The sequence below is a fragment of the Okeania sp. SIO2C9 genome, assembly GCF_010672455.1.
In the GTDB taxonomy this organism is placed as follows: Bacteria; Cyanobacteriota; Cyanobacteriia; order Cyanobacteriales; family Microcoleaceae; genus Okeania.
Genome location: NZ_JAAHGO010000007.1, coordinates 1 through 57,671, shown reverse-complemented (window position 1 = coordinate 57,671; position 57,671 = coordinate 1). Strand labels below are relative to the sequence as shown.

The window sequence follows — 57,671 nt, the reverse complement described above, 5'->3', positions numbered from 1 at the left end:
AGGTGGCGCTCAAGGTCAAGCGGTAGATATTGAGATACAGGCTAAAGAAATCTTATATCATAAGCGTAAGCTGAATGAACTTTTATCAGCTCATACAGGTCAACCTCTAGAAAAAATAGAAGTTGATACAGACCGCGACTTCTTTATGTCCGCAGAAGAAGCCAAAAATTATGGCTTGGTCGATCAAGTCATTACTAAACAGAATCTTCCTGTACCAGGAGAGTCTGTCCCTGCAATATAGTAAGAGGAAGTTATGTCTAAATACGACTCCCATCTAAAATGTTCATTTTGTGGCAAGTCTCAGGAACAGGTCCGTAAGTTAATAGCAGGTCCTGGAGTTTATATTTGTGATGAATGTGTAGAGTTGTGCAATGAGATTTTAGATGAGGAGCTTTTTGACTCTAACACAACAGGGCCACAACCTCCAACGCCAAGACCAGCAACCCCTGCTCAAAAGCGAAGTAGTACTGCCAAAAGAGTTTCAGTTGCCCAACTTCCTAAACCTAGAGAAATTAAGAATTATCTGGATACTCATGTTATTGGTCAGGAGGAAGGTAAGAAGGTTTTGTCAGTGGCAGTTTATAACCACTATAAACGTCTGACCTTTGTAGAAGCCAAAAAAAGTGGCAAGTCTTCTCCAGATGAGGTGGAATTACAAAAATCTAATATTTTATTGATTGGGCCAACTGGTTGTGGTAAGACATTGTTGGCTCAAACTTTGGCAGAATTATTGGATGTACCATTTGCTGTGGCAGATGCGACAACATTAACAGAAGCTGGATATGTTGGGGAAGATGTAGAGAATATTTTGTTGCGACTTCTGCAAGTAGCAGATTTAGAGGTAGAGGAAGCACAACGGGGTATCATATATATAGATGAGATAGATAAGATAGCTCGCAAGAGTGAGAACCCTTCCATAACAAGAGATGTGTCTGGAGAGGGGGTACAGCAGGCTTTATTAAAAATGTTAGAGGGAACTGTGGCTAATGTCCCGCCTCAAGGTGGTCGGAAACATCCCTATCAAGATTGTATTCAGATCGACACGAGTAATATTCTATTTATATGTGGTGGGGCTTTTGTTGGTTTAGATAAAATAGTAGAGCAGAGAAACGGCAAAAAGTCAATGGGCTTTGTTCAGCAATCAGGAGAAAATCAGTCCAAGGATAAAAAAGTAATAGATTTAATGAAGCAAATGGAACCGAATGACTTGGTGAAGTTTGGCTTAATTCCAGAATTAATTGGGCGAATACCAATGGTAGCGGTAGTTGAACCTTTGGATGAGGAGACTCTGATGGAAATTTTGACAAAACCTCAGAATGCTTTGGTGAAGCAATATCAAAAGTTGTTGCGGATGGATAATGTACAGTTGGAGTTTGAGGAAGAGGCAATTCGGGCGATCGCGAAGGAAGCGTTTAGGAGAAAAACGGGGGCACGAGCGTTGCGGGGTATTGTGGAGGAGTTGATGTTAGATGTGATGTATGAATTACCTTCGCGGAAGGATGTCACTCGGTGTACTATTACTAAGGAAATGGTAGAGAAGCGATCGACTGCCGAGTTATTAATGCATCCATCATCGTTACCAAAACCTGAGTCTGCTTAACTAGCGATCATTATTTCAGCTTCTAAAGTAAGGGAGGAGTTTACTGGTTCAGATGGGGAATTTCTGTCAGGGACTAACGAATAACTCAGACCTTGTACCTTCAAGGGTTTGTAACTGTTGCCCATAATACTGACTACTTATTTGGCTAAAAACCACAACCTACCCCCATCCCCTCCCGGGAGGGGAGCAAGAGGGGTGGGTGCTGATATGGGTTTTTATGAATTCAGAAGACAGCTAGAATACAAGTGTGAGTTATATGGTTGCTGAGTTAATCATCGTTGATAGATGGTTTCCCAGTTCTCAGACCTGCTCTAACTGTGGAAGTGTTAAAGAGTCTCTGTCTTTGTCAGAGAGAGTTATAGAGTGCGAACACTGCAATTTTAGCTGTGATTGCTCCGCAACGCTAGCGCGAACGAGATTTGTTTGCGGAGCATGACAAACGGAAATGCTAGTTTAAAGCACTTTTTAGGAAGCGTGAGGTACAGTTCATTAATTCTCTGTTGCCTGTTGCCTTCCGGAGCTGTTGCCTGTTGCTTAAAGTCCTAAAATTTTGTACCTCACTAACTCCGAAACTGCTGTAAATCTAGCTATGGCGGTCAGTGAGAGCTATGCTCCGCGTTCCGCGTTTCGCGTTAGCGTTGCGTAGCAAACGACCGTGACATCTTGTGGACTGGATAACGCAGACGTTGCCGAGTGGGAAGCAGGAATGGAACAGATAATCATAGATTTCTATAGAACCCCTAAGCGGATCTTTTTTTTCGACAATCAGGCGATCGCCAATCTCTTAAGCAGCAGTCGAACAAAACAAAGATTGACCTTGAGTATGGCATTTTCTAAGGTTCTTTTCCTACGGAATGCTCCGCAAACAAAATTTTTGGCCAAGCTTTTGCATCTTTCCATCCAGGAGTTGGTTCTTTCTATCACCCACCTTGCTTTAACTGGGATAAATCCTGTTTTTCCAAGATTCTCTTTCTGTGCCTTCGATGGTTTAGGCCAGAGTTTAAATCGAATCTTGGTCATAATAGCTGGATAAATTTTTTTCAACTCAATCGTTAATTTTTCCGGGTGATATCCATTATCAAGAAGGATGGTGATTTTAGGAATATTGACCGGTTTAGACTTAAAATAATCAATTGTTTACAGCGGTTTTCATTTGGGTAGACCACAGTAGGGACGTTCCATGGAACGTCCCTACAAAGTTTGATGTGTGAAGATGTGGTTCATCAATTTGAAAAGCGCTGTAAGACAACATTTCAATTAATCCCACATCATCAGACACTGATGCCTTGGTACAATGGGCAAAAAAGGGAAAGCCTAGACTATCTACTGCGTTCCGGTCTGTTAATTCCGTTAGTAGCCTTGTAAAAACTTCCATCATGCATGACTCTACACCAGCATTACAAGTATTTTTCACCTATGAGTGAATCAATAATGATGAGAGTCGTCCCGGAGCGCTTTTTTTTACTTGTTGGCGTACTTTGGCGTGCAATACATCTCTAATTTTCAAGGGTTACTCCTTCCAATACGCCACTGTTTGTAATGCCAGAATACTGTAGAATAAGGAGGTAACTCCAGGGGTAAATCACACCAATTGCAACCATTCTTGAGCTGGTAGAGAACACCATCCAATATTTCTCTTTTGCTCCATTTAGGGGGTTTAGTTCTTTTCTTTTTGGGCAGCAGTGGTTCAATTAAAGCCCACTCGCTGTCTGTCAAGCTACTTGAGTATGGCATTTTCTATCCATTATACTCTCTCACAAAGATCCGCTTAGGGGTTCTATAGATGATCGTAGGTTTCTAATAACGGCGAAGACCTGTTAACACACTTCTGGTTGAATACCCTTGAAGAAGGCATTTATGCTGTTGGCGTTAGCATTCTGTTTGCGTTTCATGTACGCAGCAAGATTTTTCCTTCTTCCTTCTTCCTTCTTTCTTCTTTCTTCTTCCTTCTGCTATATACAGTTATCAGTAGTTCCGGTTCTGATCTCAAATCCGTTTAATTCGGTATACAAAAATGTTCCATCTTCAACCATTACCAAATATTTCTCTCACTCCCCATCTCCCCATCTCCCTATCTCCCCATCTCCCTATCTCCCCATCTAATTACACCGATGCTACCGGATTTGATATGACTTACAGTTTGTGTGTGCAGCTTGCCTGAAAACAAATAATGGTAGTCCTGCATGGTAATGGTGAAGATATATCTTTTTTAATTTCTCCCGCACTCCCCATCCCCCCATCTCCCCATCTCCCCATCTCCCCATCTCCCCATCTCCCCATCTCCCCACACACTCTCTACCATTACTATGCACCACCACCCAAATAATTTTCCCGGCGTTGCTGAATAAATGTATGATTTCACAGGAGTCAGGAGTCAGTAGATGGAAAAGAGTTTTGCGGTGACTAAATAGAAAGAAATAGGTATAATTTGCACTACTGTTTTGGCTGAAAATTTACCCAAAGTGGAATTTCATACCTCAAATCAGCAACGCCAATTTTCCCTAACATTGACTGATGACTGTTAACTATTTTAATTTTTATCCCTATCGATACTTAATAATATTTAATCTTAATAAGTGGATAGTGTCTGCATAGAGTATTGAGCTATACAGAATTATAGCAATGTGCGCTGGCTTATGTACAAATTACAGTAACTTTCCAATAGCTAAAAGCCTGATATTATCGGTTTTTTATTCCCCCTGTTGCCTGTTGCCTGTTGCCTGCGCACAGCGCTATATCAAAAATTTGTTTCTAGACTGATTAAGTTTTATTCAGCTTGCCAAGGGCTAACTTGAGTTAAGACTTTGCGGTAGTCCTGCATGGTAATGGTGAAGATATATCTTTTTTAATTTCTCCCGCACTCCCCATCCCCCCATCTCCCCATCTCCCCATCTCCCCATCTCCCCATCTCCCCATCTCCCCATCTCCCGCACTCCCCACACACTCTCTACCATTACTATGCACCACCACCGACTTTGCCTTGATTCAGGTTGGTCGGTTACCAAGTAATATCAAATCCGTTGGCTTCGGAGTAATACCATTTATCAAAAACTTTTCTACATTTGGCATTGCATAATTGCGGGATGATTTTGTCACAGAGCACAAACCATAATCCCCCTGTCTCCCTGTCTCCCTGTCTCCGTGGAGCGCCAAAATCATCCCAGTATTTAGTAACGCCCTACATTTTATTGAGTAGGGGACCCACCCATAGCTCCCAGGAGGGGGAGTAGGGGAGTGAGAGAGAAGTAAAGATCAGAATAATCAACATTAATTTAGCTAATTTTAGCTAAAAAGTTATTCGACTTGTGTTAGTTACTTAATAACTGAAGTGTTACTCAAGTATAGCATTAATGCCTGGGAATTGGTATAATATAATTCCGTCGATCGTCATACAACCCATAAAAACATTAGCGGAAGCTCTACGTCAGCAAATGCCCAGAAAGCCCCTACAATATAGGGCGAATTGCCATTCGCTCTTACTTTAATACTGAATAACACCGATGCTACCGGATTTGATATAAAACCCCTCCTGATAGTTTGATTTGCGATCGCAGACTACTCTTAATAAACCCAAAACTTATCAATGTTATTGAGAATTTAAAAAAAATATTGAGAATATATCTCAATTAATGATTAGGCTATAAACTAAGTTGTAAGTAGAAAATTGCAACAAAATAATGATTTATTTAAGTCCAAATAGGTTTGGGAAACCTACCATGAGCAAATCCGACTGAATAACTTTCTTTATTAATAATTTATCTTTATTAAACATCTCCAAAAATCAAAAATCAAATCAATTCTTATTGAGAAATTATTAATTATTTCTCCCTGTTTCCGGTTCCCGGTGCCCTCTTTTCTGGAGAGCTCTATTAATAATTGATTTCTAAGTTTGAGAAAGCTAACGTTGTAGCGCTCACCGTTAAGGGTGGGAAAAAGTCATTTGAGTTGATTCACCAATGTTGCGAACAAAAGGAAATTAAAACAATGCCTAAAACAATATTCAATTTAGCAAGAATACAAGTATCTGATTATCATCCAGTGCAACTACTCTTTGAACTACAGCAGAAGCTAGAAGGCTTTAACAGAGATGATTTTGCCGACTTGATGGGAGTGCAACCCCAAACTGTTCGCCAATGGTGTAGCAAACATGGTAATCCTAATCCTCAAGCTAGACAATTAGCTGGTGAAATTAAGGCCAGACTACAACGCGATCGCGTATTGTAGGAATAGGAAATTGTAGATTGAATCTACTGACATTTTATATTAATTAGTTCACTATAGAAATCAAGGTAATTAATACTCGATTGAGAAAGGAGAACTAATGATTGACTATAACATTACACAAGAATGGACTGCAGGAAAAATGGTTGAACTCAGCACCGAGCTGGAAAAACCCAGTCCATTTTATTTCGGATACGATATTCAGCAACATCTTCTCAACGAATTGTCAAAACATGAATTCGACAAAATCTTCTTCTTCACAGAGCAAAATATGTTTGAACTTTACGGAGAGGAACTGTTCCACGAACTGAATGCGAAATATCATTGTCTTCTGGAGATAGTACCTCCTGGTGAGAAATGTAAATACTTCCCAGTCTTAGAAGAAGTATGTGAAACATTAATTGCTGAAGGAGTATCTAAAAAATCTCTATTAATTGCTTTTGGTGGAGGAACAGTAGGAAATATTGTTGGTTTGGTTGCTGGATTAATTTACCGTGGAATTCGGTTTATCGAAATATCCACAACCATGACTGGAATTACTGACAGTACTCTCAGTAATAAACAAGCTGTTAATGGTTCAACTGGTAAAAATCACTTTGGTCTTTATCATAGTCCTCTGTTTATTTGGGGAGATACAAAATACTTAAAAACAGAGCCTCCTTTTTCTAAGCGATGTGGAATTATTGAAGGGATTAAAAATGGTTTTATTGCTGAACCTACCTTTTTGGATTATTTGGAAAAAACTCTTAATCCTGAGCTAAATTTTTCCCAGCAGGACTTGACAGACCTAGCTTATAAAATTATTCTCTCCAAACTAGAAATACTCAAACAAGACCCCAGTGAAAAACATTTGGGAATTATTCTAGAGTATGGGCATACCTTTGGTCATGGTCTAGAATGGTTGCTAAAAGGAAAACTTTCTCATGGAGAAGCAGTTTCTTATGGTATGAAAATAGCAGCGGAACTAGGGAAAGAACTGGGCTTTATGTCACAAAAAGATGTAGATTTACACTACTACTTTATTGAAGAAAAACTCGGATTTAATAATCCTTGGCCTGAGAATGTCACCACTAATTTATTAATGGAGGCGATGATTGCAGATAATAAGAAAACTGGGGAAGAGCTTCGGTTTGTTATGTTAGAAAAAATCGGTCAATGTTATAATCCAGAAGGAGATTATTTGATGACAGTTGACACTAAATTGGTAGAAAAAGTTCTGGATAATTATATTCAAAAAGCAACTGGAAAAGTTGCGGTTACTACTGCATAATTGCAGCAATTTAACTCTATTTCTCCTCCGTTAAAATAGCTCTCAGCTCTCAGCACTCAGAAAAGCTGAAAGGGAGTAAAAAATAGGATTATTTATTAAGTGTAATGATGGGAAACAAGAAAATTTTAGGTAAAGGAAAGGGAAAGGAAGAAAAATCACGATTTTATGGGCATTTAATCGTCGAAATACTCCCTTTTCCCCTGTTTCCCTACAACCTCTTCCCTATCTGACAAAGGTTTCCAGTGGGATCGGGAATCAATCCCGGAAGGAGGAGTAGAGTTAATTGGTAGTCTAGCATAAAACTTTATTAGTCTGCCAACAATTTCACGGAATTCAAAAGTCAAAGAACTACAGGAGAAGTTAGAAGGTTTTAACAGAGATGATTTTGCCGAGTTGATGGGAGTGCAACCCCAAACTATTCGCCAATGGTGCAGCAAAGGTGGTAATCCCAATCCTCAAGCTAGACAATTAGCTGGTGAAATTAAGGCCAGACCACAACGGGATTTGATATTGTAGAAAATTGTAGATTCAATCTACTGACATTTTATATTAATTACTTCACTATATAAATTAAAGCAATTAACACTCTATCCACAAAGGAAAAATAATGGTTGACTATAACATTACACAAGAATGGACTCCAGGAAAAATGGTTGAACTCAGCACCGAGCTGGAAAAACCCAGTCCATTTTATTTCGGATATGATATTAAAGAACATTTTCTCAAAGAATTGTCAAAACACGAGATAGACAAAATCTTTTTCTTTTGTGAGCAAAATATGTTTGGACTTTACGGAGAGGAACTGTTCCACGAACTGAATTCGGAATACAAATGTCTTCTAGAAATGGTTCCCCCTGGTGAGAAATCTAAATATTTCTCAGTTTTAGAACAAGTATGTGAAACATTAGTCACTGAAGGTGTATCTAAAAAATCTCTATTAATTGCCTTTGGTGGAGGAACAGTAGGAAATATTGTCGGTTTGGTTGCTGGATTAATTTATCGTGGAATTCACTTTGTCGAAGTATCTACAACCATGACTGGAATTACTGATAGTACCCTCAGTAACAAACAAGCGGTTAATGGTTTAAGTGGTAAAAATCACTTTGGTCTTTATCATAGTCCTCTGTTTATTTGGGCAGATACAAAGTACCTCAAAACAGAGCCTCCTTTCTCCAAGCGATGTGGCATTATTGAAGGGATTAAAAATGGTTTTATTGCTGAACCTACCTTTTTGGATTATTTAGAAAGAACTCTTAATCCTGAGCTTAATTTTTCTCAGCAGGAGTTAACTGACCTAGCTTATAAAATTATTCTTTCCAAACTAGAAATACTTAAAAAAGACCCCACGGAAAAACATTATGGAATTATTCTAGAGTATGGTCATACCTTTGGTCATGGTTTGGAATGGCTGCTAAAAGGAAAACTTTCTCATGGAGAAGCAGTTTCTTATGGTATGAAAATAGTAGCGGAACTAGGGCAAGAACTGGGCTTTATGTCACAAGAAGATGTAGATTTGCACCACCACTTTATTGATGAAAAACTCGGATTTAATAATCCTTGGCCTGAGCATGTAACTACTGATTTATTAATGAAGGCGATGATTGCAGATAATAAGAAAACAGGGGACGAGCTTCGGTTTGTTATGTTAGAAAAAATTGGTAAATGTTATAATCCAGAAGGAGATTATTTGATGACGGTTGACAATAAAACGGTAGAAAAAGTTCTGGATAATTATATTAAAAAAGCAACTGGAAAAGTTGCACTTGCTACTGCATAATTATGGAATTAAAAATTAAAAAGTCAAAAGTCAAAAGTAAGATTTTACGGAATTCAAAACTTTGACACTACTAGACATCTCCGATAATTAATCTCAAGCGCTTTAAATACTTCAGCAAAAATTTAGTTTTCGGAGATGTCTACTGGATTGACACATCTAAAATGGTGTGTTACGACTGCCAAGATTCAATTCTAAAATGGTGCGTTACGACAGACTGTTAAATCTCTGTCAAACCTTAGATGTTAGCAGTAAATACGCACCCTACTAGACCGACACAGCTAAAATGGTGCATTAGGGTAAGGACGTTGCATGCAACGTCCCTACGGGAGATGGAGAGATGGGGAGAAAGATTGTTGTTGGGTTACCCTGACGGGAAGCAAGCTACGTTATACCTCTTATCCGTATATCCATGGCATAATCCGTGTGAGCAACTCAATCCAACCTACACTTATTGCACCATTTTAGATGTGTCAGTCTACTACATTAATGCACTGATCGCTGTAAAAAAGGTCGAGCAATGGAAAACACTAAATTTCTCAGTCATAGTACAAAAATTTACTTAGACAGAAACCTGCAAATCATCATTGGTATAACATTGATGGCAGTTTTGGGTTCAAGTAGTATCGGACCTGTATTGCCAACAATGGCATCAGAATTGCAAATTCCTGCGGAAAAAGTGGGATTGGTAATTACAGCATTTGTTGTACCCATTGCGATCGGAACTCCTATATCTGGAGTTTTAGCAGATCGCTTCGGAAGAAAACAAATTTTGATTCCCTCTTTATTACTCTTTGCTATTGCTGGTGTTGCTTGTAGTTTTGCTCCAAATTTTCGGACATTACTAGAATTGCGATTTCTGCAAGGTGTGGGAGCAGCTAGTTTAGAAGCTTTAGCACTAACACTAATCAGCGATTTGTATACAGGCAAGAGTCTGACATCTGCAATGGCATTCAACGCTAGTATGATTGGCATGAGTTTGGCCGTGTATCCTTTAATTAGTGGGGGTTTAGCGACATGGGGATGGCGCTATCCTTTTTTATTGCCATTGCTAGCAGTTCCCATTGTACTTGCTGTGATTTTTTTCCTAGAATTACCCTCGTTTCAAAAGCCACCAAAATTCCGTTTGAAAGTATATTTGAGAAATATTTTGCATAGTGTTAATAATAGTCAGGTATTAGGATTGTTATTTGCAGTAGTTGCTTTATTTATATTGCTGTTTGGTCCTTATTTTACCTATATTCCGATGTTAGCTGGAGATGTTTTTGAAGCCTCTCATGTAGCAATTGGAATTATTTTAGCAACTATGGCTTTATCTTTAGCATTTGTTTCTTCTCAGGTGGCATTATTTCCCCAATCTCTATCAGAATTTACCCTAATTAAAGTTTCATTTGTACTTTATACTTTGGCAGTAATAGTTACTCCATTCCTACAAAATATGTGGTTATTAATAATTCCTAGTATTTTGTTTGGAGCTGCTCATGGAATGTGTTTTCCTGCTACTCAGGCATTATTAGGAAAATTCGCTCCTCAAGATTATCGGGCTGGTTTTATGGCTGTTAATGCTACGGTTTTATCTATCGGACAAGCATTAGGTCCGCTGTTAGCTGGAATTGCTTTTGGAGTTTGGGGAATGGCTGGAGTTTTTTACGCTGCTGCTGGTTTTTCTGTTTTGAGTTTGGGGTTAATTAGTAGACTTTTTGTAACTGTTGATTAGCCTAATATTTAAGAAGGAAGAAGGAAGAAGGAAAAGGGAAGAAGGAAGAGGGAAGAAGGAAGAGGGAAGAAGGAAGGCTTTAATTATCGCCGAAAAAAGTAAAAATTGAATGGGGATACTTTATATATAAAATCCGGTTATATAATATATGTTGATAATTCTATAATTACTTCAATCTCCCCTACTCCCCTACTCCCCACCCCCAAATATATGATAAATATTCAACCGGACATGATATTCTAAGCTGCTCCGCGCATAAACTTAAACCAATTGTAGACATCGTATATACGGTGGAATTTTAAACCCTTTATGGAGTAATAATTCAGCCATCAGTTATTAATTTTGGGGAAGTTAATTAATTGATAATGGATAATAAATAATGGATAATTACCTATGGTTAAAACCGTTACCGAATTGAATATAAGGAAATCTGATTTATTTTTTATCCTTAAAAGGGTAGGCTTTAAACCGAATGGATTAATTATCAATTATCAATTATTCATTGGTAAAAATAATTGATAAATTGAGAAAGAATAAAAGTTACTGTCAAAGTCCCCTTCCTAAATTTTAGAAGTAATTATTCATTACTAATTGCTGTTTGCGTAGCATTCCAAAGGAATAGCTGACTGCTAATAGCTGTTTACGCAGAATTCCGCAGAAAATACTTACTTTATGGGAAAAGATAAATTGAGTTTTTTGTAATATATTTACCAAGAAAATGAATCTAACTATACAGAGAAAAATCGGTGTTACTACCTGGATATTTGGTCAGAATAAATTAGAAAAAACTGCCAAAATTATTTCAGAGATGGGTTTCGATGGAGTTGAATTATATGTAGATATTAATCAAACTCTACCTCAAAATGTGAAAAATATTTTGGCAGATAATGGGTTAGAAATCTTCTCCATGACTCCTAGTAACGTAGATTTGGGAAGTAGCGATCGCCAAACAAGAATAGCAGCTCTAGATTACTATAAAAAGTTAATTGATTATGGAGCAGAATTAGGTAATCCTATAATTACTTGCCATGAATATATTCAGAGTCAGATGGGAACTACTTATGCAGGTTCGAGAGATAATTTAATTGCATCTTGCCAAGAATTAGCAGTTTATGCAGAAAAAGCCAAAATAAAATTAGGCTTTGAACCTCTGAATCGTTATTTATGTCGTTTTATTATGAATAGCAATGATGTTTTATCTTTACTGGCAGAAATTAACTCGCCAAATATGACTGTTATTCTAGATACTTATCATGGCAATTTAGAAGAAGCAAATTTAGTTGAAGCTATTCAAAGATGTGGGGATAAACTGAGCGTATATCAAATCGCTGATTCTAACAGAAAAGGCATTGGTTTTGGCCATACTAATTTTGCCGAACATTTCGAGGCACTTGATGAGATAAAATTCTCCGGTCCGATAATTATTGAATGTGCTCAACCTCGACAAACACCAGGTTCAAAAGAAGAGATAGATTTGGATGAACTTAAATTGCATTTATCAGTAAGTAAAAAATGGATTGTGAATCAAACAAAAGTATTAGTTACTAATAGTTGATTTATAGTTTTAGAAAAACAATTATCTAGGTTAGGTTGAGATGTTCACACGGATTATGCCACGGATATACGGATTAAGAGGTGTAACGTAAATTGATAATCGATAATTGATAATTACCTCTGGTTAAAACCGTTACGGAATTGAATATAAGGAAATATTATTTCTTCTCTTGGTCGATTGGATATGGCGAGGAGACCTCGCCATCCCATCCTAGGTCATGCTGCGCAAACGACCGCTTTTTTCCCTTTAAAAGGGTCGGCTTTAAACCTGAATTATTTAATTATTAATTATTCGGTAACGCACCATTTTTACTTAGGGCTTGCTGATTAAATATCAAAGCATTGACTGATATTGGTTTTAGCATTTTTTGGTCTAAAAAAGTGCCAGCTTTTCGGCGAAAAGAGCTGCACAAAGCTAGTATTTTGGGATGATTATGGCAGAAAAATCACTCTTACAATTTTTCCGACTACCTCCTCTATAATTCCCCGTTCCTCCTGTCTCCTACTAAAAGACTAGTGAAGCGCAAACCCTACTTCTTTTTTTTGGGTTTCCTATGTCAAACCCACCTACGCTTATACCATTTCTCAAAAACTTTTCTACATTTTGTTGAGCAGGGGAGTGAGGGAGTGGGTAGGGACGTTGCATGCAACGTCCCTACAGGGAGAAGCAAACACAAGAATAATTAACATGAACTTAGCTAAAATTAGTAAAAAAGTGATTTTACTTATGCTAATTAGTTAAGAACTGAAGTACTGTCCAAGTATAGTAATAATGCATGGGAATTGGTATTATTGCTTCCTTTAAACACTACGAATTAAAATTAGGAGAAAACAAAATGAATCCCATCTATCAAGACTTAAAAGAAAAACATATTTTAATTACTGGTGGCAGTAATGGAATTGGCGAAGCTTTAACTAAAACATTTGCCGAACAAGCAGCAGAAGTTACCATTTTAGATAAAGATTATGAAAGAGGTTTAAAAGTAGCTGAAGAATGCCAACAATATCATTGTAAAGTCAACGTCTATGAAATAGATTTAACTGATAGTGAAGCTTTAACAGAAACTTTAGCTAAAGTTAAAAAAGACAAACCAGTAGTAAATGTTTTAATTAACAATGCAGGTTATGACCCCAGATATAACTTGCTAGAAATGTCAGCACAACAATGGAACGATTTATTTCAATTAAATGTTGTACATTATTTCATCACCTGTCGGGAATTATTACCAGAAATGATTAATGCTGGTGGCGGTAGTATTATTATGACAAGTTCTCACCTAGTTTGGATTGCTAAACCAGATATGGTTGCTTACAATGCCACAAAAGGAGCAATAGTAGGTATGGTTAGGACCTTAGCAGAAGCAGTAGGCAAACACCATATTCGGGTAAATTCCGTAGCACCAGGTTGGATAATGACAGAAAGGCAATTGCGACAGTGGGTGACACCAGAAGCAAAACATAAGACTTTATATGAATTACAATCAATTCCTATAGAATTAACACCCCAAGAATTAGTCGGAACATATTTATTTCTCGCTTCCGATACATCCAGAGCAATAACTCGTCAGACCATAGTTGTAGATGCGGGATATGCACAGACTTAATACCCAAGTTATAAAGTTAAAAGTCAAAAGCGAGTGCGTAATTCTGAGGTTTCCTCAGAATGTAAGACGCACTCAAGACAGTTAAAAGTAAGAATCTGACCAGGTTCAGTTATTCTTCTGTTTTAGCTTTGTTGCATGAAAGTAGCGTTATTACAGCGGTTTTCCTACACGGTAGACCACAGTAGAGACGTTCCATGGAACGTCCCTACAAACTTTTGCTTGTGAAGATGTGGTTCATCAATGAGCAAAAGCGCTGTAACATCCATTCCGCAGCTATATCGCTATCTTTGGCAATTATTGATGTTGTATTTATCTATTGTCCAATAGTTATTTCTGTGCACAGAAAGCGATCGCTATCTTTGGCGATTATTGATGCTGTATTTATCTATTGTCCAATAGTTATTTCTGTGCACAGAAAGCGATCGCTATCTTTGGCGATTATTGATGTTGTATTTATCTATTGTCCAATAGTTATTTCTCTACCTATTAAACCTCAAATTATTTACAAATAAAGGTTTCATCCTTTTTCTGTCAAACATTGATGTTCTATTGATCTATTGTCCAATAGTTACAGCAGTTTCCGCTTTCTCCTGTCTCCTGTCTCCTACTCCTACTAAAAGACTAGTGAAGCGCAAACCCTAATTATTAATTATTCGGTAAATATATCTATAGCGCTACCCATTAAGGTTAGGACATGAATAGAAGCTGTTTGCGCAGCATTCCGTAGGAAAACCCTTTTTGATTCCCCTGCTGACTGTTGCCTTGCGCGTAGCGCTTTAGCGCAACTACAAACAAAGACTATCTCTCAAAAATTAACTATGGGTATTAACAAAACTTTATTAATTATGGCAGTTGTCGGTGGAGCTGCAGTTGCCAACTTATATTACAATCAACCCCTACTAGCAGTAATTGCCGAAAGCTTCCATGCTCCTACTCAGCAAGTTGGGTTAATTCCCATGATGACACAAATTGGTTATGCTTTGGGGTTGCTGCTATTTGTGCCCTTGGGCGATATTATAGAACGACGACGCTTAATTGTGACAATGCTGATAGCAACCGCTATAGCTTTACTAACAGCAGCTATGTCTCCTAATATTACTTGGTTAATTGTTGCGAGTTTACTTATTGGTATGACGGCAATCGTTCCCCAACTTGTTGTACCTTTTGCTGCTTTTTTAGTAGAACCTGGAAAACGTGGAAAAGCTGTGGGAACTGTGATGAGTGGTTTATTCATTGGGATTGTTTTAGCTAGAATAACTAGCGGATTCGTCGGAGCAAATTTCGGTTGGCGAGCAATATATTTCTTTGCTAGTGGGTTCATGCTATTAATAGCAGTAGTATCAAAATTTGTACTGCCAACAGCAAAACCTTCTGTGACTCTCTCATACCCCAAATTGATTCTCTCTTTGGGACAAGTAATTCGAGAACAGTTATTATTGCGACAAGTAGCTTTAATTGGAGCAATGTCTTTTGCTGCTTATAGTATTTTCTGGAGTACAATGGCTTTTTTCCTGAAAGCGCCACCCCTAAACTATAGTAGTCAAGTAGCAGGAATGTTTGGTTTGGTTGGTATTGTTGGAGCTATAACAGCGATAATTGCTGGTCGAATGGCAGATCGAAAAAATCCTAGATTGATTTCTATGTTAGGTGTCGTGATTTCTAGTTCATCATTTTTAGTATTTTCTTTAGCAAGATATGAATTATGGGGTCTAATTTTGGGAGTGATGCTGTTAGATTTGGGAGTGCAGACAACTCACATCTCTAACCAAGCACAAATTTATAGTTTGCCTGCCAAAATACATAGTCGTCTGAATACGGTTTATATGGTTTCCTATTTTGTGGGAGGAGCTATGGGGTCTTACTGTGGTAACTATGCTTGGAGTAATTGGCAGTGGAACGGAGTTTGTAGCGTTGCTTTATTTGTTCTAGTTTCAGCTTTGAGTATTTTATGCTTCACAATTTTCTGGAAAAAACCAAAGCAACAACTTTTGAGTGCTAGATAATTTTGTGTAACCCCTATAGTTTCAGTAGGGTGCGTTAGACGACTACAATTATTCGTTGTCATAGTGATTTAAAAATCCGTCGTAACGCACCATCAGGACTTAAGCACAGACACTAAATAGAGTGAGAGCGTTAGCGGAGCTTTGTATTAGCAAATGCCATTCGCCCCTACATACGGCGTTTTTAAGGTTAATTTGCGTAGTTGTGCTAAAGCGCTCCAAATATCTCTAGCAGTGTTAAAGCGCAACTACAAACTCAGACTTTTTTATAATTATTGCAACCAACCCTACCGAATAATTAAGGTAAAAATCCTCTCACTCGCCGTGGAGAAACAATGAATTAATATTCCTTTTATTCAATCCTCATCCTTTTAGGGAGAGGTAATTATCAATTATCCATTATCCATTATTGAAACCTACACTTTTATACAACAAAATAAATAGGAATTTTAATTATGCGTGCTATACGTGCCATTCGCTTTGATAATTTCGGTTCTCCGACGACTCAACTCAAACTTGAAGAACTTCCCACTCCTGTTTTGCAACCAGGTGAAGTGCTGGTTGAAGTTCATGCAGCATCTATTAATCCCAGTGACGTGAAAAATATTTTGGGAGTTATGGAAAACACAACTCTCCCGCGCACACCCGGTCGAGATTTTGCTGGAGTTGTCGTCGCAGGTGAACCAAATCTAATTGGTACTGAAGTTTGGGGAACAGGAGGCGATATTGGATTTATCCGCGATGGTTCCCACGCTTCTCATTTGGTATTACCTGTCGGAGCAATACAACCCAAACCGAAAAATATATCCATGATACAAGCAGCAACTATCGGAGTCAGATACATTACCGCTTGGTTATCTTTGGTTGAAGCCGCAAATTTACAACCAGGAGAAACTATTTTGGTAGTGGGAGCAACAGGTGGGGTTGGTAAAGCTGCAATTCAAATAGCAAAATGGAAGGGAGCTAAAGTTTTAGGTACAGTGCGACGAGAATCAGATTATTCAATAGTTGCAACATCTGGTGTTGATATCGTTATTAATTTGGCAACAGAAAATCTTAATTCTGCTGTTTTAGCTGCTACTGGAGGTAAAGGTGTGGATGTGGTATTGGACACAGTGGGGGGTTCTATGTTGGAAAATAGTATGTGGGCCCTCGGTCATAGAGGTCGTTTGGTTGCTATTAGTGCCCCACCAAAAGAAGCAAAAGTTTGTTTTGACCTCCGGGATTTTTATCACCGGGAGTTGCGCTTATTTGGGGTAGATAGTCGAGCTTTTGACGTAACTCAATGTGGGGAAATTTTGGCAACACTCACTCCCTTATTTGAAACAAATGCTATTTTACCACCAGAAGCGATCGCTACTTACCCACTTAGGGGAGGAATAATTGCCTACGAACAAGTACAGAATAGAACTAATGTTTCTCAGCTAGTTTTAACTACTAATATTTAACCAGACATGGTATAAGTTGCTAAGTTCACTTATCCCGATATACTATGTCTGTAAATTTATCTCAAACTTCTGAACCACAGATTTCGGCAAATTTATCCCAAACTTCTGACCCAAAAATATCTCAAACTTCTGAACCACAGATTTCGGCAAATTTATCCCAAACTTCTGACCCAAAAATGAACTGTATACCCCGTTCATTTGATGTAGGTGCAACGGAAGATTTTTGCATCTCCACTACTATTACAAAGAATGGAATGGAAAATGTATTTAATCATTTTGTACCTAGAGATAGTGATATTTATGTAGCAACTTATCCAAAGTCTGGTACAACTTGGACCATATCAATAATGGCACATTTAGTAAAAAAAGTTCCTGAAAAAGGTATTTCATTTGGCCTTAGTACTGAAGAATTTTCTCCTTGGTTAGATTTGGCTGCAAGTCAAGAAAACTGGCATTCAATATTTTCAAAGTTTGAAAAGGGTACATCCCCACGATTTTTTAAATCCCATGCTAGTGTAGGTTTAATCAAACAACCAGCAAGAATAATTCAATCTTTAAGACATCCTCTAGATACATTTGTTTCTGCATGGCATCATGTTAGAGGAAAAGAAGTTTTTGAATATAACGGATCTTGGCATCATTTCTTTGCCAAAGTAGCGCTAGAAGGAAAATTTGAGAGCGGTGATTGGTTTGACTATCACGAAGAATTTCTGAGAGCTTCTAAAGAAGGAAAAATTGAGGCATTATTTTTAAGGTATGAAGACATGAAAAAAGATAATGCTATTTCCGCTATACATGAACTTGCTAATTTTATTGGAGTTGAATCCTATGATGCTGAAGAAATATCTAGAGCTACTAATTTTAAAAAGATGAAAGAAAAATCCAATCAGGGACACATTGATAAAGATGGAAATTTATCTGATGTTTTGGTTTCTCAAGAAGTTGGTGATAGAAATCATCCATCTAAGGCACATATACGCAAAGGAATTGTAGGAGATTGGAAAAATTATTTGAGTGATAGTGAGCTGAATTTGTGGCGGAATTATGTACAGATCAAAAAAGAAACCTGTCCCCATGTGATAGATTTCTTTTCTTTAGAGGATTTACTTTCTTAACTAGCTATCAGCTATCAGCTATAGCAATATGATTTGAGTTGTGAGATCTTGGAGACTTTTGTTTTAGGTATGGAGGGAATAGGGAATAGGTATGGAGGGAAACAACGAATATAGTAAGAATAAGAAAACTGCTATATTCTATACTTTAAAGGAAAACCTCAATTCTCACATCTGATTCCTGATTGCTATATCAGCCTAAAAATTTATCAAAATAACATGGGTCTAAAACCCCGCCTTTTAAGGCGCAATATTTTTGGAGAGTTGCTCAAATCCCCTACTTCCCCTCCTGGGAGGGGTTAGGGGTGGGTTAACTTCTGACTTCTGAATTCTGACTTCGTTAATAGGTGTCTGTTTGCGGAGCATTCCGGACCGAAAAGCTTGGGTAAAACATTTGCGACTTCTAGCTTGTCGCTTAATTTTAGGAGGGGTTTAATATAGAATCCGGTTGAATAGTTATTGTATAGTTGGGAGTAGGGGAGTAGGGGAGTGGGGGAGATTAAAGGCTTAAAGTAATTATTGCTCTGCTGATTAAATATCAAAGCATTGACTGATATTGGTAAGTGCGTTTTTTGGTTAAAAAAGTGCGCCTGTTTTCAGCTCAAAAAGCTCAAAAAGCTAGTATTTTGGGATGATTATGGCAGAAAAATCACGATCGACAATTTTTCCGACTACCTCCTCTATAATTCCCATTTCTCCTGTCTCCTGTCTCCTGTCTCCTGTCTCCTGTCTCCTGTCTCCTGTCTCCTACCCTCACCCATAAGACTAGTGAAGCGCAAACCCTAATTATAGAATTATCAACATATACTATATAACCGGATTCTATATAAATCCCCTTTCCACCAGGAAACGCTTTTTAATTTTCTGGAATTTTTGCTCCTAGCAACTAGGTGGGGAGATGGGGAAATGAATCCAAGTGCGGGCATCTTGCCCGCGATGGGTATACCTCAGACTTATATAAACAAATGTACTGCTATATTAAATATTTGATGGGCTAAAGCTCAAGTAAAAAAAAATGTATTGCTGTAGTAGACAAAAACAATGAATTTACAAACGACTGATTTAATGTTAATTGCTGATGGAGAAACAGCAGCTGTGGAGGCCAAAACTCCACCAGGAAAACCAAAATTTTATGACACATTTAATTATATAGCTAACCCCGATCGCTTCTGTCGTGAAAACTTTGAAAAATATGGTCCTATATTTAAAACAAGTGTTTTTGGTGGAACGACTGTATTTGTAGGAAGTGCCTCAGCAATTAAAATGGCCTTCAACGGAGACCAGAAATATACAGAAATTGCACTACCAGCAACTACAATGGAGATGTTTGGCGAGTATAGTCTATTTCAACGTCCTGACTTACATCGTCAACGAAAAACAGCACTAGCTCCTGGTCTGACTGGTGCAACATTGGAAGGATATGCAACTCACATTAATAATATTATTGCTCGAGGTATCAAAACATGGGCGAATAGAAAAATTCAGCTATATCCAGAAGTGGAGAAAATTAGTTTTGATATACTCACACCCCTATTGTTAGGAATTAGCTTAAATGATTCCGATCCAAAAACTTTTGAGGGGTTGCCAATTTCCTCTAAAGCAGAATTGAAAGCTTTATACAAAACGTACTTTGATGGTTTTTATGGACTGCTCAAATGGAAATCTCCTCTCACAACATTCGGTCGTGGAATTAAAGCACGGGTAAAATTGATTGAGTTTATGGATGCTGTCATTAAACGGCGACTAGCGGAAGATGAAAATATTAACCCGACTCAAGATTTTCTATCAATGATGTTAGCTAGTCAGCAGGAAGAACCAGATGGAGTATTTAGCGATACTTTGATTAAAAATCAATGTCTTTTGCAACTTTGGGCATCTCATTATGAAATTTCAGGGTTTATCTGTTCCTTAATATATCAACTTGGCAAGCATCCACAGATATTACAACGGTTACGACAGGAGCAGGTGCAAATATTAGGAGAAAATAACAACTTTAGTCAGTTTTCACCAGCAGATTTGAAACAGATGATTTTTCTGGAAGCTACAATTAAAGAAACTCTCCGCACTTTACCGCCAAGTCCTACTGCTAGTCGTCGGTTAACTCAATCTGTTGTAGTGGATGATATTCTCTACCGGAAAGGTTGGACTTTGGTTGCAGAACCTAGAATTGCTCATATTATGCCAGAATATTTTCAGCAACCAGAGAAATTTGAACCAGAGCGTTTCTTGCCAGAACGTGGTGAGGGTAAGATGTATGAATTTATTCCTTTTGGCGGTGGTGTTCACGCTTGTTTGGGAGCGCAGATGGCAATGTTAGTTAGCAAAGTGTTTGCGTCTCATTTACTACAAATATTTGATTGGCAACTGATGGGAGAACCAAAGTTTGTTCAGTTTCCCATTAAGAGAATTAAAGATGATTATCAAATAGACATCTCCAGAAAAGAGGCAACAGGCAACAGGCAACAGGCAACAGGGGGAAAGAATTGATAATTTCTGTGTGATAATTGATTCTATTTTTGATTTTTGGAGATGTCTAGTAGGCAGTAGGGGGAAAGAATTGATAATTTCTGTGTGATAATTGATTTGATTTTTTATGCTCGCGCCTATGTCTAATAGAGATTAAATCTATAGCAGGGAATAGGGAACAGTATTTATCTGTCTTACGGTTCATCATCAATCTATGTCTTAACCAACTCGTTCCTTGCTATAGAAATCAAAATTAAATACACTGTATTTCATATTAGTAACGTACACCAGTCGCGGGCAAGATGTCCGCACTACAAACATTTTACCGAAAAATTATGGATGGGTTTCCTAACCATATCCAATCGACCAAGAGGAGAAAAAAATTCCTTTTAATCTAATCCTCTCCTTGAAAAGAAGAGTTCATTAATGGATAATGGATAATTACTTTTGGTTAAAACCTTTCTTGATTGAATATAAGGAATATTTTCTTTTTTTTCCCTTAAAAGAGGAGCCTTCAAGGCGCAAATTATTTAATTATTAATTATTAATTATCCGGTAATTATAAATTATTAATTATATCATGTCCGTTGGTATCGTTTGTGTAAAAGTCAGCGTGGATATCTACAGGAAATTTAAGTTTTTTTCTTGCCTGTTGCTTTCCGTAGCTGTTGCCTGTTGCCTATTTACTATACAAGACTGATGCTACCGGACATGATATTATTCGGTAATTCTAAATTCTAAATTCTAAATTCTAAATTCTAAATTCTTGAACTCATTTACCTGCAATTTTCTGTATGTACATATTAATCTTCGTATTGTTTCTAGCTATCTGCTTTTGTCTCGGCGCTCTCCCACTCACTGGTTTAATAGTTAAAACTCTGGCAAATATCGACCTCAAAAAAGTCGGTACGGGTAATGTTAGTGTGGCAGCAGCGTTTACTCACGCGCCGAAACCAGCGGCAATAACAGCAGTATTAGCAGAAATAGTTAGAGGTATTACGCCTGTTTTAGTAGCAAAAGTTTTATTTCCAGAGATTTTTGCCTTGCAGTTAGCGGGGTTAATTTTTTTAGTTTTAGGTAGATATTTTATTGCTAAAGGTGGGGGTGTGACTAATGCTAGTTGGGGAGTTTTGGTTTATTCTCCTGTGGTGGCATTGGGTTCGGGAATTACAGGATTATTAATATTAGTAATAGGCAAAAAAATATTTCCCAAAAAAAATAAAAATCTCCGACAATGGGCAGCTCGTCTGGGATGTCTCAGTAGTTTTTTATGGGTTTTATTATTTCGCCAGGACGCATCTTTTTTTGAACTTTTAGTTGCTGCCGGATTAGCAATTATATTAGTAGTAATAAATATGAGGCAAAGTGATGATATGGCTTTAAATAAACAAATTATATTTTCTCTTGATAATCAACTAGATGCCAAAATATGTGGGGAGAAAGCAGCTAGATTAGCTCAATTGAAAAAAGCTGGTTTTAATGTTGTTAAAGGTTTTGTTTTACCTGCAACTGAAGCAGGTACTCGAGGCAATTGGAATAGGAAAGTTGATTCTTCATTACCTACTATCAACTCTCCTTTACCAGAGCTGGATAAAATGTCTATTAATTTTCCCCTAATTGTTCGTTCTTCTGCTGTGGGGGAAGATAGCGATAATAGTTCGGCTGCCGGACAATATCAAACTATTTATCCGGTGAAAAATCAAACGGAATTATTAGAGGCAATTAATATTTGTCGTCAATCTTATTGGTTGCCAGAAGCTGTTGCTTATCGTCGGCAAAGAGAAATTCCTGATGCGGAAATGGCGGTGTTAATTCAGCCTTATATTATTAGTCAAGTTGCTGGAGTAATGTTTACTCGTAATCCTTTAGATGGTGGTGCAAAAATAATTATTGAAGCTCTGCCAGGAGGTGCAGAAAAAGTTGTGGGTGGGCAGTTTAGTCCGGTACATTTAGAAATTGTTGAAGAAGGAAGAGGGAAGAAGGAAGAGGGAAGAAGGAAGGAGGAAGAGGGAATAGATAAAAAGTTGATTGTTACTCAAACTTCAACCAATTTTAAACTTGTAGACGACGGGGTATTAAATCTAAAAGAAAAAGATAATAATCAATCTTTAGAAGAAGGAAGAGGCAAGAAGCAAGAGGGAAGAAAGAAGGAGGAAGAAGCAAGAGGAAAAAACTCGATTGTGACTCAAAATTCAACCAATTTTAAACAGCCTGTAGACGACAGACTATTAAACCCAAAAGAAAAAGATAATAATCAATCTTTAGAACAAGGAAGAGGCAAGAAGGAAGAGGGAAGAAGGAAGGAGGAAGAGGCAACAGAGAAAAAGTTGATTGTTACTCAAACTTCAACCAATTTTAAACAGCCTGTAGACGACGAGGTATTAAATCAAAAAGAAAAAGATAATAATCAATCTTTAGAACAAGGAAGAGGCAAGAAGGAAGAGGGAAGAAGGAAGGAGGAAGAGGCAACAGAGAAAAAGTTGATTGTTACTCAAACTTCAACCAATTTTAAACAGCCTGTAGACGACGAGGTATTAAATCAAAAAGAAAAAGATAATAATCAATCTTTAGAACAAGGAAGAGGCAAGAAGGAAGAGGGAAGAAGGAAGGAGGAAGAGGGAATAGATAAAAAGTTGATTGTTACTCAAACTTCAACCAATTTTAAAAGGAAGGAGGAAGAAGCAAGAGGAAAAAACTGGATTGTGACTCAAACTTCAACCAATTTTAAACACCCTGTAGACGACAGACTGTTAAACCCAAAAGAACAAGATAAAAATCAATCTTTAGAAGAAGGAAGAGGCAAGAAGGAAGAGGCAAGAAGGAAGGAGGAAGAAGGAAGAGGAAAAAAGTGGATTGTGACTCAAACTTCAACCAACTTTAAACACCCTGTAGACGACAGACTATTACACCCAAAAGAACAAGATAAAAATCAATCTTTAGAAGAAGGAAGAGGCAAGAAGGAAGAGGCAAGAAGGAAGGAGGAAGAAGGAAGAGGAAAAAACTGGATTGTGACTCAAACTTCAACCAACTTTAAACACCCTGTAGACGACAGACTATTACACCCAAAAGAACAAGATAAAAATCAATCTTTAGAAGAAGGAAGAGGCAAGAAGGAAGAGGCAAGAAGGAAGGAGGAAGAAGGAAGAGGAAAAAACTGGATTGTGACTCAAACTTCAACCAACTTTAAACACCCTGTAGACGACAGACTATTACACCCAAAAGAACAAGATAAAAATCAATCTTTAGAGCAAGTAAAATATCCTGATTTTTTACCAGAAGAAGTTATTGAAGAATTGGTAAATCAAGCAGAGGCTATTGAAGCATTTTTTCATGGCTTACCCCAGGATATTGAATGGTGTTGGGATGGTGAAAAAATCTGGATTTTACAAAGTCGCCCCATTACTAATCTGAGACCAATCTGGACGCGAACTATTGCAGCAGAGGTAATTCCTGGGGCTATTCATCCTTTAACTTGGTCGATAAATCGTCCTTTGACTTGTGGAGTTTGGGGAGAAATTTTTACTATTGTTTTAGGGGAAAAGGTAGCAAAATTAGATTTTACTGAAACGGCAACTTTGCTCGGTTCTCATGCTTATTTTAATGCTACTTTGTTAGGGGAAATTTTTAGAATGATGGGATTGCCTGAGCAGGGTTTGGAGTTTTTATTACGAGGGCAAAAAATGGGAAAACCGCCTTTAGGAAAAGTGTTGTCTTCTTTGCCTGGTTTATGGCGGTTGATTCAAAAAGAAATGGCAGTTGACCGTGAGTTTGAACGCGACTATTATCAAATTTTTGTTCCTGCTCTACAAATTTTAGAAAATAATTTCAAACAAAGTTATTCTCAGTCTTTATCAGAATTATTGGCACAAGTGGAAAGAATTCAGGAATGGTTAAAACCAATTACTTTTTATAATATTTTGGGTCCCATAGGTTTGGCAATTAGGCGATCGCTCTTCCGAGTTTCTGAGGAATGGCTCCCTACTGATACTGCTCCAGAAATTGTTTCGATTCGAGAATTACAAAGGTTGGCAGTTAAGTTAAAAATGGCAACTAATTATGATGGGGAAATAGAGGCAGAGTTTGAGAAAAATCAGGAATTACAAATGGAGTTTCAGCAATGGTTGGAAAGTTATAGTTATTTGAGTGAAGTTGGTACGGATATTGCTGTGGCAACTTGGGGAGAAAACCCTGATAATTTCCGTGAATTATTATTTGCAATGACTCGGAAAAGTGAGGGGGAAAAAGATAATTTTAAAGATAATTTTTCGGTAAAGTATTTAAATTTGTGGCAGCGTTGGCGACTGGCGCAATGTGCAAAACGTGCGAGAACTAAGGGGAAAATTGCTGAGGTTTATGGGAAGCTTTTGGCTTATTTACGACTGACGTTTTTGGCAATAGAAATAAAAGTCAAAAGTCAAAAGTCAAAAGTTAAAAGTGATAATTTAGAAGTTAAAAGTCAAAAGTCAAAAGTCAAAAATGATGACTTACAAGAAAATCTAGAGGTTTTTGAAGAAAAGGGTGATATTTTTTATTTGGAATTTGAGGAAATTCGGCAATGGATTTTATCTACAGCGGGTTTGGTATCGGAAGGAAACTCAACAGAAAAATACCCCCTAACCCCCCTTCGGAAGGGGGGGACAAGAGAATCTTTCCTTGGGAAGGAGGGGATGTTGAGCGATCGCTTGCTTGGACAACTTATCCGTGAAAGAAAGGAACAGTTGGAAAAAGACCGCGATCGCCTAGTTCCCCAGGTTGTTTATGGGAATGTATTACCCCAAGAAAGTCGGGAAACTTTCTCTACTGAGGAAAATGTTTCTATTTTACAAGGGATACCAGGGAGTGTTGGTTGTGTGGAAGGTTATGTCAAGGTTTGTCGGAGTTTAGAAGTAAATCTTGCTGAGTCGGAAAATCTAATTATTGTTGTGCCTTATACCGATGCTGGTTGGGCACCTTTGTTGTTGAGGGCAAAGGGTATTATTGCTGAAGTGGGGGGACAATTATCCCACGGAGCTATTATTGCGCGGGAGTATGGCATTCCGGCAGTAATGAATGTTTCTGGAGCGATGACTCGTTTACAGGATGGGCAAAAAGTTAGGGTAGATGGGTATCGGGGGACGGTGGAATTGTTGTAGAGTGTGGGGGGTGTGGGAAGTGTGGGAGGTGTGGGGAGAGAGGGAAGAGTTGGAAAGGGAGAGCGATCGCTTATTTTCCTCAGATACAGCCATCCCTGTTGTTATGAGGTACACCCATCGCGGGCAAGATGCCCGCACTACGATATTTTCAACATTTACCCCATACATCATTTGCTCGAAATCTGCTGTAATATTACTTCATTACTTCTTCCTTCTTACTTCTTACTTCTTCCTTTTATCCCAGGAACTTTTCGATAGATTAATTCAATCTGACAATTAAAATCTACACTAGCAAAATTAACTTTTTCTCCCCCGCTATAAGTTTGAGAAATCCAAATTCCTTGTTCATTTTTCCGAAAACATTCTATGCTCATCTCAGACTGACTAACTAATACATATTCTTGTAAACTTGTAGCTGTTTGATAATCAGCAAATTTATCTCCTCTATCAAAATTAGCTGTGCTTGGAGACAAAATTTCTATGATTAAAGAAGGATAAAGAATAAAGTCTTCATTTGAACTTAAATCCCGTTCATCATAAGTTACTACCAGATCGGGATAATAATAACAATTAGCTTCTTCTAGTCGAATTTTAATATCCGAATTAAGTACAAGACAGTCATTATCCAGAAGATAATTCCCTAATAATGCGCCTAAATTACTAGCAATAATAACGTGGGATTTATTTACCCCTACCCTTGCATAAATTTTGCCTTGTCTATACTCATGTTTAATCGGACTTTGTCGCTCTCCTGCTAAATAGTCTTCTGGAGAAACATAGAATTGATTTTGGTTAGCTACCATTGAGTTTTCCTCTGCTATTTAGACTGTTATATTATATAATATTAGCTATGTTTAATCAAAAAAATTGAGCGTTGCTGAATTGAAGTATGAATGCACGATTGTTTGGTTCTGGTCAAGCCCCCTAAATTCCCCAAAATTGGGGGAATTTTAGACTTTTATTCCCCCCAAAATTGGGGGCTAGGGGGCAAAATCATACCCAGAATCAGCAACGCCAAAATTAATAATTAGAGATAGTTTTCATTATTCATTATCCATTAATTATGATTGCAATTAAAAATTCTCAATATATTACTGCCCAAGAATATTTGGAATGGGAAGAAAAACAACCGATTAAATATGAATATATTGACGGTGAAATTATAGCTATGACTGGGGGTACTATTCCCCACAGTGAGATTGTCGCTAATCTGACAACAGCATTAAAAAATCATTTGCGCGGGAAAGGTTGTAAAGTCTTAGTGGCAAATGTAAAAGTGGAAATATCTGAACAAGGACCATTTTTTTATCCTGATGTCATGATTAGTTGCGATGAACGAGATAAAAAGGCAAGAAAAGCGATTAAATATCCTTGTTTAATTATTGAGGTTTTATCTCCAGGAACAGAATCTTTTGACAGAGGAAAAAAATTTCAAAATTATCGTCGCATTTCTACTTTGAAAGAATATGTTTTGGTGAGTGCTAATGAAATGATGGTTGAATGTTTTCGGTTGAATGAAAAGGGAGTGTGGGAGTTTTATTCTTATATGGAAGGGGATAATATTGAGTTGAAAAGTGTTAATTTTAGTTTTCCTATAGATTTAATTTATGAGGATGTGTTTTTAGGGGAATAATTGTCAGAAAAGTTAGCGCTCCTAAACCTCAATAAATTTGCTTAGTTAGTAAAAGAAACTTTTGTCTGTTAAAATATATTTATTATTTGTATTTCCAAATGAATTATGTCTAAAACATCTACAATTACAGAACATATTGAAACTACTCCAGGAATTTGTGGTGGAAAACCTCGAATTGCTGGACATCGAATTAGAGTAGAAGATATTGTTATTTGCCATGAAAAAATGGGTTTTTCTCCAGATGAAATTGTCTCTCAATATCCTAGTATTACTTTAGCTGATGTTTATGCTGCTTTGACTTATTATCACGACCATTTAGAGGAGATTAGGCAGCAAATTTTGGAGGATGAAGAATTTGCTAGAGCAATGCAAGCTGAAACTCCTTCTTTAGTAGCAAAAAAATTAAGAGACAGATAAATATTCTTAATAAATAATCCAGTCATCTTGAGATGAATTTAGCTATTAGCTTAGGATTTTAATCTTTGTCTATCTTGGCTATACCAGGAACTTTTCGATAGATTAATTCAATCTGGCAATTAAAATCTACACTGGCAAAATTAACTGTTTCTCCCCTGCTATAAGTTTGAGAAATCCAAATTCCTTGTTCATTTTTCCGAAAACATTCTACACTCATCTCAGACTGACTAACTAATACATATTCTTGTAAACTTGTCGCAGTTTTATAATCAGCAAATTTGCCTCCTCTATCAAATTTAGCTGTGCTGGGAGACAAAATTTCTATGATTAGAGAAGGATAAAGAATAAAATCTTCAGGTGAACTTAAATCTCTTTCATCACAAGTTACTGCTACATCAGGATAATAATAACAGTTAGCTTCTTCAAGTCGAACTTTCATATCGGTAGGAAATACAATACAGTCACGATCGAGGAGATGATTGCCCAATAATCTGTCTAAATTATGAGTAATAATAACGTGGGGTTTCTTTGCCCCTACCATTGCATAAATTTGGCCTTGTCTATACTCATGTTTAATCGGACTTTCTCGCTCTCCTGCTAAATAGTCTTCTGGAGAAAAATAGAATTGATTTGGATTAGCTATCATTGGGTTTTACTGTTCTATTTTTACTGTTATATTATATCATAACTATAGTTGGATATCGCCTATTTGCCTCAGAGAAAATTGATTTGAAATTACCTAATTTCAACTATTCTCTAAAGAGGATTTCTCCATCTCTGATACTATTTGCAAACTCCTTTCATCAGATAAGTCCTCTTGTCTGTTTTCCATGAGAACTTGCTGTAAAAAATATAGATAGTTTTCGTGGGCGGTTTGAGTATTTGGATGTTCTGCCCCTAAAAGTTGCATTATCATCTCCCATGCTTTTAGAAGCAGAACCTTTGCTTCTGTGTATCGTCTTTGGTAATAGTAGAGAGTTGCCAGATTGTTGAGACTGGTGGCAACATCTGGATGTTCTGCTCCTAGGAGTTGCTTTCTCATTTCCAAAGCTTCTATATACAAAGGTTCTGCTTCTGCGTATCGCCCTTGGTCGGAGTAGAGTCCTGCCAGATTGTTGAGACTGGTGGCAACATCAGGATGTTCTGCTCCTAGGAGTCGCTTTGTTATTTCCAAAGCTTCTAGAAACAAAGGTTCTGCTTCTGTGTGTCGCCCTTGAGAGTGGTAGAGTCCTGCCAGATTGTTGAGACTGGTGGCAACATCAGGATGTTCTGCTCCTAGGAGTCACTTTCTCATATCCAAAGCTTCTAGAAACAAAGGTTCTGCTTCTGCGTATCGCCCTTGAGAGTGGTAGAGTCCTGCCAGATTGTCGAGACTGATGGCAACAGACGGATGTTCTGCTCCTAGGAGTCGCTTTGTCATATCCAAAGCTTCTAGAAACAAAGGTTCTGCTTCTGTGTATCGCCCTTGAGAGTTGTAGAGTACTGCCAGATTGTCGAGACTGATGGCAACAGACGGATGTTCTGCTCCTAGGAGTCGCTTTGTCATATCCAAAGCTTCTAGAAACAAAGGTTCTGCTTCTGTGTATCGCCCTTGAGAGTTGTAGAGTACTGCCAGATTGTTGAGACTGGTAGCGACAGATGGACGTTCTGCTCCTAGGAGTCGCTTTGTCATATCCAAAGCTTCTAGAAACAAAGGTTCTGCTTCTGTGTATCGCCCTTGAGAGTTGTAGAGTACTGCCAGATTGTCGAGACTGATGGCAACAGACGGATGTTCTGCTCCTAGGAGTCGCTTTGTCATATCCAAAGCTTCTAGAAACAAAGGTTCTGCTTCTGTGTATCGCCCTTGAGAGTTGTAGAGTACTGCCAGATTGTTGAGACTGGTAGCGACAGATGGACGTTCTGCTCCTAGCAGTTGCTTTCTCATTTCCAAAGCTTCCAGATACAAAGGTTCTGCTTCTGCGTATCGCCCTTGAGAGTTGTAGAGTACTGCCAGATTGTTGAGACTCATGGCAACATCTGGATGTTTTGCTCCCAAACGACTGCGAGTAATATCTAAGCATTGCTTACGCCAAGGTTCTGCTAGTCCATATAATGCCTGACTTTGATAAAATCTGCTCAGACTGACAAACGGCAAGATCAAATCTTCATCCTTAACCCACTGTTGCATCTCAGTTGCTGTCTCAGTCAAGTGAGGAATAGACAACGCTAGTTTTTCTATATCTGCCTTTACTGGAATCTCAGGAAGTTTTTTTGCTTCCACCACCATACCCCGACAAAACTGATACCTCAACTCCTCTGCTTTTTTCATCTCATTCAACTTGTCTTGGAAATATCGACGCACCAATTGATGTAATTGATAAGTTTCCTCTGCCGTCTGTTTAATCAAGTTTAAGTCTAACAAACTATCATACCTAACATCCTCCCAACTCCTTGACTATTGTACATTTGCCTTTCTATGAGAAACTAATAATGACCACAAGCGTAAGAAAGTAGGAAACCATTTCTGCATAATTCCTTCCTTCTGACTTTCACCAGTAGACAAACACTGTTCCACCAAACTCCAAGGTATAGGAGCTAAGGCAAACATACTCAAGAAACAACCCAAATATTTCCCTCTTTTATCCAATTCTTTCCAGCTTAATTTTAAAGCTGCTCTCACTCCTCTAGTCGCTGTCATTTCTCCCGATCGCTTCTGTAGCGCAGGCAAATCTAAAGCTAGTTTCTCCAACTCCTGTATCATTCTTGCCAACTTCCACCCAGACCGCCTCTTGAGAAAACGTCCCACCAATTCCAACCCCAAAGGTAAATATCCCAACCACTGACAGAGTTGTTTTGCCTCCTCTGTTTGCTCTGCCACGCGAGACTCACCAATTAACGTCGCCAACAACTCCAAAGCAGCACCCTCATCTAATACTTCCAAACGCAAATTTTCAAATGATTCTGACAACCAATATCTGCGGGTAGTAATTAGCAATTTGAAACGCTTTTCCTGTGGAGGTAAATAACCTGCAATTTCCTCATACTTATCCACATCATCCAAAATAATAAGCACATCTCCCGGTGGTTGCCAGTTTGACCAACAGTAGTCAAGATACTGTTCTAAAGTCCAACCTTCAGCCGGAAATAGCCCTAGTTGAGTCTGGGCAAATTCTAATAACTGTTGTACAACACTTATTTCCCGAACCCCGATCCAGCAAATTCCACCAGGATAAGTCAACTCCTTTTTAGATAAGAGAGCGTACTGGAGTGCCAATTCTGTCTTGCCTACTCCTGCCATCCCCGTGACTACTGCGGTAATAGAAACTCGCTCTTTTTCCTGAAGTTGTTCATGTAATATTTTGAGGTCTCCATCTCTACCGACAAACTTGACAGCACCAGTGCGTAGTTTATTCAGGTTATTAGGAAATTCTGCTGGCTCCCCCTTCCTTGGCAGTCCTTTTGTTTTTGTGTCAAAATAATTATTTTCATTTATTGTATGAGCAATCTTTAAGTTTTCAATTTCTCCCTCATTGACACCAACACCAATACCTACACCATAATTTTTATTGATCTCAACAACTTTTTTATCTCCAGTATTTTCTGACATATTTGCATCTCTTTTAATTTAGAATTTGGCATTTCTAGGACTTACGCATAACCACCAAAGATAGTAAGGGTTAACGGCCGTTAACCCCTACAAATGGTCTATAATTTCATCTCATCTTTTGAGTAAGTCCTGATTTTATTTAGTTTGTTTATTCTTTTGCCAATCTTCCAACGCTGCAATAATAAAACTACTAGCAGGGTGATTAAGTAATTGTTCAACAGCAGCAACTCCACCAGCTTTTATAGCATTAAATATTCTTTCTGCCTTAGTTGGATTATTATCAATTTGTGTAATTACTTCCGTAGCAATTTTCATTCTACCCACCGTTGTATCCGATTGATAAGTTTCATCTAGTTGCTCTAGTATTTCTTGAATATCTTTTGCTGCTTCTGCTAAATTTTGCTGGTGAAATTCATTAATGGTATGAGCAGACTTGAAGTTGTAAATTTCTCCAATGTTGGTACCAACACCAATACCTACACCATGATTTTCATTGATATCAACAACTTTATCTCCAGTATTTTCTGACATATTTGTATCTCCTTAATTACTATTTAATTATTTCCAAAAAATATATTGCATTTCTGAGTAAGCGTGAGGTAGAGTGCTGGAGATCCCCTCTACACCCCCTTGACAAGGGAGGAAACCGGAAGTCCCCCTTTTTAAGGGGGATTTAGGGGGATCTTTGATGTACCTCACGCCTTGTGAAAACGGCTATATTGTAATTTAAGTTTAACGCAACAAAAAGTTAAAAGTAAAAAGAAAAATTTGAGAGGTTTCAAACCTCAATTGAGACGCTCAAAACCTCAACAGCGCAACAACGACAAATTAATAATACGTTACCGAATAATTAAGGTTTAAAACCTCTCTTTTAAAGGAGAAAAAAGATAAAATTTCCCTTAAGCGTCAATCCTCTTTTTTTCAAGGAGAGGTAATTATTAATTATTAGGCGTTGCTGAATTGAAGTATGAATTGTTTTTGGTTCTGGTAAAGCCCCCTAAATCCCCCATTTTTAGGAACTTTTAGAGTTTTATTCCCCCCAATTTTGGGGGGCTAGGGGGGCACAATCATACCCAATTGAAGTATGAATGTGCGATTTTTGGTTCTGGTAAAGCCCCCTAAATCCCCCATTTTTAGGAACTTTTAGAGTTTTATTCCCCCCAATTTTGGGGGGCTAGGGGGGCACAATCATACCCAGAATCAGCAACGCCATTATTAATTGTTGCTCAACCTACCTTTCTCAAATTCTGTTCATTGTAAACGATACCTAAATTATTGAAAATCATTTCCCAGTAAAGAGGATAACTTTCCTTCGTATATACTTCTTGCGCTCTAACAAAACAAGCGATCGCCTCCTCAAGATTATCTTGTCTATCTCCTGTGATCCTATCAAGATAAGCATTACCCAGATTATTTTGAGTAGTTGCCCAGTCTAGAGGAAACTGTTGGCGAGTACGGACTTTGAGAGCCAAATTATAACAAGCGATCGCCTGTTCAATATTTTCCTGTTGCTCTCCTGCAATACGGTCGTGGTAAGCGCTACCCAGATTATTTTGAATACTCGCCCATTCTTGAGGTAGCTTTTCTAGAGTTCTGACTTTTAAAGCTTTCTGATAACAATTAATCGCATTTTCTAAATTTTCTATTCTTTTCCCCATGCTACGTTGTTGATAGGCATTACCAAGATTATTGTTAGTGCTTGCCCATGCTTCAGGTAATGTAGAGTAAGTCCTAACTTGAAGTGCTTGATAATAGCAAGCGATCGCCAATTCGATATTTTCTTCTGGGTTTCCGACAGTGCGTTTGTGGTAGCTAGTACCCAAATTATTTTGGATAGTTGACCAAGTTATGGGAAATTGTTGACGGGGTAAAACTTGTAGAGCATTTTCATAGCCTGCAATTGCTATTTCTACATTATTACTTTGATTACCAAAAGGAAACTGTAAAATCAGATTACTGAAATTAACAATATCTAGAGCAATACTTTGTGCTAATTGAGGTTCCATTTTTTGGAGATTTTCTCCAGGCCAAGTTCGTAGTACTGTGATGAAATTTTGATTCAGCTTATCTTGATTATATTCTAGTACAGAATACACCATCTCAGGTTTTTCTTCATTCTCTGAGATTACTTGTAAAATTTGCATGAGGAAATTTCGATATATTTCCTGATTTACAGGTTGGGAAGCATATTCTAAGTTAGTCTCTAACATTATCGCCAAATTTTGCAACCATTGAGCATTCAAATCACCTATTCTGTTGTTCATTTTTGCTATTTGTTTCATTACTTGAACTAATTTATGGTCTATCAAGTTTTGATTAGCTTGCAAAATTTTATTTTCATCACCACTAGGGCAAACTAATAAAGATTGAACGAGACCAACATAACTAGAGATATTTTGTTGATTCATGATTTTTTCCTCAGAGCTTTTTTCTAGGCACAATTACTTTGGTGTCTAGTAGACATATTGTTTTTCTATTTGAAATAAATGCTTACCCTGATGAAAAACTTTTATAGCAGTGGCAGGAAAGGGCGCGGAAATATCAAAAGCTTAAAACTCAGACAACGCCAGATTTTTTCTTCTGCTATAAATAATTGAAATATTAATCATTATTGTAGCATCCTGATTTAATTTGTAAACATACCTTTGAAGGAAATACGCAACAAATAATCAAGTATATAAAGATTTCCTGTAGAGAAAGAGCTACATTTTTATTTGCTCATTTTCAGAGAAATTTGAGTATTCAAAATTTTGTATGTACCATTTTTTGATTAAGTTGTGTTTAATAAAAGATTAAAGATTAGTGTAGGGTGGGTTAAGTAGAAATAATTTCCCACAATACAATTATAAGTTCAAAATTATAGCAGGGAACAGGGAACTGTGAGAAAAAGATTTTCCTGTCTAAAGGTTCATTATCAACATAAGTCCTAACCAACTCGTTCCTTGCTATAGCCAATTTTCCAGAAAATTTTATATCTCAATATTTAACTTTATTTATGTATACTTCCTGTGATCAGAAATTGTTTCCGTAAAACTTAAAATTTGGAACCAAAAAATTTTAATAAAGTTGATGAATTTTTGTTTTATAGCAAAGAAAAAGTTGGTGAAGACATCTCAAAAGCTTAAAAATCTGGCGTTGTCTGATTTTTCCTTCTCTCCCAGAAAACTAAAGCCTTCTTCATTTCTTCTGTTATAAATTATAACTTTTGTGCAGCGAGTGGCCTAACTTATACCTAACTTGGCCAATATTATCAAACTTATTGCTATTGCTACAGTATTTCATACTTTAGAGACAAAGTGATGATAATCTATTCCAAAACACTATATTTAATGGCCAGTTGCTCTTAACAACCTTTTAGAACAGCTTTGCTCGAAGCAGGCAAAAGAAAGGAGACCTCCTTATACTAATTCACTTAAAAAATGTCACAAATAGTTGGTAGCTGATGAAGTCAAATAATAGGCTGAAATTACTGTACAGTAGAAGTTTTAAGTACCTAAAATATCACTTCTAACTTCTGAGTTCTGACTTCTGACTTTAGTGAAACGGTATTAATACCTTCTGCTTTTTTGAAATTTTTTTGACACCCTCTAGGAGAAATATCTGTCCAATGACAAAATTCATGATTCAAATTCCTTGTTACAACGAAGAAGAGTCTTTAGGAGTAACTCTTGCGACTTTACCTAGAAAGTTAGCAGGAGTAGACATTATCCAATGGTTAATCATCAATGATGGTAGTCAAGACCGAACAGTTGAAGTTGCCAAAGAACATGGGGTAGACCATATTGTGAATTTCCCCACTAACCAAGGTTTAGCAAAAGCATTTATGGCAGGTCTAGAAGCTAGTCTAAAAGCAGGAACAGATATTATTGTGAATACTGATGCTGATAATCAATATTGTGCTGATGATATACCCTACTTAGTTCAACCTATTATTTGGGGTCAGGCAGAAATTGTAGTTGGGGAGAGACCAATTTGGCAAACTAAACACTTTTCTCGTACTAAAAAATTACTTCAAAAATTAGGTAGTTGGGTAGTAAGAATAGCTAGTAATACAAATATTCCTGAGGCATCTAGTGTGTTTTGTGCTTTTAGTCGAGAAACTGCCATGCAACTTAATGTTTTTAATGCCTATACTTACACCCTAGAAACAATTATTCAAGCAGGGCAAAAAGGTATGGTAATAACATCAGTTCCTATCAGAACAAATAATGTATTACGACCTTCCCGACTGTTAAGAAGTCCCCCTTCCTATGTGTTGCGATCGCTCTTTACTATCCTCAGATTTTTTTTACTTGACCGAATAATTAAGGTTTAAAGCCTTTTCTTTAAAGGATAAAAAAGAAAAATTTTTCCTTTTAGTCAATCCTCTCCTTTTAAAGTATAGGTAATTATTAATTATTAATTATTAATTATTAATTATTAATTATTGAAAACTCCCTACGTTTTTTCTTAATGTTAGGAAGTGTACCATTTAGTTTTGGAGTAATTTATGGTATCCGTTGGTTATTTTTCTTGTTTAGTGGATATGAAAAAAACTAGGGTTCCAACTTTTATTTTAGCAACAATTTTAATCTTAGTCTGATTTCAATTATGGTTATTAGGTTTAATAGCAGATTTAATGGCAGCAAATCGCATAATTATGGAAAAAATTCAAGTAAGAATGCGAAAGCAAGATTTTCAAAAGAAGGAAGAGGGAAGAGGGAAGAAGAATAAATACTTTTTCAATGTAGATTTTATTAGGTTGGTGATATACATTCAACAATTAATAATGAATAATGAATAATGAATAATGAATAATTACCTCTCCTTGAAAAGAAGAGGATTGACTAATAATGAATTTTTTTTTATTATCCCCTTAAAAGGGGAGGCTTTAAACCACAATTTTTCGGTAAAAAATTGATATATGAGAGCTGAATTTTAATAATTATCCAATTAATTTTTAGTAAAAAAAAAATAATTATTCACAATATAAAGTAGTGAAAATATAAATATGCAAGATGATCGTTCATCAATAGCTGACATTGAAAAAAAAGGAATAATAAAGAAGAATAAATATTTTATCGGTCTATAGCATTTCTCAGTAAGCGTGAGGTACACTCTTATCTTTACTTCACTATTGCCTGTTGCCTTCCGGAGCTGTTGCCTGTTGCCTAAAGCCTAGAGTTTTGTACCTCACCAGTATGGGAATTACTATAGCTTTTATTCGGCTTGTGAGATACAGTAAAAAATTGATATCTAATTTTTCATAGCTATAAAATTAATTTTTAGTCAAATAAATAAAGTAGAGAAAATTATTCATAATATAAAGTAGTAAAAATATAACTATGCAAGACCATCGACCATCCATCACCAATCAAACTGATTTATTAAAGACAGAGTCTAATTTATCCTCTAATAAAGATACTATAAGTGACTCCAAAAAAGAACAGATGAGAGATTTATTTGCCAGAGAAGCACTTGCTCAAATTCCTAAAATATTGACCTTGTTAGACCGCAATTATCATAGTCCTACCTATGGTTGTTTCGACCGCAATTTTTGGCATTACAAAATTATAGATTTTCCTAGTGGCATGGCTCAAGAATTCGTCTTACCTTTAGCCTTAGCTTATAACTTAGATATTCCTAATAATCAATTTTATTTGCAAGAAATGATATATAAATGGGCAGAAGCAGGCATCTTATACGCCACCCACACTGCTCATCTTGATGGTTCTTGTGATGATTATTTCCCTTTTGAAAGAGCTAGTGGAGCAACAGCTTTTTCTTTATTAGCTAGTATTGAAAGTTATCAAATATTGGGATTAAATAACTATGAAGTACTCAGCTTTTTTGAAAAACGAGCAGATTGGTTAGTAAATCATTATGAAAGTGGCAATTTAGCTAACCATGAAGCATTAATTGTATTGTCCTTAGAATTGTTGAGTAAACTATTAGAAACCTCAAAATGGGAGGGAACTAAAGCAGCACGTCTGGAAAGATTATTAAGTTGGCAGAGTCAGGAAGGATGGTTTACAGAATACTCTGGTTTTGACCCTGGTTATCATACTTTAACTATATCTTGTTTAGCCAGAATTTATGAATTAAACCCCAGTGAAAAACTCAAAAATTCTATTACCGCAGCAGTAGAATTAGCCGCCCAATTTATTCATCCTGATGGTTCCTTCGGAGGAGAATATGCTAGTCGTAATACCTATAACTTTTTTCCCCACGGATTTGAATTAATAGGTAAATGGTTGCCTGCTGCTTTGTCTATTAACGATCAATTTTTAATAGGCTTAAAAAATGGTTTAGCTCCCTGTTATGCAGACGACCATATTATCGGTCATCATACCTGGAATTATTTCTTAGCATGGCGGGATTTTATTACAGAAAGACCTGCTGATGTGAATCGTGATATTGCTAGTCTTTGGTTAAAAGAAGCTCAAATTTTGATAAAACGCAGACCAGGAACAGAATTATATGTAAGTATGAAAAAAGGTGGTGTTTTTAAGCTATTTCGCGACCAAAAATTAGTTGTTTCTGACACTCATTTATCACTCCAAGTTAAAAAAGGAAATAAAACTTTAAATGCAGTTAGTCATTTAAGTGGTGATTATGATCTGAAAATATCTCAGGATGAATTGCTTATTTCTGGTAATATGGGTTGGGCAAAACAAACTCAAATGTCACCTTTTAAGCTAATTATTCTGAGGTTCGTTATGTTGACTCTCGGGCGTTTTTTTCCAAATTTTATTCGGAAAATATTACAAAAAATTCTGATTACTGGCAAGCAAGATGCACCTTTCCACTTTACTCGTTACTTTAAGTATGAAGATGGAGTTTGGTATGTTACAGACGAACTTTTTGCTAAGTCTTGGTGGGATGTAATTAGTGGAGCTATTGGTTGCGATCAAACTTCTATTTATGTTGTAATGAGTCGCACTTTTCAAATCAATCAATTACAATCTTGGTATGATTTAACAACTGAGATTAAAAAACTTTCTCCTGGTCAATCTTTGAAAATTGAGCGCAAGTTTTAACTTGATTTATTCTTACAACTTCGCTGTTTATTTCTTACTTATATAAACTCTCATAAAATCTTGCTATAATGAGGAAATAGGAAATAGGGAGAAAAAAAGGTTTCATAATAATATGGAACAGGGAAAAGAGAAAAAAAAGTTGTTTTATCACTAATTAAGCGCCCATAAAATGGCAGATTTAAAGTGCAATAGTATTAGTTAAAGAAAAAATTGTTTTTAACTTTTAACCTTTGTGATATTATATGCGAGTAATTTAACAGTTCGATCAGGAGTCCCCAATTAATATTATGTTTGCTTGAATACCTAATAAATATAAATAAAGACAGCTACTTATAAGGATAAGGAGAATTGTATCCGTTTCATGTAAGTCAAAAGTAAAAAATCTAATATTTTATTGATAATGCAATGATTAGGAGATGGTATGATACTAATTATCAATTTTTTCATCATGTAAGAAAGTGAATTGATAACTTCATTTAACTTTTATTTGTTCCCCATTCTCCACTCTTATTGAATCTCCCTCAATAATTAAGAAAAATGGTATTATCTATTAGCAAAAAATCAAAGGCCAATGACAGAACAGTCATCAACATTTGCTTTACCAGAGGCTCTATTAAATAAATATGATTTTGACCTCGCTGATGAGACTTCTGAGCAACTTATTACTCGTTGGCACAATAAGTATCAAGTAGAGTGGCTTCTCTTAGCAGTAGTTGAGGCGCTATATCTTGGACGTTACAAAGCTGTCTGTGTTGAGCAAATCTTGACATTATGGGAACGTCGTGGTCAACCTGTCTATCATTTCAACTCTGAATTTCAAAATATTATTACTAAAAATATTCTCACAAATTTAACATCTCAGATAGATACTCAGTCTTTACAACCAGAGACACTACCTAGTTTATCTGAATCCAAACCTCCTGAGTATTCTACATCTACATCAGTCGATCCATCCTCAAACCCCTTTAAACCAAACTCAACAAATACAACTCAAGATTTGATCGAGCAGATTCCAGTACAAACAACCCAGTCTAAGATCAAACACACTGATTTTTATACTAAACTAAAAGCATTTGTAAAAAATAGTCAAGCATCGCGATCGAATCAGAGCAAACCCGATCGAGTTAAACAGACAGAAACATCGCAGAAAATAGAAAGTACACAAAAGCAATGAAATAGGTTAATTCTTGCTACAGATGACTGATGAGAAGATGGAGATTGGGAGATTGGGAGATTGGGAGATTGGGAGATTGGGAGATTGGTATATTTGCACAATTTTTTGTATTTCATATAACTAATTAAACAGACATGATATAATACCACTTTGAAAAAAGAATGCTATAAAAAGTGCATCTTGATCGGATCTGCTTAAAAATAGCTTCTCCAGTTCATTTTAGATGGTGATATCTATCGTTTTCCCTTTTTTTCAATATTTATTCCTTATTCCTTCTTGTTTCTTCCTTCTTTCGGTTATGCATCAGTAAAGTGTGGGATAAGTAAGTAGTGCTGGTCAATAATCATCTAAAAGCACTGTCAAGAGTGAGTTTTTCGGATTTTTGTCGGGAAAAAAGTGCAAATTTTTCAGCCTTTAATATCAAACTCGTTTAATTGGACATCAAAAAAATCTCGAATCGTCATCACTAATAAATGTTTGTGATTCTTTCTCCTCCTGAGGACTGAGGAGTGTCTCCTCAAGACTTAACCAATCTATAACTGTTTAACCGGATTTGAGATCAGACCATAAAAGCTATGATCAGTGGCAGACTTGCACAAAAAGATACAGGTACAGTTATTCCTTCTACTTCCCACCCTCCACACACTTCCCACACTTCCTTGACGTACTACCCTTCTTTCTTACTTTTACTATTTGTAACAAACGTTAATCAAATTGGTATAACATATTAGGGTGAGTTTATCAAGTAAGATACAAATAACTCACCCCTAGAGATTCTTCTTTGGAGATGTTTTCTGACGATCAAGCAACCAATATGATCCAGTTTAATTTTTCACTCGGCGAATTTCTGAGCAAAAAGAAGCTAGAGTAAAACCTAATGGTCTTTTAACTACACTGGTGCGTAACCGTAAATTAGGCATCAAATACCAGAAACGTTCCTCCGCGTATAAATCTTCCGACTCAGTAATCAATGTTAAAACATCATCACTCCCCATAATATATCGACCACTGATATTTGTACTCTTACCATCCCCTTTATCCTGCAATAATCTACCTTGGTGGGGGTCGTCAGAATTAGGAATAACTATCAACATTGTTGCACCTATATCTTTCACTTGCTCTCGGTTGATAGTACCATTCCAGTTAATTTGCACCCCTACTAATTGAGCTACACTTGGGTCAGTTTGATGTTGTTCGCACAACTTAATTACTGTGGGATTTGTTTTTTCTAATATTTCAACATTTACTTCTGATTTGCCTGCTTGCAACTCCCCGGAAACTAAATTGTGAATCGTGCGTTGGGAAAACCATTGACCTGCACTCAACTGCAAAAATTCGATAATGTCCATTAACTTGCTAATAGTATTAATTCTGAATCAATACTATTGTTGCACTGATTGGCATATATGGCACTTATATCATGTGCCCCCGGAGGGGGAGCTACGCTCGCCCCTTCTAGGGGAGCTGCGCTAACGATTGAATACCAATAATATCTGTGAAGGTCAATGGGTAATCGCTAATTGGCACGCTTCTCAAACAGCTTCAAATTTTGGAATTGCAGCGAATGTTACTGTTATATCTAGAGCTACTAACTACTAAATTTTATCATTACTAAAATAAAAATATTATATATTTTAGCCTCTAGTAGCTTTTCTCTATTGAATGATTTATAATACATGAGGTATTAGGCTATTAGAGTTAGAAAGTAATATCTTAATTATTAACTTGAAAATTTTAACACTCATAACATTAAATAATTATGTATAATATTGTCAATCTGTATTTTTTTTTGATGTTACTAATTTTCATCTAAAGGTTGATTTTCATAAATTAAAATAATAGCGATCGCATATCTTCAGAACAACCGTAAAAAATAATTATTTCCTAGCTAAGTTAGCCACAATAGACATAGGGATAAAAAAGACAAGCTAGAAGTCGGGGATTTAAACCCAAGCTTTTAGCACTCTGAAAACTTGCGGAGCATTGCGGTACGGAAATGCTGAAATGCTGATAGCTAATTAATTGATTGGCTGAAGATGTCTAATCAACAAAAACTGTAATAAGCAAGCAAATAATTTTTATTATCGCAAATATATTTGGTTTTCTTAGAAGGTAAAAAAATCAAAAATCAAACTATAGCTTGATCCCAGCAACAATAGATGAATCAAAAAAGAGAATTCAATTGGACTAAAAAACCATAATTGTGACGATAACTCTTTCCAAAAACATCAAATTGTGGTAGATATTAAGGTTAAGCTATGCTATTAAAATTATTATATATCACTAAATATGGTATAAGTCAAGGGTACTAAACTATGCTCATAGAGATATTAACCCTTTTTGCGGGTGCAGGACTTGAACAAGCAACCAGTGTCACATGGCATTGGGTAAGTAAATGGGCAGCAAAAAAAGCTGATGAAAAGAATCAGGTAATACAGACAGCCTTAGTAACTTCATATTGTAAGGCTTTACAGGTAATTCGTAAAGAATCTCAACAACTACCTCAATGGAGGCAAGATAAAGCTGAAATTGAAGGCAGACTAACGGAAATGGAGAAAGATGCACTGATTATACTAGATTTAGTGCAAAAACACAAGCAAAGAATAACTCATCTACCTCAAGGAAGAGAAGAAGAAGCAATAGTGAAAGTCGTGATGTCTAGATTGCAAAGCAAAGATAAGTGGCTCAAACACGCTCCAAAAGAATTATTTGTGCTAGTGGAAACTAAATTAGTGTCAATTACAGTCCATCAATTTCGTCACGAGTTGAGAACAGAAAGTACAGTATTTCAAGCCTTAGTACATGATATGCTAGCAACAGCAGGTGAAGATATCAGTCGTCTTGTTGATGTGACCAACAAAATAGAGAGAAGAGTCGATCAATTTGTTGGGGACTACCGTCAAGATATAGACAAAATAATTGCAGGTATTGGTGGAGCTAATACTCACTTAGAACAGTTAATATTACTGCTGCGTAAACAGATGCAAAAATGTCAGGTAATACCTGCTGACTTTGCTGCATTAATAGCAGATAAAACGGAAGGCTTTCTCGGACGAGGTTTTGTTTTTGATGCCATTGAAGATTTCATCCATAACCAATCTAAAGGATATTTTATCATTGAAGCTGACCCAGGAGTAGGCAAAAGTACAATCATTGCCGAATATGTACGTCGCATTGGTTGTCTTGCCTATTTCAATTTATTATCAGAAGGTAGAACTAGGGCTGAAGATTTTCTTAAAAGTATCTGTACCCAGTTAATTGAAGGTTATAATTTGCCTTATGAACTACCATTACATCCGGATAACACTAGCAATGGCAACTTTCTATCAAAACTACTAAACGAAATTAGTGCCCTACTAAAACCAGGAGAAAAACTCATAATAGCAGTTGATGCCTTAGATGAAGTAGATTTAAGTAGTCAAAGTGGGGCGGCTAATGTGCTTTACTTACCAGCAAACTTACCCAATAAAGTTTATTTTCTGCTGACTAAGAGGTCTGACCCACTACCGTTAGTCATTTCGGCACCACAGAAAATTTTTGACTTAATGATTTATCCCAATGAAAGCCTAGAAGATGTAAAACTATTTATTCGTCTGCGCACAAAGCGACTGGCAGTGAAAGAATGGATAGAAGAAAGAGGCTTAACATTAGAAGAATTTGTCGAATCTATAGCCAGCAATAGTGAAAATAATTTCATGTACTTAAAATATGTACTTGATGATATTGAGCAAGGTAACTATAGAGATATCAGCTTAGAAAGTTTACCCCAAGGTTTAGAGAAATATTACGATCAACACTGGCATCGAATGAAAATGAATGTCAAACCATTGCCTATTACTAAATTAAAAATCATATATTTCTTAACAAAAACTCGTAAGCCAGTATCCTGTGGAATGTTAGCAAAATTAAGTGGAGAAATTTCCTTAATGGTTCAAGAAATCCTAGATGAGTGGGCACAATTTCTGCGAATTCATCAAACAGAAGGAAAACCAGTTTATAGCATATATCATGCTGCATTTCAAGACTTTCTCTACCGAAAAGATATTGTTCAAGAAGTAGAGTCATTAATTGAAATCGAAAGTATGGAAAAACAAATCAAAAATAATTTGTTAGGAATGGTTTACAAAAATGCCTAAAAATTAGGATTTGAAGTTGGAAGTTAGGAGACACAAAAAGTGTAAATATAGATAATTTTGTAGGGTTGGCAAGTTTTTTTTTATTGCTCAATGTTTGCTGACTGAAAATTTCTGGTGTCAAGACTCTTGCTTCAGCTAGAGGTAGTGATAACTGATAACTGAAATGACCCTATGGGGTAGTTCTGCATAGTAATGGTATACAGGAACAAGGAATTCCTAGCACGGGAGCAAGATGCTCCCACTACAGTTGAGAAAGGTTATTTTGATGAGTCGGAGCTAGCTTTTCATTACAAATAATTATAATTCGGCTTTTTTGGAATAGATAATCAGTATGGCGCTTACTAATACTCAAATTGTCTGTAAAATGGGTATTTCAGCTCGTACAGTACAATCGTCTTTAGCTTGACTTTTAGGTAAATACTAGATACCCCACTAGATAGTTCACTAATCTCTTGGAAATCGCAGTTTCCAAGAGGTTGATTTAGCTGTACAGTACACTTTCCACTCATCACTGTACAGTTAATTAGACATTTGGGTTTTGAGCAACAATTACAAGAAAACCTGTGAAAACGAAGATTTACTAAATGTTATTACTGTTGAGCATTGATGAAGTTGTTCAGGTTTTTCAAACTTTATAAATTATACATATAATAATATCCTAAAGATCCTTTGAGACATAAAGTACAAGAATTCAGAACAGCCTAGTTGATTTGAGAAACACTATTTTTTATTGCTACAGATATATAAGCTTTAAATTAATCGAATCAACGAAAGATGTTGATTATTTGTATCAATTTTATTTTTTACTTCAAAGTTGGAGTTTATGAAGTTTTGGTGAAGCTGATATGAAGTTTTGATGAACAAGGAACAAAATGCTTGCCACCTAAATAAGATCAAGATTAATATTTTTTTAGAACTTGATAGTTCAAATTAAACAGAAACAAATTGAAGGTTATGAACAGCAAAAAAATAGTCAGAAAAAAGAAAACCAGTCTATTTACAAGACTGGCAACACCATTCATTATTTCTTTATTGCTCCCATCAAGTTTGATTTTTGAAGTCGAATTTCCTAATAGTATTAGGGTAGAGCTAAGGAAAAATTTTACTGAACTTTTTGTAATTAAGTAAGACCTTGATGGAATGGATTCCTACGGCAATAGGAGTCCATTCAGAATTAAAAAGCTCAAAACTTTTAACCATTAGATTTAAACCAAACTAGATGTGTTATCTTTAGATAATAATATTTAACTGTTTTGAATTAATCAAGCCCATATTAAGGATAATTGCAAATCTTCATTAAATCTTTAACAAAATGAGTGCGTTCTTTACCATTTCTTTATAGAACCCATGCCGAACTATTTCATACTGTTAGCTTGGAACAAGTTTATGCAACAATTTTGTATTATTTGCGCGATCGCGAAAGGGTAGGACAATATTTAGACAATTGCTTGGACTATACGAATAAAGCTCAAACTGAATTTGACCATCATCCTCCATCTTTTGTAGGGAATGTACTAAAGTGGAAGTTAGAACGCTTAACTCAAGCAGAGGAAGTGCCTAAATAATGGTAATTAAAGAAGGTTTTAGGTGGTAGGTTGTAGGTTCATTATTTAGTGGTAGGGTAGGCTAAATCAAACCCGCTCAGGTTCGGTATAAAAAAAATTTCCAACTTATGCGCCATTACCAAATCTTTCTCTATCTTCCCATCACCCCGCACTCCCCACACTCCTTATCTAATTAAACTACTGTTCCTCTACCTTAATTCTTATTCTCAATAGATATCTCCAATAATAAAAAATAAAATCAATTATTGCACAGAAATTATCAATTATTTCCCACTAATCCCTACTCCCTGCTCCCTACTCCCTCTTTTCTAGAGATGTCTAATATTATAAATGTATAAAATGTATAAGCACTAAAGCTAAATTAATTGTATATTTGATGGTCATATTAAATAGGTGGGCAAAATTATTTTTATATCTACTGCTTAAGCAAACAAGTATCTTTTTATTTCCTACTTCCTGCTTAAAGATGTTAAATTAATTTTGCACAAATACCTATTAGTTTACATCAGTATAACAAGGAAATTGAAATGGGTGAGTTTAGAGAAAATTTAGCTCAAATGCCCCTAGAAGATCAATACTATCTCTTAGAAACTTTACCAGGTTTTCTCGTGAGTGAATCTGATACAGAACAATTGCATCGCTTACTCACAGATTTTGATTTTATTGAATCAAGACTATATTTATTCGGAGTAGAATATCTATTAAATGATTATGAGGAAGCCATGCATTCCAATGTATGGACTTCAAGTGAAAAAGTTAAAACTCTAAAATTAATTCAAGGGGCAATTGAACTATCATCTCATATCCTTGTCGAAGATAAAACACAACTACCAGGACAACTTTGGGGGCGACTGCTATCTTTTGAAATACCAGAAATTCAAAAAATGCTACAACAAGCTAAATCTTGGAACCGGACGCCCTGGTTAAGACCAATGGTACCAAGTCTCACACCACCAGGAGGTAGACTACTACGCACTTTCATCGGTCACACTGGCTGGGTAAATGCAGTAGTTGTCACCCCAGAAGGATTGGTAATTTCTGGTTCTGCTGATAATACTCTCAAAGTTTGGAACCTGGAAACAGGGAAAGAAATAGCAACCTTAACTGGACACAAGGCGAGAATTAGAGCTATAGCATTACTAAATGATAAATGGGTGGTTTCCGGGTCCGATGACTTCAGCATCAAAATTTGGAACCTAGAAACAACTAAAGAATTTCTCACTCTCACTGGTCATACAAGAGGAGTAAGAGCAGTAGCAGTATTACCAGATGGTAAAGTAGTTTCCGGTTCTTCAGATAATACGATTAAAGTCTGGAATATTGAAACACAAAAAGAAGAAATTACCCTCACTGGTCATAAAGGTTGGGTCAATTCGTTAGCGGTATTATCCGGTCGAGAAATTATTTCAGGTTCATCTGATGGCACTCTCAAGATTTGGAATCTCCAGACAAAAGAACAAGTATTGACACTAACTGGTCATACCGGTGGTGTGAGAAGTGTAGCAATACTTCCAGAAGAACAAGTAATTTCCGGTTCTTCAGACAACACTATTAAAGTTTGGAATTTGCGCAGCCAAAAAACTATTTTGACATTCAAAGGTCACAGCAAAGGAATAAATGCAGTAGCAGTAGCTCCAAACAGTAAGGAAATTATTTCTGCTGCTTCTGACAATACTCTCAAAGTTTGGAGTCTCCAGACAGGAGAAGAGTTATTTGCTCTCAAAGGTCATGCTGACTCAGTATATGCAGTGGCAGTTTTACCAGATGGACGCATAATTTCTGGTTCTGATGATTTTACTCTGAAGGTTTGGAGTCTTGATACTTCTGAAGAATTGCCACCCCCCATCGGACATACTAATAGGGTGAATGCAGCAGTAGTGCTACCAGATAGACAAGCAGTATCAGCATCTTGGGATAACACCATCAAAGTCTGGAATTTTAATACAGCTAAATCAGTTTGTACTCTTAAAGGTCACACCGATCGAGTCAATTCAGTAGCTGTATTACCAGGCAAACGTATTATATCATGTTCGGATGATAACACTCTCAAAATTTGGAGTTTGGAAACAGCAAAGGAATTGTTGACGATAGAAGGTAACACTAGATGTATTTTTGCTGTGGCAGTTACACCAGAGGGTAAACGAGCGATCGCCTGTTTGTCTGACCAAACTCTAAAAGTCTGGAGTTTAGAAACTTTACGGGAAGTTTCTACTCTCATAGGACATACTGACTGGGTAAGTTCAGCGATCGTAACACCAGATGGTAAACGAGCGATTTCTGGGTCTTTTGATAAAACTATTAAAATTTGGTGCTTGGAAACTGGAGAAGAAGTTTCTACTTTAGTCGGTCATAATGGGTGGGTAAAAGCGTTAGCAGTAACACCAGATGGCAAGCGATTAATTTCTGGGTCTTTTGATAAAACTGTTAAAGTTTGGTGCTTAGAAACTACAGAGGAACTATTTAGTTTGAGCGGTCATACTGACTGGGTAAGTTCAGTTGCAGTAACACCAAATGGTAAGCAAGTGATTTCTGCATCTGATGATCATACTCTCAAAGTTTGGGACTTAGAAAAGCGACGGGCGATCGCCCATTTTACAGGAGAGAGTTCCTTAGAATGTTGCGCTGTGGCAGAAGATGGAGTAAAAATTATTGTTGGTGAAGCCTCTGGAAGGGTACATTTTTTAACATTAGAAAGTTCTTAGGTCGTAGGTGTAAGCTCAAGATCGAACACTGGAAACGGAGCAGAAATTTGGGATATTCCTTCAAGAACGCTTCAATAGAACATTTTTATTATACTTAATCATCCGGACATTGTATTATACCAATTTGATAAATTTTTGTTACAAATAGCTAGGCTATTTCTTAGGAGTCAGTGGTAGGGCAAACGGCCGTTTGCCCGTATAGGTAGGGGAGCAGTCGGATTGGCGATGTACAGAATGAATGACTTCTATACCATTTTTTAGGTTAAAACTTATCTTTTTCATCAAAGGGATATCTTTATATAAAATCTTTTAATCATCCCCAATTATTCGTAACATTCTTTTTTTAAATTGGTATTATACCAATTTTATATGAGGTTGCATAGAATTACAAAATTCATTCATTGATCTATCTTTATCTACGTCTATCTACAGTCAATTGTGCTTTAAGTATTATTCTATGCAGCTTCATTTCAATTTGGTATTAGAGGGAGTAGGCAATAGGGGGAAAATAAGGCAAAGAAGGATAGAAGAGAAAGTTTGTCGAGGGCGAGATTAAGTGGACATGATATTACCGAAAAATTGTGGGTATGCGCCTCCCCTTGGATAGGGGATAATAAGCGGTCGTTTGCGCAGCATGACCTAGGATGGGATGGCGAGGTCAAAGGAGCCATATCCAATCGACTCCTGTGAAAAAAAATTTTCATCTCTTTGTCAATCCTCTTCAATTCATGGAGAGGTAATTATTCATTATTCATTATTCATTATTCATTATTGAAAGAGCGATCGCTCAATAGACATCTCCATAAAAGAGGGAACACCGGATAAATAATTGAGAATCTATGGATAATAATTGATTTTATTTTTGATTTTTGGAGATGTCTAAATAATCTCAAAATAACTGGCTTTTGATCGAATATTACTGCGACCAACCGATAGAAATCAATTTATCAAAACCATTGTTGTTTTAATAGTTATTGTTTTAGTAGTCGCAATGCTTGAATTGCCAGAAATAAAAAACCCACCGATCCTAATGCAGTGAGAATTTGGGCTACTAAACTAGGTGTTAATATTTCACTCATAATTGTATCCTAAGAAAATCATAAACTTACAGTCTATTTTATCTCAAACTGCAAAAATTGATATATTATAGTTATTATATTTTTTTGTAATGGCTAGTTTCTAGTAAAGCTTTTGGAGAAAAATAATGCAATTTGAGACGAATGTACAAGAAGCTTGCTACAACAAAATCTCTCTCTGGATGAGAGAATTATTTGATAAATTTCCCTGCGTGAGACAAGACTTACCAGGTGTTACTTTGTTTATGGGTTCTGCTTTAGTTGAAGTATCTGTTTTTGCTTGGGGAGATAATGAGGCAATAATTAATACTCGCTCCTATGTGGTGACAAATGTAGATTTAAAATCAGATTTGATGAAATTTTTACTGCAAGAAAATAGTAAAATGCGCTTTGGTGCTTTTGGTATAGATGAAAATAATAGTATTATATTTGAACATACAATAGTCGGTTCTACTTGCGATAAACCAGAATTAGAGGCATCTGTAAAAGCAGTTTTAGCAATTTCTGATGAATACGACGATAAAATTGTTGAACAGTGGGGAGGACATAGGGCTATGGACAGAATATATTAGATATCTCCAGAAAAGCTATCCATTATCAGGAACTTCTGAAAACTTTTTGGGGAGAAGGGGAGCAGCGGTGCGACCCCGCGTCGGCGTTAGCTTTAGCTTCTCCGGAGGAGGCTAGACGCAAGCGGTCAGACTCCGCGACGACGACAGCTCGCTTGCGGAATGCTGACTCCTGTGAGGGAACGCGCACTCCTGTGAGGGAGCAGGGGAGAAGAGAGAAAGAGTCAATTTAGCAGTAGTGATCGCTGCTTAAGTTCTCAAAAAAATGTGCTTTTCAATACATTATTTTTGAGAAAAAAGTCTCTCAAGTACTTATACATAACTTGTCTATTTTGTCAAGTTCACGAAAGATGGACGAGAGTTTGAAAGTCACGTCTTTTTAAAGCGTGGATGAAAAAGAATGGGCGATTTTAATCGCCTTAAAAATTTGTCATTTTCTATTCTTTAATGTTATCCTATTAAAGGAGGTGATAAAGATGTATGGATGTCAGCAAGAGTTAATTAAGATTCCCGAAATTATCTCGTTTTTAGAATACTTATGTACTACAGCAAATAAACTCATTAATTGCGGGATTTATTTGGCTAGGCAATGGTATTTTAAGTCATGTAAAATTCTGGGAAAATACAACTTAGAAAAGAAGTTAAAGCCCAATAGTAATTATCAGTTTTTGTATTCTCAAGCAGCACAACAAACTCTTAGAGGAGTAGGGTCAGCATTTAAGTCTTATCAAGCACTTTCTAAGAAGTATCTCAAAGGAGAATTAACTGATAAACCTCAACTACCAAAATATCGCAAAAAGGGAGGAATAGGAGTAATAACTTATCCGTGCGCAAGCTTTAAAGCTGGAAAATAGTCAAGTTAAAGTACCTCTGGCCAGAAAGGTTAAAGCAGCATTTAAAGTTGATAGTTTTCTCTTAGATTTCCCTAGTAATCTTGAGTTTAAAGAAATCAGATAAATTAGGATTTTACCTCGTAACTACTGTTTTTATGTCGAATGGGTTTATGAGTTAAAAGCTGATAAACCTCAGCTAGATCAAGCCAAAGTTATAGGGATAGACCACGGAGTTGATAATTGGTTAAGTTGTGTCTCTAATGTAGGGAAAAGTTTGATTATTGATGGTAAACACCCACCCCTTTAGTTCCCCTCCCGGGAGGGGATAGGGGTGGGTTAGTACAACAAACAAATAGCTACAATTAAAGATAATAAACCCCAAATATTTTGGTCAAATAAATTAGCGTGCATAACTGCAAAACGCAATATAAAAATGCGCGATGCTGTTAATAAAGCAGCAAGATTGGTGATTAATCATTGCCTTAAACATGGAATTTGCCTAATGATTTTTGGTTGGAATAAACGACAAAAAGATAGTATTAATATCGGTGCAAAAAACAACCAAAAGTTTGTACAAATCCCCACAGCTAAACTCAAAGAACGAATTATTCAGTTATGCGAATTATACGGCATAGAGTTTATTAAAACGGAAGAATCGTATACCTTGCAAGCTAGCTTTTTAGATGATGACTTGTTGCCAAACTACGGTGAAAAACCCGGAAGCTGGAAGCCATCAGGCAAGAGAATTAAGCGATGCAGCGCCGCAAAAGGGGGTTTCCCCCATGAGCGACTGCATCAAGACAACGAGGACTCTATCAAACTCAAAACGGTTTGTTAGTTAATGCCGATTGTAATGGCGCAGCTAATATCCTCAAAAAAGTAGCGGTAACTTTAAGGTTTTCCCTTAAAGAAGTCAGTAGAGGCAGTTTGATAATGCCTTTAAGAATCAAGTTTTGGATTGCTTAAGAATCCCCTGTGCTTCAGCCAAGGGAATATCAATCTTAAGAAAGATGTTTATAAAGCATAGCTAGAAAAGAGGGAGTAGGCGGAAATAATTAGTAATTTATGTGCGATAATTGATTTTATTTTTTATTATTGGAGATGTTTATTAGACCTCTCTCCACTCTAATAGTTAGGACAAAACTCCTTTTCATCACATTTGACTTCAGCCTAAAAAAGTAGTGCATAAAATTAGGTATTGAAAGCTTTTTAATAATTTTAATTGCCTGATTTTAGAATTAATAGTGGTTCGACCGAATATTCATTAATCTAAATTTTTCATACTTTATGCTAAAAACAGAGCCTACTTACACATTTCCTGAATCTAATCACCCTATAGTTAAATCACTATTCCATCATAGTGACCAGGAACTATTAACCTTATTTCAAAACTATCCAGACCAAGGAAAATACTTCGTAGCGATTTTTTGTCGCTATGGTATGATAGTCCAAACTTTAATTCAACATTCCTTGCGATCCCCTGTTCAAGCAGATTATCTATTTGCCCAAACTTGGCAACATATATTTTATGAACTGCGTGGCCTAGATTTACGAGAGGGGGCAGATCCAACCAACGAAAATACTACTCTCCAGAATTGGTTAATAAATGTTACAGCTATTAGTCTTAACCAAGCAGAAATTCCTCCTGTTGAATCAATTCGTTATTCTTTACAGGTAGCTCCACCACCTTTATGGTGCTATGTTAGGCAAGTATTAGACCAGTTAGAGGCACTACTGCGCTTGATTATGTTAATGTCTCAGACTTTCCACTGGAGTGAAACAAGAATTGCAGCATATCTCCAAGCTGAGGGAGAAACTATTTCATCTCAGGAGATAAAATCTTTGTTGCAGCAGGGATACCATCATCTAGATAATAATTTACCGGAGGATATTAAAGCTATCTATTTTAATGATGATATGGAACAAGTTAGTACAAGTATAAATCAGTTTCTCAAAGTTTCAAAAGAACCAGAATCTTGATGTAGTTAAGGTCAAGACTGCGCTATGGTAGAAGTCCTAATATTTCAAAGACAGATATTTACCAAATAGGGAACAGGCAAAAGTCGGAAAAAACATTTCCCTGTCTAAGGTCGGTCGATCGTTAATTTATCTACCAAGCAACTCTTTCTTTAGCTATTGCACAACATTGTTCGGTATTCATGCTGTTTGCTTTTCCATAGAATTACTAATTACTTAGGAAAGCTTTGCATTAGCAAAACGTCTCCTATGAAGTAGGTCTTCTGCCGAAATTTTTTAAATTTAACTTAGGATTGAAAGTTATGTAGATGATATAGCGCTGTGCGCAGGCAACAGCTCCGGAAAGCAACAGCTCCGAAAGGGGGAATAAATTGCTGATAATATAAGACTTTTAGCTATTTAGCCCCTTCTGCAATTTGTAAATATACCAGCGCTCATTGCTATAACTTAAAAACTTCAGACCTCAAATTTGTCTTGAAATTAACCTAGTGCCACTACGCGGAAGTTAAAAGTCAAAAGTTAAAAGTTAAAAGTATTGATTTGTAATTGTTTTAGCATTTTGTAACTGGTCAGTTATTTCCGTCATCCTGCACTAGTTCAAAAATACTCCTCCTGTCCCAGTAATATTTAGTGACTTAGTATCTAAATCAAAATTTTCTGTGGAATTAAACCTAACCTCTAATACTCTATTAGAAATACCTTGAGGACTTACTAATAATAACCCTCCATCAGGACGTTGGTAGGTTAACGTTAATGGGACTGGCAATTCATATATTTCTGCTACTGACCTTTCTCCTAGAGTCCTATGTCGGCCACCAATTACCTGATATTTAATTACGGCATCCGTTTGATTAATCAATCTTAGAGTAACGAGACCTTCCACAGGGGTAACTCTACCTGCTGGTTCAGGAAATTGTGGTGGTGTTTGATTAATCTCTTGCTGCTGGCCACCAGGGTTTCCTACATTAGGAGGTTGACGGCGAGGAGGCTCACTTCTGTCTGGTTCGGCCTCTACTGGTTTTTCTTGACCGCCAGATGGCTGACTAGCAGGAGGTTGACGACGACGAGGTTCAGTATTCTCTTCTACTTGCGCAGGTTCTTTTCTTAAAGGTTGAGTAGGTGGCTTAGTTGTACCAGGGGGAGGCCCTCCAGCTAGAGCAACTGTAATTAGTCCCATGATTAAACTGCTACAAAGGGTACTAATGATCGGAGTTTTTTCAACAAGTTTAGAAAGGTATTGAATCATCTTGAAAATTCGGTAAGTGTTAAACCACTGTCTTTTAAGCAGTAGATGGAAACGACTTGTGGGCAGGTTTTATAGTGCTACGCGCAAGTCACAAGTTAGTAGGGACGTTAGCGGCAGCTCTGCGTTAGCCAATGGCCATTCGCCTTTACAGAAGTCAGAAGTAATCTCTGACTAACTTTGAGCATTTATAAATGTCAAATAATTGCCTGAAACTATTGTATTGTCAAATTTTTTAGTTTTTAGCCTATCAAATCTAACTTCTAATATATAATCCGGTTATACAGTATATGTTTATAATTCTATCCACACTTCAATTTCCCCATCTCCCCACATTCCCCTCCACCGGAGGGGTTAGGGGTGGGTCCCCATCTCCCCATCTCCCACAACTATATAATAAGTATTCAACTGGATTTGATATGACTCTGATTTATCGGCAAAGTGACTGTGGCCATAGTACCAACTTGAGGATGACTCTCGATAGATATTTGGCCATAATGATTTTCTATAATAGCTAGGGCGATCGCTAACCCTAAACCTGACCCAACTGTACCATGATGTGAACGAGCAGGGTCTACTCGATAAAAGCGATCGAATAAACGTGATAATGTATCAATAGGAATACCAATACCATTATCTTTGACTGTTACTTGAAGAGAGTCATATTTATATTTAAGGTTTTGACAACCTCTGAAAATTACTCCACTACTCTCAGAGCTATTGTCTAGTTCCCTTTTCTGAGTCCTTAAAGTTGCTTTTTTGACTTTGGGAAGGTGCTGCAATTCTACTACTATCTGACCACCAGATGGGGTATGCTGAATTGCATTACTAATCAGATTTGTAAATAACCTTGCTAGTTGGTCCCAATCTCCTATGAGATTAATATCTTCCTCAGATATAAGATTTTTGATGGTTCGAGATGTGTCTTGATTTTTATCTTTTTTTTGTGGGTTTAATACCCCACCGTCTACACGGTGTTCAAAATTGTTTGGGGTGAGATACCCCATGCAATTTTCCCTCCTGACTCCTGAGGACTGACTCCTGACTCCTTCTTCAACTGCCTTTTCAATAAGGTCGGGTAGGGAAATTTTTAATTCTAGATTTATTTCTTGGGCAGTAGCGATCGCTTGTTGTTCTTCTACTACTTCTATCAATAAAGCATCTAATGGTACTGATGAAAACTGTGACTGTACTATTCCACTATCTTGACGTGCTAAAAATAGTAAATCATCTACCAGTTTTCCTAACCGACGAGTTAAACGTTCGATAACTTGTAATTGTTGTTGATGTTCGGATGATGCTAACTCCCGGTCTGCTAAAGCAACTTGTACATTAGTTTGAATCATGGCGATGGGGTTGCGGAGTTCGTGGGAAGCATCAGCAGTAAATTTTTTCAGATGTTGATAAGACTCGCGTACTGGTTGTATTGCTAACCCAGAAAGTAACCAACCAATTGCTCCTACTGAAATTATGACTAAACAGGTGATGATACTTAGGTCTAGCATTAACTGGCGAATTGGTTTTGTTACTTCAAACCAAGGATGACTGACTCGTAAATATCCTAAGACTTGGCGATCGATTTCTACTCTATCTGTTATCTGTCGTAGTAGTAAATTATTGTCTATGGGTTGTTGTAATGTTTCAACTTTTTCCAAGTGAGGGGTTATTCGTACTGTTTCTCCAGTGCGGTTGGAATGTATGGGAATATTTAGGGGAGCGGAAAAGGTTGACCAAATTAGTTCTCCTGTGGAGCTAAACCATTCAAGGTCGATATGGTCATCTTCTACAGTATTGGCATTATCTCGAAAGCTAGCTTCCAGGTTAACACGAAATTTTTTACTATTTTTAGTGGGGAAAGATTCGATGACTAGCGATCGCTCTACTACTTCTACGACATGAAGTAAAGTATCGTCGATGCGTTCGATCAAAGTATTTCGGAAATAGATATAAAATCCTGTGACAAATATTAGTAATAAAATAGCTGTTACTGTGGTGTACCAAATTGCTAAACGACGACGAGTTGTTTGAAACATATTTATCACCTACATTTCGCAGTTCAAAACATAGTATAAAGGATAAGTAGTCAGTAAGTAGGTAGGTCTAATTAAACGTTAAAAAAAATTGTAGGGGGGGGTTTAACTGAAAGCTTTGAATTAAGCGCGATGAGTTCTAAAAATCAGCCCTCTCTAATATTTAATTTATTTATTTTCACCTACTTAGTAGTCAGTATTGAGAGGTGAATATTTATTGCTAATTGCCAGAATAAATTAGGTGTTTATTCTTGATTTATTATCATGATTTGCAGAGTCTAAATATTTGGTAATTCACCGATTTTTATACTATTTTTTGTATGGAACCCATTTGATATCTATATAATTATGGTAGTCAAGTCTTTTCGCGCATCAATTTTGAGGAAAAATCATCAGCAAGGAGTGTTTTTTGTATTATTTATCCCCACATCTTCTCTCTTTCCTCTTACCGAATAATTAATAATTAATAATTAATAATTAAATAATTCGCGCCTTGAAGCCTCCCCTTTTAAAGGGAAAAAAAGCGGTCTATCTTCGCAGCTTCCCGAAGGGTGGGATGGCGATCTTCGGAGCGGGTCTGCAAGAACGGGTCTCCTCGCTGGCCGACCATCGACCAAGAAAAGAAATAATATCTCCTGATATTCAATTCCGTAGCGGTTTTAACCAGAGGTAATTATCAATTATCCATTATCCATTATCCATTATCCATTAATGAACTCCCTCCTGTCTTCCTAACTCCTAGCTAAAAAAACGCGCATATTTATGAACATATAATCGGGGTTTCTATATGGCAAATTGATATGGGGAATGTGATTTATAAGGCAGGAAGCAGAAATAAATCTGGGAGTATAAATACCATCTCCTGAATCAAAGAAATCATAATTTTAATTTTGCTGTAAAAAGGTCAGTGTATCTAGGGAATATAGCAATTATTATATTTGTGAGGTACAAAGTTATGGGTTTTAGGGAAAACCTTAACTGGGAATATTTTAACTGGGAACAGGAAAGAGAAAAGAAGAAAAACAAGTGTAACTCATGAATCCGAGAAGCACTATATTTTAATTCTTGACTTTGCTGCTACTTCTTTTGCGTGTTCTTCTGCTGCGTGGATAGTTTGTATTTTCCAGTTGTTTTTTTGTTATTGTACTTTGCTCTGCTTTGGCATCTTGACATTTTAGATTGACTTGTTTTTTCTTTGGTAAATCTTGATTAGTAGGTGTTTCAACTACTTCTCCCCTTTGATTAAAATATCCCCTCTTTTTTCCTTGCTTAAAAAATGCAACTTCTCCATTAAACCTTCCTAATTCGTCATAACAAATTGGAATAACTTCCTCTCCACAATTATTTATATAACTATATTTTTTTCTAGCCTTACCGAAAAATTGTGGTTTAAAGCCTCCCCTTTTAAGGGGATAATAAGCGGTCGAGGGATGGCGAGGTCTCCTCGCCATATCCAATCGACCAAGAGAAGAAAAATTTTCATCTCACTGTGTATAGAGTCCAGTAACTATTGGACAATAGTTATGAGTACTATATATAGTGTATCTGCGTAAGTTCTATTGGTTTTTGGATAGTCCTGCATGGTAATGGTAGGATACATATTCTTTAATTTCTCTCATACTCCCCATCTCCCCATCTCCCCATCTCCCCATCTCCCCATCTCCCCATCTCCCCATCTCCCCATCCCCCCATCTCCCCATCCCCCCACACTCCTTTACCATTACTATGCACCACCACCGGTTTTTGTTGTGGCGATCGCTATAGATATAGATAGTGTGAATCTATAGATTGATGTTTTTTCGATAGTCCTGCA

Annotated in this window: 42 protein-coding genes and 4 pseudogenes (1 of these 46 running past the window's edge); 30 read left to right on the top strand and 16 right to left on the bottom strand. The window is 36.7% G+C overall.

The annotated features are described in order from the left end of the window. From clpP to F6K23_RS06665, 3 genes are all read left to right on the top strand, one after another. A protein-coding gene (gene clpP / locus F6K23_RS06675) for an ATP-dependent Clp endopeptidase proteolytic subunit ClpP (RefSeq protein ID WP_293152363.1) crosses the window boundary here: on the top strand, nucleotides 1-241 show its final stretch. It extends 446 nt beyond the left edge of the window; only the last 241 of its 687 coding nucleotides appear in the window; the start codon falls outside the window, past its left edge; it ends in the stop codon at nucleotides 239-241. 12 nt (nucleotides 242-253) lie between these two features. Continuing rightward, the gene (gene clpX, locus F6K23_RS06670; RefSeq protein WP_293152360.1) at nucleotides 254-1,600 is read left to right on the top strand and encodes an ATP-dependent protease ATP-binding subunit ClpX; all 1,347 of its coding nucleotides are present in this window, start codon (nucleotides 254-256) and stop codon (nucleotides 1,598-1,600) included. Between the two features lie 256 nt (nucleotides 1,601-1,856). Next, nucleotides 1,857-2,036, top strand: a complete 180-nt coding sequence (locus tag F6K23_RS06665) for a zinc ribbon domain-containing protein (RefSeq protein ID WP_293152357.1) — start codon at nucleotides 1,857-1,859, stop codon at nucleotides 2,034-2,036. A gap of 329 nt (nucleotides 2,037-2,365) precedes the next feature. Here F6K23_RS06665 and F6K23_RS06660 read toward each other — a convergent pair whose 3' ends face one another. From F6K23_RS06660 to F6K23_RS06645, 4 genes are all read right to left on the bottom strand, one after another. Next, a complete protein-coding gene (locus tag F6K23_RS06660; protein WP_367267643.1) occupies nucleotides 2,366-2,620 on the bottom strand; it encodes a hypothetical protein in 255 nt (84 codons plus the stop codon). Between the two features lie 483 nt (nucleotides 2,621-3,103). Then, a complete protein-coding gene (locus tag F6K23_RS06655) occupies nucleotides 3,104-3,334 on the bottom strand; it encodes a transposase (RefSeq protein WP_293152354.1) in 231 nt (76 codons plus the stop codon). A 380-nt stretch (nucleotides 3,335-3,714) separates the two neighbouring features. After that, on the bottom strand, nucleotides 3,715-3,888 hold the full coding sequence (locus F6K23_RS06650) for a hypothetical protein (protein WP_293152351.1): 174 nt from the start codon (nucleotides 3,886-3,888) through the stop codon (nucleotides 3,715-3,717). Nucleotides 3,889-4,386: 498 nt separating this feature from the next. Further along, nucleotides 4,387-4,605 (bottom strand): hypothetical protein, encoded by a 219-nt coding sequence (locus F6K23_RS06645; RefSeq protein WP_293152349.1) that lies wholly within the window; start codon nucleotides 4,603-4,605, stop codon nucleotides 4,387-4,389. A gap of 979 nt (nucleotides 4,606-5,584) precedes the next feature. Between F6K23_RS06645 and F6K23_RS06640 the strand changes: the two genes are divergently transcribed. The 14 genes and pseudogenes from F6K23_RS06640 to F6K23_RS06575 all read left to right on the top strand — a co-directional run. Further along, the gene (locus F6K23_RS06640; RefSeq protein WP_293152346.1) at nucleotides 5,585-5,824 is read left to right on the top strand and encodes a hypothetical protein; all 240 of its coding nucleotides are present in this window, start codon (nucleotides 5,585-5,587) and stop codon (nucleotides 5,822-5,824) included. 97 nt (nucleotides 5,825-5,921) lie between these two features. Beyond that, complete coding sequence (locus F6K23_RS06635; RefSeq protein ID WP_293152343.1) at nucleotides 5,922-7,091, top strand: 2-deoxy-scyllo-inosose synthase; 1,170 nt, start codon at nucleotides 5,922-5,924, stop codon at nucleotides 7,089-7,091. Between the two features lie 393 nt (nucleotides 7,092-7,484). Then, nucleotides 7,485-7,607: a hypothetical protein gene (locus tag F6K23_RS06630; protein WP_293152340.1), complete on the top strand. Its 123-nt coding sequence runs from the start codon at nucleotides 7,485-7,487 to the stop codon at nucleotides 7,605-7,607. 91 nt (nucleotides 7,608-7,698) lie between these two features. Next, complete coding sequence (locus F6K23_RS06625; RefSeq protein ID WP_293152337.1) at nucleotides 7,699-8,868, top strand: 2-deoxy-scyllo-inosose synthase; 1,170 nt, start codon at nucleotides 7,699-7,701, stop codon at nucleotides 8,866-8,868. 517 nt (nucleotides 8,869-9,385) lie between these two features. Then, nucleotides 9,386-10,582: an MFS transporter gene (locus tag F6K23_RS06620; RefSeq protein WP_293152334.1), complete on the top strand. Its 1,197-nt coding sequence runs from the start codon at nucleotides 9,386-9,388 to the stop codon at nucleotides 10,580-10,582. Between the two features lie 718 nt (nucleotides 10,583-11,300). Next, on the top strand, nucleotides 11,301-12,137 hold the full coding sequence (locus F6K23_RS06615; RefSeq protein ID WP_293152331.1) for a sugar phosphate isomerase/epimerase: 837 nt from the start codon (nucleotides 11,301-11,303) through the stop codon (nucleotides 12,135-12,137). 835 nt (nucleotides 12,138-12,972) lie between these two features. Further along, a complete protein-coding gene (locus F6K23_RS06610; RefSeq protein WP_293152328.1) occupies nucleotides 12,973-13,740 on the top strand; it encodes an SDR family NAD(P)-dependent oxidoreductase in 768 nt (255 codons plus the stop codon). A 194-nt stretch (nucleotides 13,741-13,934) separates the two neighbouring features. Further along, nucleotides 13,935-14,252 (top strand): hypothetical protein, encoded by a 318-nt coding sequence (locus F6K23_RS06605; protein ID WP_293152325.1) that lies wholly within the window; start codon nucleotides 13,935-13,937, stop codon nucleotides 14,250-14,252. Between the two features lie 306 nt (nucleotides 14,253-14,558). Next, nucleotides 14,559-15,743 carry an MFS transporter gene (locus tag F6K23_RS06600; RefSeq protein WP_293152322.1) on the top strand — a complete coding sequence of 395 codons (1,185 nt, stop codon included), beginning with the start codon at nucleotides 14,559-14,561 and terminating at the stop codon, nucleotides 15,741-15,743. Between the two features lie 452 nt (nucleotides 15,744-16,195). Further along, a complete protein-coding gene (locus F6K23_RS06595) occupies nucleotides 16,196-17,188 on the top strand; it encodes a zinc-binding alcohol dehydrogenase family protein (protein WP_293152319.1) in 993 nt (330 codons plus the stop codon). Between the two features lie 44 nt (nucleotides 17,189-17,232). Then, nucleotides 17,233-18,303 (top strand): sulfotransferase domain-containing protein, encoded by a 1,071-nt coding sequence (locus tag F6K23_RS06590; RefSeq protein ID WP_293152316.1) that lies wholly within the window; start codon nucleotides 17,233-17,235, stop codon nucleotides 18,301-18,303. Nucleotides 18,304-19,341: 1,038 nt separating this feature from the next. Beyond that, complete coding sequence (locus F6K23_RS06585; protein ID WP_293152313.1) at nucleotides 19,342-20,787, top strand: cytochrome P450; 1,446 nt, start codon at nucleotides 19,342-19,344, stop codon at nucleotides 20,785-20,787. Nucleotides 20,788-21,560: 773 nt separating this feature from the next. Next, nucleotides 21,561-23,231, top strand: a pseudogene (locus F6K23_RS06580) (glycerol-3-phosphate acyltransferase); the annotation flags it as partial. Nucleotides 23,232-24,002: 771 nt separating this feature from the next. After that, nucleotides 24,003-25,898 (top strand): annotated as a pseudogene (locus F6K23_RS06575) (PEP-utilizing enzyme); the annotation flags it as partial. A gap of 215 nt (nucleotides 25,899-26,113) precedes the next feature. Here the strand turns inward: F6K23_RS06575 and F6K23_RS06570 are convergent. Next, nucleotides 26,114-26,701 carry a Uma2 family endonuclease gene (locus tag F6K23_RS06570; RefSeq protein ID WP_293152310.1) on the bottom strand — a complete coding sequence of 196 codons (588 nt, stop codon included), beginning with the start codon at nucleotides 26,699-26,701 and terminating at the stop codon, nucleotides 26,114-26,116. Nucleotides 26,702-26,961: 260 nt separating this feature from the next. On the opposite strand from F6K23_RS06570, the gene F6K23_RS06565 reads away from it, so the two are divergent. Then, nucleotides 26,962-27,531 carry a Uma2 family endonuclease gene (locus F6K23_RS06565; RefSeq protein ID WP_293152307.1) on the top strand — a complete coding sequence of 190 codons (570 nt, stop codon included), beginning with the start codon at nucleotides 26,962-26,964 and terminating at the stop codon, nucleotides 27,529-27,531. A gap of 105 nt (nucleotides 27,532-27,636) precedes the next feature. Further along, nucleotides 27,637-27,948 carry a DUF433 domain-containing protein gene (locus tag F6K23_RS06560; RefSeq protein ID WP_293152304.1) on the top strand — a complete coding sequence of 104 codons (312 nt, stop codon included), beginning with the start codon at nucleotides 27,637-27,639 and terminating at the stop codon, nucleotides 27,946-27,948. A 58-nt stretch (nucleotides 27,949-28,006) separates the two neighbouring features. Here F6K23_RS06560 and F6K23_RS06555 read toward each other — a convergent pair whose 3' ends face one another. The 6 genes and pseudogenes from F6K23_RS06555 to F6K23_RS06535 form a co-directional block, all read right to left on the bottom strand. Then, nucleotides 28,007-28,594 carry a Uma2 family endonuclease gene (locus F6K23_RS06555; protein ID WP_293152301.1) on the bottom strand — a complete coding sequence of 196 codons (588 nt, stop codon included), beginning with the start codon at nucleotides 28,592-28,594 and terminating at the stop codon, nucleotides 28,007-28,009. Between the two features lie 99 nt (nucleotides 28,595-28,693). Then, nucleotides 28,694-29,206: pseudogene (locus tag F6K23_RS41560) on the bottom strand (tetratricopeptide repeat protein); the annotation flags it as partial. A 24-nt stretch (nucleotides 29,207-29,230) separates the two neighbouring features. Beyond that, on the bottom strand, nucleotides 29,231-30,349 hold the full coding sequence (locus F6K23_RS06550; RefSeq protein ID WP_367267642.1) for a tetratricopeptide repeat protein: 1,119 nt from the start codon (nucleotides 30,347-30,349) through the stop codon (nucleotides 29,231-29,233). Nucleotides 30,350-30,382: 33 nt separating this feature from the next. After that, the gene (locus tag F6K23_RS06545) at nucleotides 30,383-31,534 is read right to left on the bottom strand and encodes an NB-ARC domain-containing protein (RefSeq protein ID WP_293152298.1); all 1,152 of its coding nucleotides are present in this window, start codon (nucleotides 31,532-31,534) and stop codon (nucleotides 30,383-30,385) included. Between the two features lie 135 nt (nucleotides 31,535-31,669). Beyond that, nucleotides 31,670-32,065: a hypothetical protein gene (locus F6K23_RS06540; RefSeq protein ID WP_293152295.1), complete on the bottom strand. Its 396-nt coding sequence runs from the start codon at nucleotides 32,063-32,065 to the stop codon at nucleotides 31,670-31,672. Between the two features lie 695 nt (nucleotides 32,066-32,760). Next, nucleotides 32,761-33,942 (bottom strand): tetratricopeptide repeat protein, encoded by a 1,182-nt coding sequence (locus F6K23_RS06535; protein WP_293152293.1) that lies wholly within the window; start codon nucleotides 33,940-33,942, stop codon nucleotides 32,761-32,763. Between the two features lie 1,199 nt (nucleotides 33,943-35,141). Between F6K23_RS06535 and F6K23_RS06530 the strand changes: the two are divergent. The 4 genes and pseudogenes from F6K23_RS06530 to F6K23_RS06515 form a co-directional block, all read left to right on the top strand. Continuing rightward, nucleotides 35,142-35,846 (top strand): annotated as a pseudogene (locus F6K23_RS06530) (glycosyltransferase family 2 protein); the annotation flags it as partial. A 306-nt stretch (nucleotides 35,847-36,152) separates the two neighbouring features. Further along, the gene (locus F6K23_RS06525) at nucleotides 36,153-36,317 is read left to right on the top strand and encodes a hypothetical protein (protein ID WP_293152290.1); all 165 of its coding nucleotides are present in this window, start codon (nucleotides 36,153-36,155) and stop codon (nucleotides 36,315-36,317) included. Between the two features lie 646 nt (nucleotides 36,318-36,963). Further along, nucleotides 36,964-38,553: a hypothetical protein gene (locus F6K23_RS06520; RefSeq protein ID WP_293153137.1), complete on the top strand. Its 1,590-nt coding sequence runs from the start codon at nucleotides 36,964-36,966 to the stop codon at nucleotides 38,551-38,553. Between the two features lie 571 nt (nucleotides 38,554-39,124). Continuing rightward, nucleotides 39,125-39,727: a hypothetical protein gene (locus F6K23_RS06515; RefSeq protein WP_293152288.1), complete on the top strand. Its 603-nt coding sequence runs from the start codon at nucleotides 39,125-39,127 to the stop codon at nucleotides 39,725-39,727. 824 nt (nucleotides 39,728-40,551) lie between these two features. Here F6K23_RS06515 and F6K23_RS06510 read toward each other — a convergent pair. Then, nucleotides 40,552-41,076 carry a phycobiliprotein lyase gene (locus F6K23_RS06510; RefSeq protein WP_293152285.1) on the bottom strand — a complete coding sequence of 175 codons (525 nt, stop codon included), beginning with the start codon at nucleotides 41,074-41,076 and terminating at the stop codon, nucleotides 40,552-40,554. Between the two features lie 966 nt (nucleotides 41,077-42,042). On the opposite strand from F6K23_RS06510, the gene F6K23_RS06505 reads away from it, so the two are divergent. From F6K23_RS06505 to F6K23_RS06475, 7 genes are all read left to right on the top strand, one after another. Continuing rightward, the gene (locus F6K23_RS06505) at nucleotides 42,043-43,863 is read left to right on the top strand and encodes a hypothetical protein (RefSeq protein ID WP_293152282.1); all 1,821 of its coding nucleotides are present in this window, start codon (nucleotides 42,043-42,045) and stop codon (nucleotides 43,861-43,863) included. Between the two features lie 1,316 nt (nucleotides 43,864-45,179). Continuing rightward, nucleotides 45,180-45,428, top strand: coding sequence for a hypothetical protein (locus F6K23_RS06500; protein ID WP_293152279.1), 249 nt, complete (start codon nucleotides 45,180-45,182; stop codon nucleotides 45,426-45,428). A gap of 527 nt (nucleotides 45,429-45,955) precedes the next feature. Then, on the top strand, nucleotides 45,956-48,130 hold the full coding sequence (locus F6K23_RS06495; protein ID WP_293152276.1) for a hypothetical protein: 2,175 nt from the start codon (nucleotides 45,956-45,958) through the stop codon (nucleotides 48,128-48,130). Nucleotides 48,131-49,334: 1,204 nt separating this feature from the next. Then, nucleotides 49,335-49,778, top strand: coding sequence for a YbjN domain-containing protein (locus F6K23_RS06490; protein WP_293152273.1), 444 nt, complete (start codon nucleotides 49,335-49,337; stop codon nucleotides 49,776-49,778). 473 nt (nucleotides 49,779-50,251) lie between these two features. After that, a complete protein-coding gene (locus tag F6K23_RS06485) occupies nucleotides 50,252-50,629 on the top strand; it encodes a hypothetical protein (RefSeq protein ID WP_293152270.1) in 378 nt (125 codons plus the stop codon). A 412-nt stretch (nucleotides 50,630-51,041) separates the two neighbouring features. Then, on the top strand, nucleotides 51,042-51,446 hold the full coding sequence (locus F6K23_RS06480) for an IS200/IS605 family accessory protein TnpB-related protein (protein WP_293152267.1): 405 nt from the start codon (nucleotides 51,042-51,044) through the stop codon (nucleotides 51,444-51,446). A 449-nt stretch (nucleotides 51,447-51,895) separates the two neighbouring features. Continuing rightward, entirely contained in the window at nucleotides 51,896-52,588 is a 693-nt protein-coding gene (locus tag F6K23_RS06475) for a sigma-70 family RNA polymerase sigma factor (RefSeq protein ID WP_293152264.1), read from the top strand. A 589-nt stretch (nucleotides 52,589-53,177) separates the two neighbouring features. Here F6K23_RS06475 and F6K23_RS06470 read toward each other — a convergent pair. The 4 genes from F6K23_RS06470 to F6K23_RS06455 form a co-directional block, all read right to left on the bottom strand. Next, entirely contained in the window at nucleotides 53,178-53,762 is a 585-nt protein-coding gene (locus tag F6K23_RS06470) for a hypothetical protein (protein ID WP_293152261.1), read from the bottom strand. 470 nt (nucleotides 53,763-54,232) lie between these two features. Then, on the bottom strand, nucleotides 54,233-55,861 hold the full coding sequence (locus F6K23_RS06465) for a cell wall metabolism sensor histidine kinase WalK (protein WP_293152258.1): 1,629 nt from the start codon (nucleotides 55,859-55,861) through the stop codon (nucleotides 54,233-54,235). A 1,055-nt stretch (nucleotides 55,862-56,916) separates the two neighbouring features. Then, the gene (locus F6K23_RS06460) at nucleotides 56,917-57,309 is read right to left on the bottom strand and encodes a WG repeat-containing protein (RefSeq protein ID WP_293152255.1); all 393 of its coding nucleotides are present in this window, start codon (nucleotides 57,307-57,309) and stop codon (nucleotides 56,917-56,919) included. 105 nt (nucleotides 57,310-57,414) lie between these two features. Continuing rightward, nucleotides 57,415-57,558 (bottom strand): hypothetical protein, encoded by a 144-nt coding sequence (locus F6K23_RS06455; RefSeq protein ID WP_293152252.1) that lies wholly within the window; start codon nucleotides 57,556-57,558, stop codon nucleotides 57,415-57,417. Between the last annotated feature and the right edge of the window lie 113 nt (nucleotides 57,559-57,671).

Coding starts and splice junctions, on each gene's coding strand:
- F6K23_RS06545 (WP_293152298.1), bottom strand. CDS start 31,534: ATGTCAGAAAATACTGGAGATAAAAAAGTTGTTGAGATCAATAAAAAT.
- F6K23_RS06635 (WP_293152343.1), top strand. CDS start 5,922: ATGATTGACTATAACATTACACAAGAATGGACTGCAGGAAAAATGGTT.
- F6K23_RS06455 (WP_293152252.1), bottom strand. CDS start 57,558: ATGGGGAGATGGGGGGATGGGGAGATGGGGAGATGGGGAGATGGGGAG.
- F6K23_RS06495 (WP_293152276.1), top strand. CDS start 45,956: ATGGGTGAGTTTAGAGAAAATTTAGCTCAAATGCCCCTAGAAGATCAA.
- F6K23_RS06655 (WP_293152354.1), bottom strand. CDS start 3,334: ATGCCATACTCAAGTAGCTTGACAGACAGCGAGTGGGCTTTAATTGAA.
- F6K23_RS06475 (WP_293152264.1), top strand. CDS start 51,896: ATGCTAAAAACAGAGCCTACTTACACATTTCCTGAATCTAATCACCCT.
- F6K23_RS06640 (WP_293152346.1), top strand. CDS start 5,585: ATGCCTAAAACAATATTCAATTTAGCAAGAATACAAGTATCTGATTAT.
- F6K23_RS06665 (WP_293152357.1), top strand. CDS start 1,857: ATGGTTGCTGAGTTAATCATCGTTGATAGATGGTTTCCCAGTTCTCAG.
- F6K23_RS06605 (WP_293152325.1), top strand. CDS start 13,935: ATGGAACGTCCCTACAAACTTTTGCTTGTGAAGATGTGGTTCATCAAT.
- F6K23_RS06565 (WP_293152307.1), top strand. CDS start 26,962: ATGATTGCAATTAAAAATTCTCAATATATTACTGCCCAAGAATATTTG.
- F6K23_RS06515 (WP_293152288.1), top strand. CDS start 39,125: ATGACAGAACAGTCATCAACATTTGCTTTACCAGAGGCTCTATTAAAT.
- F6K23_RS06615 (WP_293152331.1), top strand. CDS start 11,301: ATGAATCTAACTATACAGAGAAAAATCGGTGTTACTACCTGGATATTT.
- F6K23_RS06555 (WP_293152301.1), bottom strand. CDS start 28,594: ATGATAGCTAATCCAAATCAATTCTATTTTTCTCCAGAAGACTATTTA.
- F6K23_RS06625 (WP_293152337.1), top strand. CDS start 7,699: ATGGTTGACTATAACATTACACAAGAATGGACTCCAGGAAAAATGGTT.
- F6K23_RS06480 (WP_293152267.1), top strand. CDS start 51,042: ATGCGCGATGCTGTTAATAAAGCAGCAAGATTGGTGATTAATCATTGC.
- F6K23_RS06465 (WP_293152258.1), bottom strand. CDS start 55,861: ATGTTTCAAACAACTCGTCGTCGTTTAGCAATTTGGTACACCACAGTA.
- F6K23_RS06570 (WP_293152310.1), bottom strand. CDS start 26,701: ATGGTAGCTAACCAAAATCAATTCTATGTTTCTCCAGAAGACTATTTA.
- F6K23_RS06490 (WP_293152273.1), top strand. CDS start 49,335: ATGCAATTTGAGACGAATGTACAAGAAGCTTGCTACAACAAAATCTCT.
- clpX (WP_293152360.1), top strand. CDS start 254: ATGTCTAAATACGACTCCCATCTAAAATGTTCATTTTGTGGCAAGTCT.
- F6K23_RS06610 (WP_293152328.1), top strand. CDS start 12,973: ATGAATCCCATCTATCAAGACTTAAAAGAAAAACATATTTTAATTACT.
- F6K23_RS06510 (WP_293152285.1), bottom strand. CDS start 41,076: ATGGACATTATCGAATTTTTGCAGTTGAGTGCAGGTCAATGGTTTTCC.
- F6K23_RS06600 (WP_293152322.1), top strand. CDS start 14,559: ATGGGTATTAACAAAACTTTATTAATTATGGCAGTTGTCGGTGGAGCT.
- F6K23_RS06540 (WP_293152295.1), bottom strand. CDS start 32,065: ATGTCAGAAAATACTGGAGATAAAGTTGTTGATATCAATGAAAATCAT.
- F6K23_RS06470 (WP_293152261.1), bottom strand. CDS start 53,762: ATGGGACTAATTACAGTTGCTCTAGCTGGAGGGCCTCCCCCTGGTACA.
- F6K23_RS06525 (WP_293152290.1), top strand. CDS start 36,153: ATGGCAGCAAATCGCATAATTATGGAAAAAATTCAAGTAAGAATGCGA.
- F6K23_RS06585 (WP_293152313.1), top strand. CDS start 19,342: ATGAATTTACAAACGACTGATTTAATGTTAATTGCTGATGGAGAAACA.
- F6K23_RS06535 (WP_293152293.1), bottom strand. CDS start 33,942: ATGAATCAACAAAATATCTCTAGTTATGTTGGTCTCGTTCAATCTTTA.
- F6K23_RS06505 (WP_293152282.1), top strand. CDS start 42,043: ATGCTCATAGAGATATTAACCCTTTTTGCGGGTGCAGGACTTGAACAA.
- F6K23_RS06590 (WP_293152316.1), top strand. CDS start 17,233: ATGTCTGTAAATTTATCTCAAACTTCTGAACCACAGATTTCGGCAAAT.
- F6K23_RS06620 (WP_293152334.1), top strand. CDS start 9,386: ATGGAAAACACTAAATTTCTCAGTCATAGTACAAAAATTTACTTAGAC.
- F6K23_RS06595 (WP_293152319.1), top strand. CDS start 16,196: ATGCGTGCTATACGTGCCATTCGCTTTGATAATTTCGGTTCTCCGACG.
- F6K23_RS06460 (WP_293152255.1), bottom strand. CDS start 57,309: ATGGCGAGGAGACCTCGCCATCCCTCGACCGCTTATTATCCCCTTAAA.
- F6K23_RS06485 (WP_293152270.1), top strand. CDS start 50,252: ATGTATGGATGTCAGCAAGAGTTAATTAAGATTCCCGAAATTATCTCG.
- F6K23_RS06560 (WP_293152304.1), top strand. CDS start 27,637: ATGTCTAAAACATCTACAATTACAGAACATATTGAAACTACTCCAGGA.
- F6K23_RS06660 (WP_367267643.1), bottom strand. CDS start 2,620: ATGACCAAGATTCGATTTAAACTCTGGCCTAAACCATCGAAGGCACAG.
- F6K23_RS06520 (WP_293153137.1), top strand. CDS start 36,964: ATGAGAGATTTATTTGCCAGAGAAGCACTTGCTCAAATTCCTAAAATA.